Source organism: Limnoraphis robusta BA-68 BA1 (assembly GCF_034932365.1).
In the GTDB taxonomy this organism is placed as follows: domain Bacteria; phylum Cyanobacteriota; class Cyanobacteriia; order Cyanobacteriales; family Microcoleaceae; genus Capilliphycus; species Capilliphycus robustus.
On sequence record NZ_JAYGHR010000080.1, the window covers coordinates 1 to 57,671 of the forward strand.

Below are 57,671 nucleotides of genomic sequence, written 5' to 3' on the forward strand. Positions count from 1 at the left end.
ACGCCTCCCGAGAGACTGATCTCTGCTTAAGTGGGGAAACCCAGTTGAGTAAGTCAACTCATAGAAAGAGGAAACCCAAACAGTGATGTTTGGAATCTCCGTCGTTTACGGCGGAGAGGATGTCAAACAATACTTAGAATTTAGCTTGTCGGAATTTTAGATAGGTGCTAACGTGAAGTCGTGGGGTTCTATGTACTGTCAAGTCACTGACTTTAAGCCCAAGGCAGAATGACTAATTTTCGTGATTCTGTCCGTTTGATTCACAAGTTCAACTCTTGAACGGGAGATTATTGCTGAACAACGGGTAAATTCCAGATCAGTTCTCCCATCAGGTCGAGAGCCATCAATGGGGCTATCAAAGTGAGGCAGGTTGCCACACGTGTAATTTCAAGGAAAAAATCATGCTCAAATCCCTTCTGTTGAGAAGCCTAGCTGGATCTTTTGTTCTCTTTAGTATTAGTAGTTTTCCTGCTCATAGTCAAACTTTGACTTCTGTTCCGCAGTCTGTTTTAGCACAAGCCGCCTCTCCAACGCAAGTAACTCCGGACGAATTACAAAAATTTGCGGAAGCCTTTAAGAAGCTACGAGCAATTGAAGTTGAAGCTGAACAGAGAATGGCTCAAGCGGTTCAAGAAGAGGGTTTAACCCCCCAAAGATTTGTTGAGATTGGACAAAGCCAGCAAAGTCAGGAATCTGCCTCTAGTGGGGTTTCGGCTGAAGAACAGCAGAAATTTGACAAAGCATTGGTGAAAGTTAGAGAGATTCTGGAAAATACAGAAACGCAGAAGTATGAAGCGGTACAAAGTCAAGGATTAGAAGTCGAAAGATTTCAAGAAATTATCGTCGCCATTCAAGCCAATCCCGCACTCAAACAACAAGTTGAACAAATGCTTCAAAATTAATTGAGGTTAGATTAACCTATGGAGTGGTTTATAGATTACCGTCGTAATAATTTAACTTTTTTCTACTCCATCAATCAATATCAATTTTTCAAGATTATAGTAGAGAGTGATTGAGCTTTCTACTTTTTTTATGCTTAGATCAGCACTGTTAAAGCCCAATCCAATATTAACTAAACCCTATCATTTTTAAGATAAAGGAATTTTTGTTGTTTGTCAAAGTTTTTTAAAAATTATAAGTTTAACCTAAAAATAACTTCATCATAAACTCTATTTAATCCAGTTGAAATACAGTATCTAGGTGGAAACTTTTCTAGAGATTCTAATTCCATTCATCTGGGTGCAACGGTAAGTTGTAGCAATCAGTTCGTTTTCTCAATTGAGCTTTGAAGTCTGAACAAAGTCACTTCAAACTCAAGTCAGTTTTTGCATTCAAAAAATAGTCCGCATCTACCCTAATAAGCGATCAAAATGTCTAATAGCGTTATCTTCATTCATCCTGATGGTACCAGTCCATCTCACTTTGCTGCGGGTCGTTTTGTGCAAGAAGGGCCAGATGGTCGCCTCAACTGGGACAACATGACCAACGCCGGGGTTTATCTCGGACACATGAAAGATCAACTCGTGGGAACCTCCAACGGCGGGGCGGTGGTTCACTCGATGGGCGTTAAACCCTTTGCCGGATCTTACGGTTTAGATGAAAATGGCGATCCGATTGTTTCCCTGTCTGGCCTCAGTCCTGAACTTGGTGGCCCCGACCTGGGCGTTGACCCCGGACAGACGATCATGGAAGAAGCGATCGCGGCGGGGAAAGCCACTGCTATTATTAACTCGGGGATTATCGCCGAACCGGGAACAGGCGTATTTTTGGCTGACGTGGAAAATCGTAGCGCCACCGAAGAAATCACCGCAGAAATCGTCGAATCGGGTGCTAATGTTATTTTAGGGGGAGGCGAAACCGACTATCTCCCCGTTGGAACCGTTGGTTTCTTTGGCTCTGAAGGCACCCGCGAAGATGGTCGCAACTTAGTTGAAGAAGCCGAAGACCTCGGTTATACCATTGTTTACACCCTGGAACAACTGCAAAATTTACCCGCAGACACTCAAAAAGTTCTGGGAATTTTTGCAGCAACAGACACCTACAACGACACTGCCGAAGAAGTAAACTTTGAAGCGGGTTTAGAAAATTACGGTCAACCCGGAAACGAAAATCCGCCGACTGTCGCCCAAATGTTAGAAGTGACATTAGGCTTGGATCTGTTCTCCCCAGAAAACGAGAACGGCTTTATGGTTGTCTTGGAAGAAGAAGGCACCGACAACTTCCCCAACAATAATAACGCACGGGGTACCATCGAAGCCGTGTTACGCGCTGATGATGCCATTGGTGTCGCTCAAGACTACATCGAAAACGTTAAACCCAATACCCTGTTAATTACAGCAGCAGACAGTGATGGGAGTGGTTTAGAAGTTGCAGACCGTCGAGGAGAAACCGTTGGCAGCGTTAGCGTTAACCCCACTTTACCCGATCGCTCTGATGCTGTTCAAGTTCCCTATGATGGCGCAAGTGGACGCGATACTGAACCGTTTATTTCTGCACCCGATGCCAATGGCAATGAATATCCCTTTGGTGTGGGTTTTGTGGGAACACCGGACTTTGCGGGTAGTATTGTTGCTAAAACCTTTGGGTTAAATGCGGAGTTGTTACCCAGCACTTTGGATAACACCGACATTTACCGCATCATGTACCAAACGCTATTTGATGTGGAATTGCCTTCTCCTGTTCCGGCTGAACCGCCTCAAAGCGCCCCTGAAGCCACTCAAGACACCGGAAACGTCATCTTTATTCACCCAGACGGTACCAGCCCCTCTCATTATGCGGCAGCCCGTTTTGTCGAAGTTGGGCCGGATGGTCGCTTAAATTGGGATATGATGTCCAACGCCGGGGTTTATCTCGGACACATGGAAGACCAACTGGTGGGAACCTCCAACTCTGGGGCGGTAACACACGCGACGGGAACCAAAGCGCCTGCGCCTTCTTTTGGCTTCGATGAAAATGGTGTTCCCGTCATTTCTCGTTCCGGGATGCGGGGCATGACCATTATGGAAGAAGCGATCGAAGCCGGAAAAGCAACTGCTATTATTAACTCTGGTATTATCGCTGAACCAGGAACCGGGGCGTTTTTAGCTGATGTTGAAAATCGCAGTGCAACCGAAGAAATTACCGCAGAAATTGTTGAATCTGGGGTTAATATTATTTTCGGAGGCGGTGAAATTGATTATCTGCCCGTCGGAGAAGTGGGTTTCTTTGGCGAAGTTGGTACCCGCGAAGATGGTCGCAACTTAATTGAAGAAGCCGAAGATCTCGGTTACACTATCGTTTATACTCGCGAACAACTGCAAAGTTTACCGGAAGACACTCAAAAAGTTCTGGGGATTTTTGCGGCGACAGACACCTACAACGACACTACCGAAGAAGCAAACGTTGAAGCTGGGTTAGAAAATTACGGTCAGCCCGGAAATGAAAATCCGCCCACCATTGCCGAGATGTTAGAAGCGGCTTTACCGATATTATCCAAAGATCCCGATGGTTTCTTTGTGGTGATGGAAGAAGAAGGCACCGATAATTTCCCCAACAATAATAACGCTCGTGGTTTTGTAGAAGCAATGCAACGGGCTGATGATGCCATTGGGGTAGCGATGGACTTTGTTGACAACCAAGACCCCAACACCTTAATTATCACGGCGGCTGATAGCGATGCAGGCGGTCTAGAAATTGCGGATCGTCGGGGTGAGACTGTTGGTACTGTGAGTGTAAACCCGACTCTAGCAGATCGTTCCGATGCGATTCAAGTTCCCTATGATGGGGCGAGTGGTCGAGATACTGAACCGTTTATTTCTGCACCCGACGCCAATGGTGGTGAATATCCCTTTGGCATTGGTTATGTGGGAACACCGGACTTTGCGGGTAGTATTGTTTCCAAAACCTACGGTTTGAATGCGGATTTATTGCCGAGTACCGTTGATAATACGGGAATTTACGAGATCATGTACCGGACGCTGTTTGGTGATGTTCTCCCCAATTTAATTGATGGTACACCGGAAAATGAAACGTTAGTGGGTGGTGAAGCCAATGACCTGATCCGGGCGGATATTGGTGATGATCTGGCAGCAGGCGGTTTAGGCGATGATATCATCTACGGTGAAGAAGGGGATGATACTCTGCGAGGTGACGAAAATAGCCGTTCTCCGGGTGGTACGGTTGGCGGTAACGATATCATTTACGGCGGTTTGGGTGATGACCAAATTGGCGGTAAAACGGGTAATGACCAACTGTTTGGTGATGAAGGTAACGATCGCATCTGGGGCGATGATGGCGATGACTTGATCGATGGCGGTTTAGGAAATGATACCTTAACTGGGGATGATTTCTCTGGCGGCCAGGGTTCTGATACCTTTGTTTTGGCTGTAGGTGAAGGAACTGATACGATTGTTGATTTTGAAGTCGGAATTGATTTGTTAGCGTTAAAAGGCGATCTCAGTGCCGATGAACTCTCGATTTCTCAAGTCGGAAGTGATACCGAAGTTAGCTTTGGTAGCGAGATTTTAGCGATCTTAACAGGTGTGGATGCGGCGAGTTTAATAGCTGCTGATCCTTTCTAGTTTAAAAACCCGGTTTCTCAAAGAAACCGGGTTTTTTGGTAAGAAACTGGGGTTTTCTGCTACTCACTAACAAGAGGAGTTGCTAAGTATTCACAGCCTATATTCTGCCAAACTGTTGGAGGAACTGAAGGGAAAATGCAGTTTCTTCCTTGATTTTTTGCTCGATACAAAGCAGCATCGGCTACCGCAATCAAGTCGGCGGGTGACTGTTTTGTTGTGGGAATAAAACTCGCAATTCCTAAACTTAAAGTAATATATTGACTCACTTCTGATTTGGCATGGGGAATAGAAAGTTGATGAATTTGTTGTTGAATTTCTTGAGCCACATTAATGGCTCCGGCTAAGTTAGTATTGGGTAAAATAATCACAAATTCTTCTCCTCCATAACGGGCGAGTAAATCGGCTGGACGTTTAAGGGAAACTTGGATCGCTTGAGTGACTTGAATTAAACAATCATCTCCGGCGGGATGTCCGTAATGATCGTTATACAGTTTAAAATAATCGACATCACACAAAATTAATCCTAGAGGTTGTTGTTCGCGGCTGAGTCGTTTCCATTCTTGGTTTAAGTATTGTTCAAAAAAACGACGGTTTGCGACTTGAGTCAGACTATCTAAGGTAGCTAAACGTTCTAATTCGAGATTGGCTTCTCGCAGGGCTTCTTCCATTTGTTTGCGTTCGGTAATATCTCGCCCTTCAGGAATTAATAATATAATTTCGCCTTGATGATTGCGAATTGGACGAATTGAAAAATCAATTGTTGCTATTCTATCTTTTCCGAGTACATCGACTTCATAGCGAACAAATTCTCCTTGTGCAGCTTGAGAAATAGCTTCTTTTAACTGCTGTTTAGTTTGGGGTGAAATCGTCCACCAATGACATTCCCAAAAGGGTTTGTTCATAATATCCTCAAGTTTTATACCCGCAAAATCAAGGGCTGTTTGATTCGCTTCAATCACAGTTCCATCGGGTTTGATTAACCCAATAAATTGAAACACTTGATTGAAAATTGCCCGGAATTTTTCTTCACTTTTACACAGGGCTTCTGTCCGTTCAGCGACTTGGGTTTCTAAAGTTTGATTATAATTTGCTAAAATTTGTTCAGCTTGCTGACGTTCGGTAATATCAAATGACACACCAATCATCCCTAAACAATTACCTTGCTCATCATAAAACGCATTTCCTAATGCTTCAAAAAATCGACCCTTGACTTCAATTTTAACATGATAATAAGTACCCGTTGTTAAGGTTTGATTTATCCCAGTAACTATCTCTGAGAAGTTCGCATAAATTTCATAGGCTGATTTTCCGACAACTTCCCCTGGTTCTAATCCTAATCCTTCTAAACCTTTGCCTTCTGATAAGGTAAAAATACCATTGTTATCTGTCGCCCACAAAATTACGGGAACATTATTCACGACCATTCGTAAATAGGCTTCTCGTTCTTTTAAGGAGTCTTCGGCTTGTTTACGAGCGCTAATATCAATCATAAATCCATCCCAAATCACATCGCCATTTGCTTGTTTTTCTGGCACAGAAAAAGCTTCCATCCATCGGATTTCACCCGCCTGGGGTTTAGTGATGCGATATTGTTCTGACCAAGCTTGCAACGTTTGACAAGAAATTAACGTGGAAAATCGTATTTTTTCTGCATCTTCTGGCCAGATAGTATCCCATATAATCGCCGAATTTTCTAACACCGCATCCGCCTTAAAGCCATAAAATTCTTCAACCCGAGGACTAATATAAGTAAATTCATCTCGACCATCTGGATGCAAGAGATAACGATATATTACACCGGGAACATTTTCGGCTAACCTGCGATATTTGGCTTCACTTTGCTGTAAAGCGAGTTCAGTTTGTTTCTTCGCCGTAATGTCTGTTATGGTTCCCACATAACCAATTATATTGCCATTAATATCAGTTTCGGCGACGGCTTGCCCGTATACCCAAATAATACGACCATCAGGATGCAAAAAACGATATTCACAGTTAAAAGGAACTCCATTTAATGCAAAATTATACCAATTTTCTGTGACCTGTTCTATATCATCGGGATGTAAGGTTTTTGTCCATCCTTCTCCCATTGACTCTTCTTGAGATAGACCAATCAGCTCAAAACTGATATGATTACCGTATAAACATTTACCTTGGGTATCTGTACAAAAAATTCCCACTGGCGCGGCTTTTGCTAAGGTTGCAAAGCGATGTTGACTCTCCCAAAGGGCGTTTTCGGCTTTCAAACGTTCCGCTTCTATGCGTTTATGTTCGCTAATATCTTCAAAGGTAGCAACTGCACAAATCACTTGTCCTTGTTCGTCTAAAATAGGAGTTGCTTCTACTTCTAAACAAATAACTTTTGTTTGAGTCCGAATTTCTAAATCTTCTGCTTTGGCGGTTTTACCCTTTAATGCTTGTACAATGGGTAATTCTTGATAAGGATAACGTTTTTCTGTTCCTGAGCGATAAATGGGGTAGGTTTTGAACAGTTCCTCAACAGACAAGTTATTGCTCGTCTCTTGTTCAAGCAATGCTCTTCCCTTTCGGTTAAGATAGGTGTAGCCAGTTTCTTGATAAATTACCCCTACCCCAATGGGTAATATCTCGATAATTTGACTCAGTTGTTCTTTCCCAAGAACAATAGCAGGATTTAAATTTTTCATATTTTCTACACTAGAACAGATGTTTTAACATCGGCTAATACCAGGGTTTTTATTTTATATTTTAAACTCAAAAGTTGTAACTGTTCGCCAAACAACATTTTTTTGACTAAACCTGAACTTTTCAATCTATTTATAGCTTTTTTTATACTTTTCAAGAGCTAGCTAGGAGGGATTCATAGAGAATTGTTCTCGATAGAAGTTTTCTAAAGCTTGAATACAGTTAACATTTTCATAAATGATAGACTGTTTTTTCTGAATTTTGTTAACGATTTGTTGTCTCCAATCTAAATTTAATCCTAATTGAACTGCTATATTTATATATTCTCTTTGATTATCCGCAATTGTTTCTGTGACTCCAATTCGTTTAAAAATTCCCGCAGTTTGACGACTCCGCATGAACTCTCTTTCACAGGTGACAATGGGTAAATTACAAGCAATGCTATCTAACGATGTTAAAAATCCTGTAAATTGAACAGTATCTAAGCCGATATCAGCGATTAAGTTTAACTGTAAGTAATCTGACTTCTCCAGTCTGGGTAAAATGATACAATAGTCTTCACTCTTCAAACCAAATTGAGAAAATACACGTTTTAATCGTTGTCTGAACTTTTCAGTAATTGCACAGTTCCAATGAGAAATAAACACAAATTGAGCGAGAGGAACTTGTTGAGCAATTTCTACAAAAATCCTATCATATTGAGGTAAATATTTAAACAAAGACTGACAAGAAAGATAAATCACTGCATTCTCTTTGAGTCCAAAGTCAGAACGAGTTTTCTGTATGTCTGGAATCTCGGGTTTTTCATAATAAATTCCTAAATGGGGTAAACGAATTAATTTTTCAGAATAATGTTCTTGGGCGTTTTTCGGTTCAAGTAAATCTGCGGAAATAAAGTAATCAACTGTGGGTAAACCTGTTGTTACGGGGTGTCCCCAAGCTGCACATTGAATAGTAGCCAGACGCAAACTTGCAATTTGTGTTGTTAGGGGACACATTCCCAAATCTAGAAAGACTAAAATATCGAGTTTATCTGCATATATTTTCTGAATAATCTCAACAAATTCACCATTAAGTCGATCAAAATTATCACTATAAAAGCGATATAAATTTGTCAGTTCGTCTTCTTCCTTTCCGGTATAATAACAAAAGATTTCAAAGTCTTGATGATTGTGTTGTTTTAACCATCCTAAAAAGACAATCCCAACCGTATGCCATTGAAAAAATGAGGATATATAGCCAATTCTAATTTTATCATTCGGCTTAAAATCTCGGCGAGGTATGGGTTCAACCCATTGCGGAAAGTTAGCCGCCATAATTTGATGAACAAGCTTTCCATATTGTTTTTGCAGTTCTAAATCATTGTATCCTTGATATTGTAAGTAAAAGTTAGTGTGATTGGAAATAGCTTGAAATAAATGGGCTGAGTTGTCAGGTGAAGTTAAATCTGTTTGTTGAATAAATTGTGTTAAAAGACGAGAAAACCTCTGGCGATATTGTTCAATTTCTAAAGAGGTTTCATAAACAATGGGTAATAATCGTTGATGCGTGAGTTTTAACGAAATATTGTCAGGAAATTTTTCTAAAGCCGTTTCAGCTAAATTAATTGCGGCTTCCGTTTCTCCCATTTCTTGTAAAGTGTTTATCCAAGCCAGATAAATCTCTGTTGAGTCGGAAATCTGTTCAACGGCTTGCTGATAAGTTTGAATAGCTTGCAGGTATTGTTCGATTTTTTGATAACAATCGGCTAATTTTAAATAAACTTCTATCTCTTGAGTTTGAATTTGGAGATAATCTTGATAATATTGAATTGCGTCTGTATATTCACCACGATAATAAGCAGCACATCCCAAATAAAAGGCAGCGTTAACAGGATGTTGAACGGTACTAAAAGCGATACCGAGTTGATAGAGAAGCTGAGGATTTTCAGGCTCAAACTCAAGCGCATTTTCATAAATCTTGATGGCGTCTTCTATTTGTTGTTTAGCAATTAAAAGATTCCCTAAATTCAAATAGCTCTCTGATGAATAAGGATTGAGAGAAATTGCCTTTTTATAGTTGACTTCCGCCTGTTCTAACTGTCCCAGTTCTAGCCAAACTTGGCCTAACTGATGATAAGCATCACTCCAGTTTTCATCTATATAAATCGCTTGTTCATAGGCTGAAATGGCGGCGGTAAAATCTTCTGTCGCGGCTAATCCTAAACCCAAACAATAATATTGAAGGGCTTTTGATGAATCTAATTCTAAGGCGTATTGAAAGGCATCGAGGGCTTCTAAATAACGTTCTTGAGATAAATAAATCATCCCTAACTCTCGCCAAGCGTCAGGATGATTATTTTCTGAGGCTAAAATTTGCTGATATTTTTCCTCAGCCTCAGACAAATATCCAGTATCATAGAGGGCGATAGCCTCGTGATAGAGACGATCTAACATTTAGTTTTGAACAATTAATCACAGAGAAAAAAGGTTATTTATCCACGATAACCATTGGGGCTAGGACTGGGGCGAGTTGTTGGACGAGGAGTTGGACGAGTTGTTGGACGAGGGGTTGGACGATTTCCACCGGGAGTAGGGCGAGTTGTTGGACGATTTCCACCGGGAGTAGGACGAGTTGTTGGACGAGGGTTGGGGCGATTAGCTTGAGCCTGGAGGGAGCCAGAAACGGGGTTTTTGAGGGTTTCAGGCGGATTTGGACGAATCTGGCGATCGCTATTTTGCAAAGCCTCTGTGACGCTAGAAACCGCCTCTGCGTTGATTTTTCCCAAAGCAAAAGCAGCTTTAGCTCGAACTTGCATCTGTTCGTCATTCAAGGCTTCTGTTAAAGCCGGAACTGCCCCCTGTCCCATGCGTTTCAGTGCGATCGCGGCTGAAATTTGCACCTCTTCATCGCTATCTTTGAGCGTCGCAATTAAATCAGGAACCGCAGAAACGGCTTCGGGGCCGAGTATTCCCAAGCCAAAGGCAGCACCCTGACGAACTTGAGGATTTTCATCTTTCAAGCCTTGGGTTAAGTCGGCGATCGCGAATTGGAGAACCTCGCTCGAAGTTGGCCCGATATGCCGCAGAGCGACGGCAACATCCATACGAACACTTTGATCCGCATCTTTCAACGCCGACAGTAAACCAGGAACGGCTTCTGTTGCGTCTGCACCCATCGAACCCAAGGCGAAAGCTGCATTTTTGCGAATGTTCACATCGGGGTCATTCAAGGCTTCTACTAATACTGGAATAGCAGGAGAGCCTATTTTTTTGAGGGTTTTGACGGCGGAAAGTCGGTCTTGTCGATTTGTATTCCCTAACTGCTCAATTTGAGCAATGACTTCTGCGGTTGTCGTCGCTTGAGTTGCGACTTTTCCGATTAATAAGAAACCAACAGAAAGACAGAGCAGAGCTAATTTGGGCGAATTCAATGATTTATTTGGGATATTCCAATTCATACTTGATCGCCTTCTGACTGAGTAAATTCTCTGTCTTCGCTGTCAATTGTATCGAAGACCGAGAGTTGATCTTTTATTATGCAGCGTAATAGGGCAAATTGTGTGAGATTGACTGATTTGTTACGGCTTGCCTTTTTCTATCCGCTTCTCAGGCTGTAGCTTAAAAAAAGCTATCACTGAAGACAAAATCAATGTTTAGATCTAGGCGATTTGGTAGGGTGCCATCATCAATTATTATCCCCAGATAACGACCATCAAAGAGTTGAATCGCAATATCATTAAAATTACCATCTCCATTGGCATCAAAATCTCGTTCTAATGTTAACGGATCAATTTGGTTTCGCAGTCGGCTCGGAACTGCTATTTTATCTCCCACTAGGCTGCTGTTTCCTACTACAAACCCTCCGAAAATGGCATCAACTTGCCTAAAATCCGAACTCGCTTCATTTGGATTAAAAACAAAAGTATCATCCCCTTCACCCCCAATTAAATCATCAACTCCTGTATTTCCATCGAGGATATCGTTACCGCGATCGCCAAATAAAGTATCATCTCCCTCATCGCCAAAGAGATTATCCTCGCCTTGACCTCCATAGATCAGATCGTTACTCAAGGCGCCTTCTAATATATCATTTCCTACATTTCCAAAAATTTGATCTTGTCCCGAACCTCCAAAGATTCTATCTCCATCAGTTCCCCCAAATAGAGTATCATCACTATTTCCCCCTGTAATTGTATCATCGCCTTGATTCCCATTAACAACCAACCGCTCATTGGTGTTAGGTGCTTGTAAACTATCGTTTCCTCGCAGTAACAAAATTTCTGTATTTAAGCCTTGACCCGGAGACAGAAAAATTGTATCTGGGTCATCGGTTCCTCCTAAAACTGGAAAGCCAAAAAAACCAACAAAACCGAGTGGGACTAATGTAAAAGCCATTGTTGATAATTCTCCAAATTGTGTTTACTGGTTTCAGTTAAATCACAAGAATTGAGTTTAACACATCCTGCTTTAGTTTAATATAACTTAATCTTAATTTTTTGGATTTGAGTGAGTTCTTCTTGAACTTAACGGACTTAGATCCAGATTGAAAACCCCTGTTTTTAGCCAATTCAGCACCTCTTTGTATAGTCCATAGGGTAGAGGGATTAGATCAGACGTGAACGAATGTTGAGTAGGATTTTGATACAGCATTAAGGCTAAAATTTCTCCCACTTCTTGAAAATTACCGGATGAACTTGAGATTGTATTAACGATATCTTTAACAAACCTTTGTTCAGATTCCGTTAGCGGTTCCTGTCTGAATCTTTGATTTCTCAGTAAGATATTATAGACTGTTCTTAAAGAACTTGAGGGTGTTTTATTGAATTTTTCGGCGGTCAGTTGCAGCCAATATTCAGCGACTTCTTGCCTTAGTTGACGTAAATCTTCGAGAAAGGTTCCCGAATTGTTATCGGAAAAATAAAGATAAAAATGATTTAAGTTAATGGTATAAATACACAAAGCTCGATGACGAAGGAATTCAGGCAAAAAATGATAAACTGGATGAGCATAAACTTTATAATAAAATTGGAGATCTGTTGAAACGTTTTCTGAAATATTTTGATAGGTTTTTTGTTGGGTATGAAGTCGGAAATAGGAGAGAACTTGATTGACAAATCCAACTTTATAGGTTCCCATAATTCTCAGCCACAGATCGAGATCCACTAACTGGTTAAGTGAGGGATCAAATCCTCCAACTTGTTCTAAAACTTCTCGACGAATTAAAACGGTACTCGGTTCCCCAATTTTGTTAATAGGATGCTTAAAAAGATGCGAATCATTGAGTAATTCTTGACCCCATTGAATCGATTTTAAACTTAACCAAGCTTGATGAATATTTTTAAAATCGTGATAAATTGAGATCAGATCCGGATCTGTTTCAGCAATTTGATCAACAAAACAGATCTGACGCGGCGAAAAAACGAATCCAATGTCTTTATCTTGTTCAGCAAGTTGTACCATTTCTGCGATACAATTTGGAGACAGAAGATCATCTTGAAATAAAAATTTCACATATTTTCCTCTCGCTTGAGAAATCGCAAAATTACAATTTTCAGCCAGTCCTAAAGGTTCGTGAGAAAAGAGCGAAATTGGTATTGAAGTGATCTCTTGATATTTTTGAGCAATTTCAACCGTTTTATCGAGAGAAGCATCATCGGAAATAATCAGTTCAAGCGGGGAATAGGTTTGAGATAAAATACTCGAAATCGCTTCAGCAATAAAGCGCTCACCATTATAAGTTGGAATACAAACACTAACTAAAGGATGTTCTTGATTCAGCTTTTCGTTGCATTCTAGATTCTGTTGTTGTGAAGTCGTTCTTTTTTCTAATAAAACTTGGGTCAGATGAAAAAATCTCCAGTTTTTAGTCGTTGCTTTTAACCAAAACTCCCATTCACATCGGATTGGATTAGAAATATTTTCATCAAATCCTCCGCAATCTTCCCAAACTTTTTTTCTAAAAATAGAGCTAAGATTAATAAAGTTTTGACGAACAAGTTCAATCAAGCTAAAATCAGGTAACGGTTGAATCTTGCTTTCTTGTCCAAAGAATTTTAGATCTCCATAAATCACACCGACTTCAGATTGATCATCCAGAATTTCTAAAGCGGTGAGTATTGTATCCGAGCAAATTTTATTTTCAGCCCGTAAAGGGAGAATATACTTTCCGCTCGCTTTTTGAATACAAAAATTGAGAACTTCGGCTTGATTAAAATCATCAGGAACTTGACAAATGATATAACCTTGACTACTTAAATAATTTAAAATTTCCTGTTCTTCAGAGTCAAGGAAATGAGAAGTGGCAATTAGGATTTCATCGACAGTTTCGAGATCAACTTCTACGGAGGCGATCGCATCAAGAATAAACTCCCATTGATCATCGCAGAGAATAATCACAGATAGGCTAATATCAGTTCCGTCTAAATCCATCTTGACTTCTCAACCTTTTATTCAAATTTTACCAGCGAGGGGCGGGAGTTCTATAAGGCCCTTTACGCAAAGCATTTCCCAAAGCATTGTTATTTTCTCGTAACCCTTCATAAAAGAAAAACACTTCTCCTTTTATCCCTCGAAAGCGATTATACTCAATCGCTTTTAAAAGCTCATCTTCAGTAATTCGGTAGGAACCAATCTTCAGTAAAATACCCGGAGATAACTTGAGAATTTGCCCATTTCTAAACTGAGTATCAACCAGTTGATCAACCAAACCTTTATAACTCCAAAAATTCCGACGATAGAGTTGAGGATGAATCAGATCCAGCAAATTTTGGTCAATCCAGGCGATATAATCTTGCAAGTATTCATTTAATCCCCAACGATAAGGACTCGGTGCCATTGACACCAAAACATTAGGCTTAACCGCTTTCACTTCTCGATAGAGACGAGCCAAAAACCCCGTTAAAATATCAGCTCGCCATTGCAACCATTGCTCATCTTTATGATAGAGGGGAGGTTGACGACCATATTGTTGAATATAGCGTTCAACCGTTTTAGTATCATATCCTCCTTCTGAGGGCATTGCTGGCATTCTATCATCACCCTGAATTCCATCAACGTCATAATTTTTGACCACTTCTAGAATTAAATCAATGATAAAATTCTGAACTTCAGTATCAAAGCCATTCATCCACTCAAAACCATTTTTAACCAAGAGATTTCCTTGAGCATTTAAAGCCGCCCAGTGAGGTTTTTTGCTGAGAATACGACCGCCATTTTGTTGATAAGAACAGGCAAAACCATATTCAAACCAGGGAATCACTTTCAGTCCGACTTGATGAGCTTCTTCAATCAATTCTCGTAAGGGATCACGTCCTTGTCCGCGACTCACATAAAAATCGATTTCCACTCCAAACTGTTGGCTCATCATTTGAGAGCGGTAGAGGGTGACTCCTTTATTCCAAACGACGGGAAAGACCACGTTAAATCCGGTTTCCGCCAAAAACTGCATTGCTTCTGCGATAGTCTGCCTCGAATAGAGAACTTTACTATCGGTGCTGGTAATCCAGACCCCGCGAACTTCCATAGAACCTCCTGTGTCAACTGAACTTGTTCTGTGTCTTCTGTGGGTTATCGGGCGAGAAGCGAGGAAATCAGGATACTCATAGAATTGGTATATCACCCGGGTTGAGTCTGACAATCCGATTTAGTATAACAAGAGTTTCAGCACAGAAAATCTCTAGACAGGGGAATTCTCAACCTCTGAAAAATAGAGGTGTTAATCGTAAACAGTTGTCGGTTGACAAACTAAGCTGTTTTAAAATAAAAATTTTTTTGAGCTAAAATTCAAGCTAAAGGCAATATTGACATTTTCCAGCGCTTCGACTAACCAAAATACTTTTTCTTTTGTAAAATTAGCATAATGATTGAATAAAACAGAGAAACGTTTTTCTAAATCTCCTTTCACCTTGCGAGAAATTAAAACTAATTTGAGTAATGCACCAATCACTGAAGTAGCACCTAAGTTATTCAGTAAGTCAACGAAGACAAAGTGACTCGGTTTTTGCGAACTTTCAACAACCATGAAGTTAAAGATTTTGCGACAAGTTCCTGCCATTAAAGCATCATTAACCTTTTGGCTATCGTTGTGACTTAAGGTTTCTTGTAAAACTTGATATAAACGTTTGTTGAAACTATTTTTACCATATTTTGGATCAATAGAACTGCTTAAATATTCATAAAGTTCTTCTTTAAAAGTCCGATAGGAGCGAGTTTGACGACTTTGTTGAACAAACTGTTGAGCCAACTCATGATAGCTATGTTGACCATCAACTTTACTGGTAAAATGATTAACAGCCGAGTAATATTTTTGCTCAGAGAGTAGAGTTGGGTTTTTAGTCGGTAATAGAATTAATCCCTGTTCAGCACAGTGAGTCCGATCCGTTACATACTGATGTAAATCATCATCGAATTGTGACTGGCTACGATGTCGCATCATGCGAATTTCTTGTCGCTGTTCATCGGTGCTATCATCGGTGAGGAAAAAATGTTCATATAAATAGGGATATCGAATAATCAGTGTATCTAAGGTTTTAGCTTCGTTTGATTCAGTATTTTTACAGTCTTTAAACGCTTTAGCTAAACGACGTAAGGCGTGATATTGTTCTGATTGAATAAACCGCTTAACCAGCGATCGCAAGCGTTGGGCTGTCCAACAAGGGGGTAGTCCCGTCGGTAAAAGTTCAAAGAGTTGGACTAATTCATAAATCGCCCATTGACATTTGCGGCGTTTTAACCAACGGTTAATTAAAATGTAGCAACAACGGTTCAGGATGTGGGAACATTCTTGATGAGAAAAATCTGCATCAACAACCCGACTTAAAGCCGCCCAAATTTCGGGATCAGGATATTCAACTTCACCTAAAAACAAGCTGCGAAAACGCTGAATCAACTGTTGGGGTGACTCAGTTTCGCAATAGTATTGTAGATGAGCATAAAGTTTCTGCTCATCTGAAGATCGAATTGAGTTGAACCCGATAGAGTTAATCACGGTTAGCCCTCTCACAGTCCAGGGAATAGATTTTAGCTTAACTAACAAGTTTTTGGGACATTTACCCAAAATTTAAAAGCGAAGATCTCAGATTTTGATTCTTCTTTTCTAAAGTTGGCAATGATCAACCCCTTATTTTCAAGATGCGCCCTCAGTAACTCCTATGACTGGCGTTAACTGAAATCATTTTTATCCCTTACTCCAGGAACATTAAACATTTTCTGGGGGGTATTAAAAGGAGATGCAGATTTTTTCAGACTCAATCCAAGAGGGAGACGTTAGCGTGGCGTATATTTATCTATACGTTTCTAGTTTAATAGAAGGTTTGATTCTGCACTGTAAAGTTTCAATCAAGAGCGCCCGAGACATTGTAAAGATTCGGTAAAGGTAGATTGAACTTTCAGGTGAGTTGGTGTAATCAAAAGCGATTGAGAGGAATGATGTTAGCGGCTTTTGATCAAAGCAAATGTGAATAAAAAACTAACTTTTACTATTGAGATTGATCGCCCCTAACGCTTTCAAAGTCGCTTTTTGAGCGGTGGTGATTCCGGTCACTCCGGTAATATTCATCCCGTGATAGGGCTTGTCTGTCTTGAGAACTTGCAAACATTCGCCCGTTTCCAGATGCCAAATCCGAATGGCTTGATCGTAGCTTCCACTCGCCCAAGTCTCACCCTGGGTATTGAGATGAACCAACCAAACTGGACTACCTTGGTCGGCTAACATTTTAACACATTCTCCGGTTTGGACATCCCACAATCGCACTTGACCCCGATCACTCCCACTCACCCAAAGTTGACCCTCAGCCCGAAAAATCAAAGCCAGAAGACGCTCAACTGTTGCTAACCCGCTTTTTTGACATTTTCCACTGCTGACATCCCACAGTTTAACTGTACTGTCGTAGCTACCACTGGCTAAACTTTTTCCATCGGGACTAAACGCCAACAGATGAACTCTTTGAAGATGTCCTTCTAAAGTGTACAGACAGTTCCCCGTTTGAAGATCCCACAGTTTGAGACTGTGATCATTACTCCCCGTCGCTAAAATTTTCCCATCGGGACTAAACGCCACAACCCCGACCCAACGGCTATGTCCGGTCAGTGTGTGTAGACATTCCCCCGTTTGGACGTCCCAAACCCGCACCGTTTGATCATCACTCGCACTGGCTAACATTCCCCCATCGTCGCTGAAAACCACCGCTTCTATTCGATCACTATGACCATGTAGCGTTTTCAAACATTCTCCGGTCTGGATATCCCACAACTTGACGGTACAATCATAACTTCCACTGGCCAGCATCCGACCATCTGGACTAAATACAACAGACCAAACCCAGTCTGAATGTCCCGAAAATCGTTTGATACATCGACCGGCTTTAATATCCCAAAGTCGAACTTTATTATCATCACTCCCCGTCACTAAAGTCTTTTCATCGGGACTGAGAACAAAAGACCAAACTTGATGTTTGTGACCTCGCAAGGTTCGCAAGCGTTGACCTGTAATAACATCCCATAACTGTACCATTTGTTCTTGACTTCCGGTGGCGAGAATTTTGTTATCCGGACTAAACGCCACTGAACAAACTTGACTTTCAAACCCTGTTAAGGTTTTGATACAAGTCCCCGTTTTAAGCTGCCAAAGTTTAACGGTTTGATCATCGCTGCTACTAGCCAGAAGTTGACCATCCTCACTAAATGCAACAGCCCAAACCGAATCTAAATGACCTTCTAAGGTATGAAAACATTGACCGGATTCGATATCCCACAACCGCACCGTATTCTCATCACAACTACTCGCAACCCAGCGAATTTTCGGAGATTTTTGTTGGGTTAAATCCGGCAACGCTTCCGAATCAGAAGCTAAATTTTTAGTCGTTCTTTCGAGAAAAGCAACTGTCCAATTCCAGGTCGAATTTCCGGTAAACGTTCGTAAACATTCACCTGTATCTGTAGACCATAATTTAATCGTTTGGTCATCACTACTACTAGCGATCATCGCACGATCAGGACTAAAAATCACAGTCCGAATCCCTTCCCGATGTCCGTTCAAAACGTGCAAACATTCACCAGAACACACATCCCAAAGCCTCACCGTTCGGTCATCGCTACCACTGGCAATCATTTGACCATCTCGACTAAAATTAACACATTTAATCGTTGCTTGATGTCCGAGCCACCGATCCAAACATTCGCCTGTACTTACTTTCCAAATTCTCACGCTTTGATCATCGCTACCACTGGCGAGTAAGTTCCCCTCTGGACTAAAAGCTATCGATTTGACAAAACCTGTTTTTCCCTGAAAAATTAACAATTTTTGACCGTCTTCTGTGTTCCATAATAAAATCTTTCCGTCTGCGTCTCCTGTCGCTAATTGGTTCTCTGGCCCAATCGCAACAGTCAGAGTATTTCCTAATGTTTCGGCAAAGACAGAACGGGATAAATCAGCACCCGAAAAATTCACGTTTTGTAAATTAGCATCTTGAAGATAAGCTTGCCAAACCGCAAGATGTGAAAAGTCATAATCCGCTAAATCTAATTCTAATTGATGACAGAGATTAATCAGATTTCCGCCTGCATATCCTGATTTTTCTTGAACATGATTTTTGAGTTTATCTAATAAATGATGAAATTTTTCTTGGAGTTCGACCCGCAGGCGATACCGTTCAGAAATACGTTGAACAAGGGGGTTGAGAATCACACGGGTTTGACTTTCTCTAATATAATCTTTGGCTTGGGATTTGATCAGGGCGTATCGGTTAAGCATGACAATATTTTCGGCTTGAATTTCTAGAAAAATATGCTCAATAAACTGTTCGATCATGTATTCCATAACCACAGGTTGCTGTGTAAAGCCGTGAGAACTTTTTTCAATCAATGATCGCCGTCTTAAAGACTCTAAAGATTCAATCGCTTCTGTAGGAGAAACAACGGAAAGCAAATCGGTTCGTAATTCTAATAAAGAAACAGGTTCTCGATTAATCGCCAGCCAATACATAATTTCAAGTTCTAACTCAGATAAACGTCCGAGTTGTTGTTCGAGTAAATCTCGAATATCCCCAAAGATAGCGGTTCCCTGTTGAATTTGTTCTAAAAATTCCGCAACTTGACCCCCAAAAACATCATCAATTGTAGTCGTGATTATTTTAATCGCTAGGGGATTTCCGGCGTAACGTTCGATTAATTGATGCCATTGTTCAGGTGATGCTAAAATTCCTTTAGCTTGAATTAAGGCTTGACAATCTTCGGTTTCGAGTCCCGTTAATTGCAAAGCACGAACATTCAGAATTTTTCCTTCTAATGCAGCGATTTCTCGGGGTTTTTCTCGACTGGTTAGGAGTAAACAACTTTGATGGCGACTTTCTCCTAAACGTTTAATCAGTTCCCCATAGTGTTCGTAGCCTTCACAATAGCGTCCAACTCGATCACCTTCTTGTAAAATCGATTCAGCATTATCGAAAATCACTAAACACCGAGATTCTCGCATTAATTCAATCAATTGAGAAATTTGGCGATGAATATCAGAGGATATATTAACTTGTTGTTCGTTTGATAAAAATTGGATGATTTCCGCTAAAATTTCAGATAAGGGCGGAGCATTTCTCAGACTTCGCCAAATCACATATTCAAACTCTGACTGAATTTTTTGAGCCAGTTGTACGGATAGAGAAGTTTTCCCAATTCCCCCCATTCCCAACAACGCCACCACCCGACATCCTTGAGTCACTATCCATTCTTCAAGTTGCTGTAGTTCTTGAGAACGTCCATAAAACAGCGAAACATCGGTGGCTTCTCCCCAGTCAATGTGGTGAGATGATTTCTCAGGGAGAATGGGTGAAGGAGGTTGAGGTGCGACGGGAGGATGGGGTTCAACGTCATCAGATGGATTTTGTAGGCTCTGAACTCGCTCGAGAACTGTGCGAAAGTTGGTTTTGCTGACTTTTTCTCCAAATTCATCCGACAGTAGACGCCACAGTTTCGGGCCAACATCTTGCTTGAGATATTCAGGAGTGCAACGATAGGCTAAGGCGATTTCGTGATATTTTTGACGACACCAAGTTCCTTGAACGACAGCCCGTTGAACATCGCTCAGGTGTTTACCCGTCTTGTCAAAAACAACAGCATCGGTTATCTTTAGTGCCTCTTCAAAATTCATAGCATGGGTGATGCGTTCAGCCCTCTGTTGTAGTTTAACCTGAATATTCCTCCCTTTTTCTGCGCTAGCAACCTGATTAGACAGGGATTTGGGCTAAATTACAAGGGGTTCGATGACTGGTATTAATTGATTCTATTTTAGAGGTTCTGGAGGAGTTTAGACAAATTGAAATGACTCGATCAATCTGATCGTCAGTTTCTTGTTGAAAAATAAGACTCTATTCAGATTTTTAATTAGTGATTAAAATGGGGTTATTTTATCGCTCTTGCTTCCAATTCAAAAGAGTTAAAATTTTTCACTTTTACGGAACTAATCTTAAATTGAACACGGCTGTCAACATCACTCAACTATAAGTTAGACCCCCAAAAAGATTGAAGACAGATTTATCGATTCATTGGATGTTTCATGATCTGGATCTGCACTATTAAATGTAGGTTTAATTTCTACATAACTTCCAAATCGTTCTAACCAGTCAAAAACCCGATCCAACTGTTCTAAACTGATTAAGCCATATTGCCACAAAATCATCGGTAGTTGACCACACTCTTGTTCGGGATGACGCAGGGCCATAGCGATGGAAGAGGCAGGGATCGCGAGTTCAAAGCGTAAAAACTGAATGAGTTGAGCTTGTTTGGTAGATAGCATTTTTATTTCCCTTCAAATCTCTAGTCGAGAATAAGTACATAACCGAATCTGCATTTTACGATCTTAAGTATTATGGATGGTTCCCAACTCTACCGTGACTCAAAACATCCTCTGCTTGTGATTCTACCCGTTTTTTTCTGTGATCTATATCACACTTAAGTAGTGGATCTATTTAATTAGGTTTTTTAAGTCTAGCTATAATAATAAGCTATTGTAAAGTCCGTAATATTACTGAGTAGCACTCATCTATACAGGCTTCATTTAAACTTTATAATGTTTTAATCTTTTGTAAATCTTTTGTAAAATTGTTGCATGATAGATCATTCTGTGAGAGTAGAGACAACGGATCGTTTTGTTTATCAACCTCCCCAAACGGCTAAACAAGCAAAACGTATTCTGGTTAAGCCCAATTTAGGGTATCCCGTCGGCCCACCTGTTACCGTCAGTCGAGGGGTTTTGGGGGCGGTTTTACAAGGACTCAGACAGGCGAACCCCAGCGCTGAAATTTTAGTCGTTGAGGGGGTCTGTTCTCCGGTATCCCTGCATGAGATTATTAACCGTAATGGTTTGTCTGATCTGTTCATAGATGGAGTTCAACTACTTGATGCAGATCAACTCCCTTTAATGGAATATCCCAACCTTTCCCCCCAGCCTGTACGCTTCCCCTCAATGCACGCTCCAGCTATCCTTAAAGAAGTAGACTGTCGCATCAGTATAGGCGCCCTCAAACGCACTCACCTCAACGGAGAACCGTTAATTTCTGCTTCTCTTAAAAACCTTTATGGGTTGTTTCCCCGCAGTAAATATAAAGCCAGAAGTCCCAACTCACGGGGACAGTTACATCGTCCCTCAGTTCCGTTGATTTTGCAGGATGTTTATTTTTGTATCGGACATTTATTTGATGGGGCGGTTGTCGATAGCGATCGCAAGTTTATTAGCCCTGACTGGAAACCCGATAAAGGAAAATCAATTTATTGCGGAAAAGTCTTTTGGGGTGATGATTTAATTAACGTTGATCGTGAGGCTTGTCGGATCGCAGAGGAACCCATTCCCAACTATCTCAACTGTATTGATCAACTGAGACAAAGTGAAATCAAAAGTTAAACCACTCGATTTTGACGAATACATTCAGCATACCAATTAAAACTCATTTTAGGAATGCGGCGTTGAGTGGGATAATCAATATAAACTAAACCAAATCTGCGATCATACCCCCACGCCCATTCAAAATTATCCATCAAACTCCAAACAAAATAACCCTTCAAAGGATATCCTTCTGAAACCGCCCGATAAGCCGAATTAAAATGTTGACGCAAATAGAAAATGCGATCGCTATCGATGACTTCTCCTTGTTGGTTTAATTCATCTTGGGCGGCGCATCCATTTTCTGTAATTAATATCGGTAAATTGGGCTGGTTTAACGTTTCGCTAATATGGCGAATTCCCCAATAAATTGATTCGGGGACAATATTTAACCAAGGCATATTCATTCGAGGATAACCTTTGGGTAAACCTAAAAATTCAAAACCCAGTTTGTTATTCGCCGCCCTAACATAAGTTGCAGAATAAACATTAAATCCCAAAAAATCTAACGGTTGATGAATAATTTCTAAATCTCCCGGTTGAATATCTGGTGCATTTTCGCCTAAAAGTTCTAACAAGATCGGACTATAATTTCCCGTTAACGCCGGAAAGAGAATTCCGCCATTTTGTCCACAAAGGGGAAAGGCATTTTTTGCTGCTAAAATATGTTCAGATGATTCTATAATAGGAACCGTTACCGCCCAATTATCTACCAATGCAACGGAACAAGAAACGGGAGAAGCAGCGCGAATAGCTTGCACCCCTAAACCATGTGCAAGTAACGCATGATGAGAGGTTTGCCAAATGTCTTTGATGCGACTTACACGAGTTCCTGGCGCGTGAGGCGGATCGCTATTTACCGCATAACTGAGATGGGTAAAACAGGGAATTTCATTAATCGTTATCCAGTGGGTAATGCGATCGCCTAAACGACTAACAATAGTATACACATAATCTGCAAAATCTTGGGCGATTTCTCGACTCCGCCAAGACCCATATAAATCCTCTAAAGCTTGAGGACTATCCCAGTGAAATAAAGTTGCATGGGGGGTAATTTTATGTTCAAGTAAACAGTCTACTAAACGTTGATAAAAATCGATTCCGGCTTGATTAATTTCTCCTCGTCCGTTGGGAACAATTCTAGGCCAAGCAATACTAAACCGATAATGTTTAACCCCCAGTTTAGCCATCAATTTAATATCACTTTCATAGCGATGATAATGATCGCAAGCAACTTCTCCGGTATCTCCATTTAAAACTCGTCCGGGTGTGGCGCTGAAGGTATCCCAAACACTCGGTAAACGCCCATCTTTTCGGGTTGCGCCTTCAATTTGATAAGATGCAGTTGCAGCACCCCAAATAAAGTTTTCTGGAAATTGATCATTCATGGTTGACCTCTGAAATTTTTATCAAATCTGTTCTCTTTCTAAGGTACAATACAGACGGGAAAAAGTAACGAGTTTAATTATAAAATTTGATGAAGTTGATTATGTTTAAGAGATTGTCACTGAGATTAATCTCAAGTCAAAACTCGGAATTGTTCACAGAGTTAGAGACATAAATCTTCACAGATATTGATGAGATATAATGATAAAAAAAGACACGCTAACGACAAAAATTTTCTCTCTTTGTGTCTTCGTGTCTTTGTGTTTTTCTTCTTTTTTTAGTTGAGGGGTTCTGCGGACCGTGTGCCAACAGATACCCCAATTCCTATTTCTCAATATTTTAGGAACGTATTTCTACTGATCTTCAAAACGGTTTGAAAATGTTTGAAAATGTTTGAAATGTTTGAATAATAGCTTCGGGTAGGATCAGAAATTGTATTCCGCTAGCAAAATGATGCGCCCAGCGAGGAAAATGGTTAAACCCATCAAAAAACGACAACCAGCCTAAATTGTCCCCGGAGTTCTCTGACTTGAGAGTATTAAATCTATTCCTCTAGGAAGATCCCGGTTTATATTTTGAGGATCTATCCTAGAACTTGATAAGTTACTTAATATTATAAGTAATCCTAGAAATTAAATGGGCTAATTTCTGACTTTATCTTTTTATTCTCAAACATTTTAGGAGGCTATTATGGCACAACTCACCGAACAAAAATGTGAAGCCTGTACCGCAGATGCAAAACCCGTAACTCAAGAAGAAATTCAACAGCTTAAACCGCAAATTCCTGAATGGGATTTAATTGATAGCCAAGGCGAAACTCGTTTACAGCGAACTTATAAATTTCCCGATTTTAAAACCGCTTTAGACTTTACAAATCAAGTCGGAAATGCAGCCGAAGCAGAAGGACATCACCCAGCAATTACCACTGAATATGGAAAAACAACCGTTACTTGGTGGACGCATACAATTTCTGGATTGCATCGCAATGATTTTATTATGGCAGCTAAAACCGATGATCTTGCTCAAAGCTTCCAATAAACTCTCACTCAATCATCGTTTAAATTAAGTGTTTGCATCCTCTCTGCAAACCTTTTTTCACGGGTTCAAGTTGCTTGAGTTCCAAATAGATTTTGATTCAACTTTTTTTAATCAACTTTAGATGAGAGAGGGACAATTTGCCGTAATTTTGGAGAATTTGTAATAAAAATGTATTACATGATGCTTTAGTTCTAAGCCTTGATCAACTGGACATCATGCCAAGGGTACGAGTCAATACGCTTGACAACTTTGCTGAAATGTGTTACAAACTATATATGAATTTAATAACAGTGATTCAGCAATTCTTCACTGTGAACTGGGGTTAGACTGTGCTACAACTCTCAAGGGTTTTTGTAAACAAATAAAAACCAAATTTTAAGAATCAAAACTTTATATTTTTATCGATAAAAAGTGAGTGAAATTTCTCGTTTTTATCCGGTTCAATCTCGTCAGTTTTTGCAGCCGGATAGATGTTTTATGCACGGGAGGAAAAATAAGACGTGAACTTACTAAAACCATACCGTTTTCACACAAAAGCGTTTATTGAACATCAAGCCAACCGCATCCTAGAACAGATGCAAACGACAACACATTTTGCTCCGAATTGGCCGTTTGATGGCTCTTTAGTGGCTGATTTTCTCGATTTAGGCGTGGTTTGGGATGTCATAGAACCCGACGAACAAGGGGCGATTGCTGCGAGGATTTTACCGAGAGAACGACTGATTGAGATTAACGAAAATATTCTCAACAAACCTCAAGGCTTCATCGAATCAACCCTCGCCCACGAAATCGGCCATTGGGTGTTACACGTGAACCATCAAGCGATTCTCCAAGCCGCCACAGACGCCGAAGAATCCTTTGTTTGTCGCTCCCAGAGTAGCATCGCTCAAATCGCCTCCATAGAATGGCAAGCTCAATATTTTGCCAGTTGTTTGTTGATGCCGCGCTATATTATGGAGCAGAAACGCCTCAGTCGAGACTTAACAAAATGGTCACACCTCTATGAACTCCGTCAAGAATTGGGCGTCAGCATCTCCAATCTGGTTTGTCGCCTGCAAGATTTAGGCTGGATTCATATTCGTCCCGGAGAACGCACCATTTATCCCGGTTGCGAAACCCTCAAACAACCCCAACAGTTGATCAATCACCAGGCTCGGGGTCAATCCCTGAGTCGGTTGATCATGCTAGAAGAGGCCAAACGTTAATTGTCCCAAGCCTCAACTCGGGACTTCGTTGCAGCAAAAATCCGGTTTCTCCCCACAGAAGCCACTCTCTGACTACCTTCTGGGGAAATCTGAGATTGCCGCGTTTAATTTTACATTCACAGCCGCTCTAACACGCTATATTTACAGTCTGAGCAAAGTGAATTTGTCAATAACCCTATCTATGGTGTAGAAATCGCTATGACTGCCCTTCCCCTTTCTCGCTGGGAACTCCAAAACCCCCAACAACTCGCCGAATTACTAACAACAGCCCAAACCTGGAAAGAAATTGAGGCTCTCGGAAAAGCATACCCCGACTGGAAACGGGAGGCTTGGGAGTTGCTGTCCCCAGAGAAACGGGAATATATCCAACAACTCAAACAGTGGAAAGATTGTCCCACCGCTCAAAAATTTCCCCTTGGTTGTACCGTTGAGCGAATTAATAGCACCCAAGGACTCACCGGACAAGTAATTAGTTACTGGAGTGCCTATGGTGTTGATTATGTCATGTTTAGAGTTGGACAGGATATTGACTGGTGTCAGGCTATTTTTTTGAAGAGAGTTAAAGCAGATAATCAATCCTCAGAAAATTAAAACCCCAAGCCAAAACAGTCCCTCAAAAACAAATGAATTGGCTGATAGGTGAAGTTCATTCCTCCAACTATCTGCTGATTCCCAATCTTTCGAGATTCAAATATATGTAGGTACAATATTTTTGGTCAAAACTGAAAAGGAGAATTAGAAATGACATGAGAATCTACCATCTTAAACAACCTTAGCAAACTCCCTGCATCTATCAAGCAATCAGTGCTTCTCTACACCGAGTTTCTAGTCAGTCAGTACGCCAAAGAAACAACTGGAATCTCCAAAAGTCCTCCTTTTATTTCATCACGGCGATCGCCATCTACTTGTATTTTTACGACTATTCAAAAGACTTGTTCTAATACCATTTTTGCTAACTTTTCTGCCGCTCCCGGTTCCCCTCGAACTTCAACTAAACGATCGCGCATTTGTTGTAGTTTTTCGGGATTTTGTAAATAATCTAACGCTAACTCCGCCACTGTTTTCGCTTCTAACTTTCCAACTAACTCCGGGACAATTTCCGTTTTCGCCCAAATATTCGGCCAAGCAAACCGTTTCCCCTGTTTTAATACCATCCAATTGATCGCTTTTGCAAACATTGAACCTGCTAAGGGTAAATTCGCTAATAGCCCCGGTATTCCATCCCAAGCCCGCATCGCATCTAATTGTTGGGTGGGAATCAATACAATCATTGGCACGCCTAAACACCCTAATTCAGCCGTATTCGCCCCAACTGTTGTTAAACACAACCGACATTGAGACAACAACCCATAAGCAGGGGTTTCAGTGTACAAGTAAATTTTTAAACCCGATTCTAACTGAAAATAAGGCGGATTAGCATCCTGTAAAATTGCCTTAAAATCACCGATTTGTGCTACAATAGGATTAAACTTTGGATCGGCAAATTGCGCTAACGTTGATAATTCTAACGTTGGGGCGACGGGAATCATAAAGCAAGTTTGAGGTCGTTTATTGTGTAAATATTGGGCGATCGCTAAGGTTAACGGCACACCTTGCGCTAGTTTCGCAGCTTTTGAACCGGGTAACAACCCAATTAATTCTACATTCGGATCGCTTAAAAAGTCTAAATTCAGTTGTTGATTTTTCCTCAACTGCACATCCGCCATCAAATCCCCAACAATCCTAAATTTAGCAGAATATTGATTCGGAATTGCTTCAATCACCTTAGCATTCATCGCCGCAAAACTATCTATCCATCGCCACCAACGCGCATCCCATTCTGCATAAATAACGCTACGATAGCCTAAGCGTTTTGCTGTGATTACGGTAAAAAATTGATCGCCACCCAAAAAAACAACCACACCTTGAGGATACCAGTCCCAATTTTCGGCGGTTTTTCCCGATAATAAAAATTGCCAAAAATAGTCGGCACTCTGAACCCGATCTATTTCTGGAAAAGAACTTGCGATCGCCACTTCTTTTCCGGTAGCATGAGGACAAGGCGAAAGGATGAGAGAAATTCTCACCTTTTCCCCTTGATTTCCTAACTGTTTTCGCAATGCCTCAACCACTGGACGAACCCAGGTTGTGAGTTCTCCAGGGCCGTTAGAAAGGATTATAATATCAATAGGCTGCACCATCTCGTTTCTTGAATAAAAACCCAAACCACGTTCGACATGATCGACACAAAGATTGGATCGATTTAAAGCGGATGTGTCCAGTGATATTCCATGTATTTTGTAGTGTTTAAAGCGACTTCTTGACCTAATAATTTTGCCACCACATACAGCGACAAATCTATTCCGGCGGCAATTCCCCCCGAGGTGAGAATTTTGTCTTGCTCGACAAACCGTTGATTTTCGACAACTGTTGTATTGGGTGCAATTTCTCGCAGTAAGTCAAAGGCTTGGTAATGAGTGGTTGCTTTTAAACCCTCAAGTAAACCTGCTTTTGCTAAAATCAAAGAACCCGTACAAACGGACATCACGAACTCAGCATCTTGAGAACAGGTTTTAACCCAATCTAAAATCGGCGATCGCTTCATCGCTTCTCGACTGCCAATTCCGCCCGGAATGATTACAATATGAGGAGAGGGGCAATCAGTCAGCGTATATTCGGGATTAACACTCAGCCCATTTTTGGCGCGAATAGCTTCTTTTGTTTCTGCAACGGTGTACACCTGAAACGGTTTATTTTCATCGGATTCTGAGGTCACAGAAAAAACCTCAAACGGCCCGGCAAAGTCTAGAACTTCGACATCATTATAGATCAAGATCGCAACATTTTTTTGGGTCATTGTCTTTACCATTCACTCAAATGATCAATCTCTTAAAACCAAGAGACATTTTTGTTGTCATTTCTCAACCCAAACAATGATGAAAAACCTTTTAAAATCTCGTACTATTCTCCGCTTGAGTCTTGCCTTTGTAACCATTTTGATAGTTTGGCAATTATTTTCTTCGGCTCAGGCTTCTACCAACTCTCAACTGGAATTTCGGATTCGGCGCTTAGAAACTCAAATCGGTCAATTGAGAGGGGAAATTAGCGGTTTAAGATCACGATCTTCTCCCTCGGTTAATATTGTTGAAGTTCCGCCTGTTGAAAATATTCCGCCCGATCCGCGATCGCATTTAATGTCTGGTGATCCGATGTTTGATCGATTAGCAACACTGGTGATTGAACTCAAACAAGATTTTCAACAACTTCAGCAGCGTGTTGACCAGATCGAATCTCAGACCGAAACCTAAAAACAGCAAGAGATTGAAAATCCTTAAAGTGCTGCTCTAGAATTCATTTTGATCAAATTCAATCCGAAATCGGGAGCAGCACCAATTTATTAAATCAAAAATTAACAGCGTTTCCAACTATTGGATGATATGGAAGTAGTAAGCGGCCACCAAAAAGTTGATTGCTAAAAGTAAGATTGCCCAGAAAGCGCGAAAAGTGTAAGGTGCTTTGGATTGACTCTTTGTCATAAACTGAATTCCCAATTCGATGACTTTATTAAAGCATAGATGAGATCATTTTCAGACAAATGGGGATCAATCTCTTTCCTAAGCAAGATCAGTCTATTTCTCCAGCATGATAAGAACTGCGAACAAGTGGGCCTGATCGCACATGAGAAAACCCCATTTCTTCAGCGATCGCACCGAACCGTTCAAATTCGGCTGGAGTCCAATATTTCTGCACAGGTAAATGTGCTAGAGACGGACGCATATATTGACCCAGAGTCAGGCGATCGCATTCAATTGATCGGAGATCTTCAAGGGTTTGAATAATCTCCGCTTCGGTTTCTCCATGTCCTAACATTAATCCGGACTTTGTGGGAATAGTTGAATCCAGTTTTTTAACAATTCTCAACACATCCAACGATCGCTCATACTTAGCACCCCGTCTAACCGTTGCTTGTAGACGTCGGACGGTTTCGACATTATGGTTATAACAAGCGGGTTGAGCGGCAACGACAGTGGCAATGCGTTGATATTGGAGTTCACTGGGATCACCCCCACCCTGTCCCCCCCAAAAATCCGCCGTCAGGACTTCAATCTCGGTTTGGGGGTTATGTTGCCGAATCGCCTCCATCGTGGCGACAAACCAAGCTGCACCGCCATCGGTTAAATCATCTCGGGCGACAGAAGTCAACACCACATAACGCAACCCAAGAAGCTTTACCGCTTCGGCAACCTTTTGGGGTTCATCCGGGTCTAACGGCATAGGAGCATGACCCTTATCCACTTGACAAAAGGCACAGGAACGGGTGCAAGTCGGCCCCATCAGCAGAAAAGTCGCCGTACCGTTGGCATAACATTCTCCCCGGTTTGGGCAACGTCCCTCCTCACAGATGGTATGAATTTGGCGCTGTTTGATAATACGCTGAACTTCAGACAGTTCACTGGCTTTTCCAATCGGACGCCGCAACCAGTCAGGCATGGCCGCCACAGTTGCTCGTAGGGAATTAGGTTGAGGCTGAGGTGTAGACGGGGAGTGAGTTGGGGTTGACATCTTCAACGTAAATGTATGGCAATATCCCTATAGGTTAGTACAACAAGTTAACAGTGACCAGTTTTACCAGTTACCAGTTACCAGTTATCAATCTTGCCTCTTAACTGTCCCCTGTCCCCTATCCCCTATCCCTCTTACCTTTTGCCTGTTGCCTTTTGCCTCTCTTACAAACTTTGCTCTCGGCGGAAACCGCCGGGCCGCAAGTTTGCGCTTTTGCCTTCTGCCTTTTGCCCTTTGAGGCTGATCCAGATTACTCTAATGTATGAAAAGAACTCGGGTAGAGTTCTAAGCTATGAGTCACAATAGACTCAAAGAGGAACACTTAACTCATCACAGGGAGTCAGTCGTGGCAGGTCGGAAAATCCTGGTTATTGATGATAGCAAAGTTATTCGAGTGCGAGTTCGGGAAATGCTGCCTCCGGGTAACTTTGACGTCTTAGAAGCCAAAGACGGTAAAGAAGGACTCGAACTGGTTCATCAGGAACATCCCAACTTGATTATGTTGGATTTCCTGTTACCCAAGTTGAGCGGTTGGGAAGTGTTCCAGCAGATCCAAGCTCATAATGATCTGCGGAAAATTCCATTAGTGTTAATGTCGGGTCGTAAAGAGGAGGTCACCGAAAAAATTGCTGAACCCTTTGAGTATTTTGAGTTTATCGAAAAACCCTTTGAGAAAAAGCAACTGATCGAGGCGATCAAGTCAGCTTTTGCCAAGGCGAACAAAGTCCGAGAACCCCAACCGAGTGCTGCACCTGCTGTAACTCCAGGAGCGCTATCAACGGCTGACGCGGCGAAAATTCAAGCCTTAGAACAGCAAATGGTCAAGATGCAAGCCGAGATGAACGCCCTCAAAAAACAACTTGTTCAACTCAAGGCTTTTGTTCTCAAACAAAAAAAGCCCTCTTAAGCCTGAGAGGGGAACTGCTAAAATTCACTGTTCATTCCCTGATTCCCGTTATGACTCTAGATGCTTCTTTTCTCACCCAACTGAGTGCGACGGCAGACTCACTCACGCAACGGTTGGATCAATTTTCTCAAGCCAAAGTCTTAGTTGTGGGAGATTTAACCCTAGACGAATATCTCACGGGTCAGGTAGAACGTCTCTCTCGTGAGGCGCCGGTGTTAATTCTCAGACATGAAGCGACTCGTCAGATTCCCGGAGGTGGGGCGAATGCGGTGTATAATCTGGCGAAACTGGGTGCAACGGTGAAAGTCGCTGGTTTTGTGGGTGAGGATGAACAGGGTTTGGCTTTGCGGCGAATCTTTGAGCAAGCGGGAATTGACACTGGGGGAATGTTGCTAGACCCTCATCGCCCGACGGTGACGAAAACTCGCATTTCCGGTCATGCCCGTCAGTCGGTGACGCAACAAATTGTCAGAATTGACCGCAAATCTGATGATTTACCGGATGCGGACTTACAGTTACAATTGGCTGACTATATTCGCCAACAACTGGGGACTGTAGATGCAGTGGTTTGTTCGGACTATGGGGATGGGGTTCTCACGCCTGCGACGATTAAGGCGGCTTTATCTCATCCTTTGACGGTGGTGGATACACAGAAGGATTTACATCGGTTTCCGGGGGCGAGTGTGTTTACTCCCAACCTGCCTGAAGCGGAACTGGCGGTGGGATACTCGATAACGGATGATCACACCCTCGCTCAAGCCGGAGAGGACTTGTTGAAACTCACCCAAGCCGCTCATATTTTGATTACTCGCGGTGAAGATGGGATGAGTCTGTTTTCTCGTTCAGACAATAGCAGTCCGATTTTATCCCATGTTCCGGCTTTCAACCGCACGGATGTGTTTGATGTCACCGGAGCAGGGGATACGGTGGTTGCAGCGTTAACGCTGGGGTTGTGTAGGGGGGCTTCGATGCGGGAAGCGGCTATTTTGGGGAATTTAGCCGCGAGTTTGGTGGTACGTCAGTTTGGGACGGCGACAACGACGACTGAGCAAATGAAAGAAACGTTGCGATCGCTTCTCTCGGAACTGAGTTCCATCTAAAATTAGCTAATATTTTATTGATTTGGATCAGCTTTAAATGCAACTCTCTCAGACGGCAATGACCAGCTTTTCACCTCACCTAAAGTTACTGGCATCTGAAGCACCACATCAAGGGTAAAGCGGAAAACCTTGCGCCCCCGACGACTACTTTCCGGGTCGAAAAACTCAAGCTTGACATCCCAACAGTCACTGTTGATGCGACAGAAGGGGCTTTTTTCGACTTTAATGGTGTCGAGTTGCCGACGTTCAGCGATCGCTTTTGCAAAGACGGAAGCCGCTTGGAAGATATTGGTGGCGGCAAAGTTGAGGGCGCGATCGCGAGAAGTCTGACCCACATTGCGGAGATCGTTGTAGACTCGGTTGAGGAACGAAGTCAGAGCTTGTTGGACGAGGGGTGCTTGGGCTTCGTCCACCTGACGAGCGATCGCCGCCATCGCCGCGTTGACCAGGGTATTCACTTTCCAGCCGTACATTCCTCGGAGGTCATGTACCTTCACGACTGGCACAACCTGACCAGAGAATAGTTCAACTGTGCGGTTAGTTTGTCGGGCGGGGATGCTAATTCGTTCTACAAATTCATCACTGCTTTCTGGTTCCAGTTGACCTGCTAACATCAGCACAAACATCTCGTAGATCTGGTCTGAAAACGGTCCTGTTGGTTCTAGGACATAGATCGTGTCTCCATCCAGGCTCAACGTCCAGATCAACGAACGGCTTTCGTCTGGGTTGCGATCGAGGTGTTCAACCATCTGACGGGGATCGTAGGGGTCTGGCGGAACCAAGATGCTGTCCATTTCTACCGGAGCCATCCGTTCTTTGAAGGTATCAACACGGGTTTCATCGCCAAAGTCATAGCTCAACGTTCCCAGAGCGTAAACATGGCCCGAAAAAGCGGTACTAGCCTCTACCGTAGCGGGGTCAGCAGTAGCCGGGTCAGCCGCCGCAGTTACCGCTACTTCGGCTGCCATTGGCGTAGCGGCTTGCATTGTCATAGTAGAGTCTCCAGCCGAACTTGCTGCGATCGCAGTCATCCCAGCAGGAATACTCGACGTATCCCCAGCGATCGCCGTGCTATAGCCAGCCCATTCGGTGCGGGTCACTTGGTCGCCTGCAAAGGAAATGGTAACAGAAGGTTGTCCAAACAGCACCTTCATCGCCCCAGGGATATTCACAAAGCCGCGTAGACAGCGTTCTGGTTCTTCTACAACGTTTGGGTCACAGGGAATAGCAGTATTCAGCAGTGCGGTTCGGACGGCTTCAGCATCAACAGTTTTGCCCTGTTGCACTTGCAAACTCATTAACAGCGCAGCAATTCCGGTCACGATGGGGGCTGATCCACTGGTTCCGGTTCGCAGTTTCGGTTTTTCACTACCGAGTTGCGCTCCCCAAATGTCGTCACCCGGAGCCATAATCCCCTCTTGGGTGTAGTTGCGTCCCCAGTTACTATAGTGGGATGGTGGACTGCCTAGATCCATTGCTCCAACCGGAACGACTCCTGGCAGGACACCAGGCAGACACCAATATTCACCCAAACCATTACCCGCCGGCCCAACAATTAGAATGTTGTTATCCAGGCACTTCTGTACCGCTTTAGCCAATAGCTCATCCCCTTCGCAGGTTTGGGTAGGGCGACAGAACCCACAGTGAATGATATTTGTCCCTAAATTCAAGGCTTGCTCAAAGGCACGAGCTAGGTTCAAAATAGCAATAGATTCTTCGGGAATCCCCGTACTGTTAACTGGCAAATTAATCAGGCGACAGTGAGGAGCAATACCAGCAGAAGGGGTGTTCTCTTGACCCACGATGATGCTGGTGACATGGCAAGTATGGTCATCGACTTTAAGACGGACTATCTCCGGTTCTGGAAAAGCTGCTTTGAATGCTTCTTCTTTCTCCTGTTTGGTGCGATCGCTATCATCAATCGCTCGGTATTTGGCATAGTCTTCTGGGGAAAACGGTTCTGGCGTGTCGTGCCAGTAGGGAAAGACTTTAGAAATTTCAGCGCCCTGGAAACAGGACAGGGAGTGATCGGGGTTGCCTTCGAGAACCACAATCGTGATGCGGGGGTCGCCAAGGGTTTGGTTGCGAATATGAGCCAGTCCAGGGACACGATCATCGAGGTCGTGGGGATGGAGTGCTACCAAAGCTGGGGTTGCAGAACTCTCAATCCCACTGGCTGAAATAGCCGCAGATTCAGTTTCATTCACTACAACATCCGATTCCACTTCACTATCGGAAGCCTCTGAGTCCATGACTTCAGTCGTCGTCTGGGATACAGATTCAGCCTCACTCACCGAAACCGCTGCCTCTGTTGTCTCCACCGATTCTGTAGGTTGGGTTGAGGAACGAAACCCAACATCTAGTTCAGATGTAGGTTGGATTGAGGAACGAAACCCAACATCAGCAGGCTCAGGTTCCGCCTCACCCCTATCCAACTCAACCGCGCTCACCGAGACTGCTACCTCCGCAGACTCATCGGAGGGGTCAACTTCTTCAACTGACTCAACTCCACTCGCTTCCACAGCACGATTCGGCAGCGATCCCAACGCGAACTCACCTACCGCCGACTCTTCCACATAGTCCAGACCTGCTGCTTGTCCAAAACCATCGCTATCTCCAGCCCCCAACGCGCAGGGAGCCAGACCCATATTCGTCGCCACTAGATAGAGATTTTGCTGCAACACTCCGACGTGTTTCAGCACTAGCGCATAGGCTACAGAGCGATACTTGCGGAACAGACGTCCAAACCGTGCCGTAACCACGAGAAGGACTTGTGGTTTTCCCCAAGAGCTTGATAGGTTGTTGAGAAACTCATAACCTGACCGAGAGAAAATATCGCTTTCTGCCGGAACAATCTGCTCGAGTTGATGGTTCAATGGGTCGTAGTGATATAAACCTGTATCCAAGCCTTCACATCGCCGCACCACCGGATAAATCTCTAACTCATACATTGCTCCCCCATCAGGATAAAGTCGGCGGCTCAACTCACCACAGTCGTCAATGTCCGCGTCAAAACCTAGTATTTCCCGCCAATTTTCACCAAACCACTCCTCCACTCGAAGAATGTCTTTGACACGGGCAGTACGATAGAGCAGTTCACTGAGTTGTTCTATGGTGATTGGATGTGCCTCGTCGTATTCTCGAATCGATTTCCGCGCTTCGATCGCGGCTGTTAACGTAGCATCGTTACTCATCAACGCCACCAAGTTCGGACGCGGCAGCGGCACAATCTGGTCGCTCATGGGTGGTTTCACCACCGGAAAATCAGACCACTGCTCGATGTTAATATCCTGTGTCGGATAGTCATGGCGACCCAAGCGGCTGCGGCTGTGGAACAGCAGGTTGTGAAAGTCCCAAAGCTGGAGCGAGGGGGGTTCAGGGTCAGCCGTCAGAAACCCCGCAGCCCACAGCAGGTTGAGAAACTGATAGGCGGTTTCTGCACCCAAGTACGGCGGTGGTGTCAGTGATCCTAAAGTTTGGGGCTGGGCGAGTTGAGCTAAGATCGCACTGGCTCGCCAGTCGAGGAGCTTGACCCGAAACTTCGACAGGGGGGACTCCAGTACCATTGTGCCTTCGTAGGGATGTTGATAGGCAAAACGGGAGAGGCTGAGGCGGGTTTGTGTCCAGTAGGGTTCGGTGAGATTCAACTCGGCGGAATCCACCATCGGAATCACCACTGCTAGGGGCAATACAGCATAACTCAACCAACCCCGCTCATCCAATTGTTGTAGTATCTGCCCAAACTGTTCCCCGGCTGCCTGACCCTCGAGTTCGGCTAACCCTTGCACGAGTAATTCAGGGGTGGTGTTGCCTGCCTTGAGACTATCAAGAGCCATACCCATTCCGGGCGTTGTGGCAACGGTTAGCCAAGCATTCGGCTCAGATTCTGCTCCGTGCAGAGTATAACCGTCTTTAGTGCTGGTAACTTGGACAGCAGGGTTAAGGGAAATAGCAAAAGGGCAATTGTTCATATTGATTGATAATGGTAAACAATAATTAGATAGGTGGGAAATTGAAAAAAAGTTATAATAAAATCTTATAACTTGTAGGATGGGTTAGGGGCGGGGATGATTTTTGGGAAAAACCAATAAGTTTTGATTCCGCGCCGTAACCCATCACCGGGGATTCTGTATAGGGATCAGCTATCCAAACTCCCAAATTGCTAACGAGTTACCCAGATTTAACTGTGCATTTTTACCAAAAGTAAAGGTTTTTTCCTGCTGTAATTGCTCTTTGAGAGTGCAAACAACCTTGCGAATTCGATAACGGGGAGCAACTTTCTGGCATACTTGGATCATAAAACCATGAGAATGATAGGTAGTAATATCTCCTTCGCAAGATGATTCATAGCCAAAAGCTTGAAGGAGTAATGCTAACTCCTCCTGTTCCGATAAAGTCAATTCAAGATGAACTTCCGATACGTCATCAAATAAAGAGGTTTCGGAAGTATCAAGGCTTTTTAGATAAGCAGCACGGTTAAAGCAACCATCACTGGTAAGTTTGATGTTTTTATACTTTAAATAATCCTGATGAAATTCCATCAACCATGAAGCAAAGGCTTCTCTCTCTGATGGGTTGATGGACAAATAATAAAACCAGGGAACTTTTCCAGCTTCGGTTTGACGAACTTGCAAATCAGAAAGTATTTCTTTAGCTCCTAATAAGGGTCTAAGCTTTTCCTGTACAATATCAATCTGTCCTGCTTGTTGACTATTAAAACCAATACCAGAAAAACCTTCCCTCAACCCTTCAGCACCGCCGGGAGGAAAAAGCTCTAGATAGGAATGTTTTCCTCTGAGATAAATTCCCGTCCAACTTTCTGCATCAGTTTTTACAGTATCTCGGGATATTGTGCAGAATTCTTGGCTAATAAACTCTGATTTGGCAATTGAATCTAGGGTTTCTGAGTCGAGAGTAACATATAAATGGTTAAATTCTATTCCCATATTCTTACTTCTTGACAGGGATATTGGGGGAGAGGCGGTTAACATTCTTCAGATCGAATGTAGTAAAAATCAAAATTTTCTAATCGACTGTTTTCTAACTCAGGCTCTGTAACAACCACAACATTATATAAGAGACAACTTTGACTTTGGCAAAAGTCATAAATCCGATCACCTAAGCTATTAAACCTAAAATATTTAGGAATATCTTTTATAGTTTTGAAGTAAAACCATAAAACTGGCGTTACACGGGCTTTCGAGAAGCATATTTTTACCTTAAGACGATCGAGAGCAATACCGATTCCCGGCGTTGTGGCTAGGGTTAGCAAAGCAGTCGGATCGGATTCTGCCGAATGCAGGGTGTAGTGGTCTTCGGTGCTTTTGATTTGGATATCGGGGTTGAGGAAAACAGCGAAGGGGTGATTGGTCATGGCGATCGATAATGGGAAACGATGATTGGGCAAGTAAGTTTATGACAGCAGCGAGCGGTGAAGCAATCGGGAGCGGTATTTTGAGCGATCGCCTTGAACATGACAAGTGGGTTCAATACCACAGTATCCTTCAATTTCAAGAACAGCTTCTTCAAAGAGAGGGAGGGGAAAGCTAGGCTCTACATCGAAAAAATCTCGATGAGTCCGTATGAACTGAAGACGACGTTCTCGTAAGTTAATCTGTTGAAATGAAGAATTCAGATTCATGATTTTTCTCAAGTGATAGGTAAAATTCGTCAATGTAAAATTTCGTCTGTATTTCAAGCAAAATTTCGTCTGTAATAAATGCGAAAATCATCCAATCTATTAACCTCTAAGTCCTGCTCAGTTACACCGATCCAAGTAATCGTAATAGAATCCTGACTTCGACAAAAGTCATACACTCTATCACCTAAAACATTGAATAAAAAATGTTCCTTTACATCTCTTAGATCATCAAAGCCAAAATATAATACTGGACTGACATTAGCTCGAGAAAATCCGGCCATAAAAAAATCTGAAGCATCAAGGAGTGAAGAAACTTTTTGCGAGAAGTTTTTTCGTATGTAAGATCTGGTGGATTTTCCTTGATTGTTATGTAGTCCATCTTTTTTTCTTGAAGAGTAAGTGTATAACTCAACCTCACTATGCCCATTCAAAAAAAAGTCAAACCCAATCATGCGGCAATCTTTCAGGATAGTCTGGACTAATTCAAGCGGGTAATAACCACCATCAAGAGCAATTGCCATACTCACCAGATCTTCAGAATTTTCAGAAACCATAATGTGTATTTTTGCACTCGAATCCTTAAGTTCTGGACGTAAGTCAAGTCCTATGGTCACCCCAATGATTTTGCCAGAAGTGATGTGTGCTGCCAGAAACTGCTGAAGTGAGCTGCGGTTAATTTGAACACCCACTCTACTTTCAATTGAATCCAAAAAATTCAAGGCTTGCACCAATGATTTATGCCAAAAGTTTTCCTGATTGCTAAAAATTTGATCACTAAAAATCAAAAAACGACCTGCAAGCAATCGATCCTCTTGAACCTTACAAGACAGCTCAACTATACTACTTCCCTCTAGCTCAACTACTAACTTTTCAAAAAGTGGCAGCGGAAAATCAGGGGTAACATCAAAAAAATATTGATGACCACGCATAAACTGAAGGCGCTGTTCCCGTAGATTGTTTTGCTGAAATCTAGAATTAATCGTCACAATTTTACTTCCTAATAAAACAGTTTGTAAGCATCTAAGGCGAATTACATACACTCATTCCTGAATTTGTGTTGTTCTATATTTGCCTTGAGCTTAGGCGATCTCCAGGAAAGAAAATACCACTTGCGCCCGGATTCTGCTGTATAATTAACCCGGTTTCAACGGTACATTGTTTCTCAGAAATCACCTTACCCGATTCACAAAGTCATTCATGTGATAGTACATTTTGACTCTCTGAATTGAATTGGTATAAAATTCAGATTCAGGAATACCTAGATATAGATCGTGAAAAACTCGATTTCGGTAGTGAGCATGAACTTGCTTAACCGTTTCATTTTTCAGATAGTCAACGGCACTGTTGGGAGATTTGAAATTATTAAAATATAGGATATCACTTTCGTTATCATTGCTAATTCCAATTTGAACAGTTCTACTTTCATAGAGTAGAGGCAGTGCTTTTGCAGGTAGTCTGGAAGTTAAATAGGCTTGAACATCTGCTCGTTGGAGATCGGCGGGGGAAAACGTGGGATAGACTTCTACCGCAGCTCGATTATCCAAGAAAAAGTCAAACCCTACTAATAATGTTCCATTAACAATTAATTTCTCCCAATCACGCTGTTCCCCACAAAGTGCTATGGCAATTGCTATCTTTTCTGGATAGTCCCTGATGCTCAAATACAACTTAATCCGTGAATGTCTGAGTTCGGGCCGAACGTCAACACCAACAGTCACCATATCTACCTTAGAAGGGTCTAAACCTGTTGCTAAAAACTGCTGAAGTAAACTCCGATTAATCTGGAGTTCTGGACGTTCTTCTAGGCGATGGGAGAAAGAGAGAAAATCTTCTATATCGAGCAATTTCAGGGCAGGATCGGAGACAAAAACTTCAGAGAGATAAGCAAAACGAGAGGGATAACAACGTTCTTTTTCGATATTGCAGCAACAGGAAATCGTTCCTCCTTTACCTTTCCTTTGTTCTTTAATAAAATTTTCAAATAAATTTAATGGATAGGAATTTTCAATGTCAAAAATTTGTTTATGTTCTTCAATATAGCGTAAATTTTCTTCATGGCGATTCCAAACCGGACTAGAGATAACAGCAGAAGGTTGAATTCGATTTTGAGTTTTAGTTTTGGAAGGTTTTACCGCTTTAATTTCTCCAAAAAACAGAGGTGAATTAGGGTGAAGCAAATTTGCAGCAGTCAGACGCAAAGCGAGGGCTGGCATTGTCATCGCCAGATTTTCGTCATATTCAATGGACTGGAAACCTGCCTGCTTGACAAATTCAACCGTTTTCTTAATGGTAATCACATGAGCGCCATACATTTCTTGCTGCTTGGCTTCCTCAAGCGATTGTTGCTCTAGCGCAGAGAGTGGCGGCTCTTTGACAAAAAGACCTGTGATATATAGAGTACCTCCTGGACGCAGCACCCGCTTGGCTTCAGCTAGGACTTGGGACACCTGATTAGAATACTTGATGCTGTCGTTGAAAAACACCACATCAAAGACTTCGTTAGGAAAGGGTGGTGCATGAAAATCTCCCACTTGCACCCGTACCCGATCAACTAAGTTAGCTTGGGCAATCCGAATTTGCGCTTCTGCTGCCTCCACTTCAGAAATCGTTATTCCCTCAATCCGCGTTCCTGGATACGACTGGGCAATATGAATTGCCGGAATTCCAGCCCCACAACCCGCATCAAAGATATAGTTCCCCGGTTGTATCCCCATACGAGCCGCCAGATCAAGATTATGGGATCTAGCGACCGGCTCAGGAACCATTCGACTAAAGTTAATGGAATTTTTGTTATAAAAAGCACGAACTTTTTCGGCTTCAGATGTTGGGCTGGACTGAGTAGGAACACTAGGACTGATAGAATTATTTTGCATAATATTTTGAGGGTAATAGGGGGTAGCCAAACAAGTATTAGGCTATACAATCGTTTTTCAAAAAAGACGAGGCAAAGATCAGGAAGACAAGACTCGATCGATGTCTGCTATCCAAGCATCCTTATCCTCGTCTTTCAGCTAAAGCCTAGCGCTCTTTAGTGTTTAGATTTAGGACAGTAAACTGCTTTATTCCCAAAGGTGAACTAGGCTGAAGATTTGATTGGCTAGCGATTGCCAATTCAGGTGATTTAGGCATCACCATCATCGTAGGAACAAGGCGGCACGTAAGATGCATCTGCCCCATCGTAGGAACAAGGCGGCACGTAAGATGCATCTGCCCCATCGTAGGAACAAGGCGGCACGTAAGATGCATCCATACCGGCACCACCGAGCGCTTCTTCAGACAGTTCAGCCAAGTGGCTGGGGAGTTTACCGTTGGTGCTACGGAGTACGGGCTTGCCTTGGTGGGGCAGGATGTTTTTCTTATCCATGAGAATAATCCTCTTTTTGTTGCATGGTTTATTGACCCGTTGAGGTGGGTCAGTCCCCTTCTTCCTGGAGAAGAAGCCTAGTCGGGCGACATCTGGCACGTAGCGAAAGCGAGTCGCCCCTAAACTTTAAAAAAACTTAAAATGGCATCGGTGTGGGGTTCATCTGTGCCTCAGTGAGCGGTTCATCTAGCCATCCCAGTTTCACCGGGACATCATAGAGCCGACCCACCCCAAACCGTGACCAAAAATGGCGCATCCCTGGCACTGTCACCTTAACCACATTCAGCCCAATGTCCGGTCGGGTTTGATCGATTACCAAAGTTTCTAAACCCGCTTGTTTAGCAATGTTTACGCAGGTCATCACATCGGTGTAAATATCATCACTCCAACGCTTGGGGTAGTCCTGGGCTGTTTTGAGGGGTTGTGTGGTATCAGGGAGGAGATAGGGATGATCCGCCAGTTTCGCTGTTATTAACCAATCTGTTGCATCACTTTTCAGGTTCTCATCTGGGACTTTATCGAGTTCCAGGCCAATTTGGTTTACTTCTGTGACGGCGCGGAGAATAGCAATAGTCGGGTCGAGGTGCGCCCCAAAGCCGAGAATCAGCCGTTCCGAACTTCCAGTTTTTCGATTCGACACCCCGGCAAAAGCTGGAATACCCAAGTCTGCTGTTAAATCCAGCACCCACAAATCGCGATCGTTTTCCCGGTAGAACTGCTGCAACTGGACAAAATACGGCTCGTTAAAGCTGCCCAGATCCACTGCCGGACGCCTCAAGCGGTTGTACCACCACAGCGCCACACCGTCGCGCTCCACCAGTTCCATAAACCCTTGCAGAATGGCTTCTTCCAGGGTGTTGCCTGCGGCGTTTCCGTTGGAGTCACCTCTGGCGAAGCGGTGTTCTGGGGGTAAGGGATAGTGGTAGTAACACAGGGCTGTCGGCAGATACTTATGGGTCTGCTCTGTTAATGACCATACGGGGGTCCATTCAATGGCTTGACTCGCATCAAAGCGCTGAGGAATCCAATCGTGAGCCACTGTTGCCTGTTCGTTCAGGGTGTCCCGGTTAGCATATTGGGCATCGCTAAAGCACAAACACTGCTCAGGATGAATCGCCAAGTCTCCCAGTTCTGCCAGGGTTGCCCGTTTGCGGGGTTCATCCCCCTGAAAGATACCGGAATAGCGTTCCACTGCCTCACAGAAACCACTAGCCTTAGATTGGCTATCGGTTTTGCCTTTGCCAGAACTCTTGTGTTTCAAGGTATTCCGCAGACCCCGCAGGGAGGTGGCGCTGCCGAAGCTATGCCCCGCCCGGTAGGTATGTACCAAGGGATTAGCTGGGTCGGTGATTCGCACCAGTTCTGTGACGACTCCCGTCACCGCGCTGATTAGATGCTGGTATTTCTGCACCGTCTGTTCGGGAGTGGTGCCCCGATGACCGCCATCGCTGGTGAAGTGCTTGGGGCGCGACTCCAACTTCAGAGGTTCAAATCCTCGGTGCTGCAAAATTTTGGGATCACCACAGGTTGGACATTGCGATCGCTTAATCAAGATATGGCTTTTCAAGTCCAAAATCGAGTGGTTTAAGGTGATAATCTTGCCATCGAGGGTGGGAAAGAACACAGTACCCGGTGCAGTGGCATTGACGTGGTGCTTGACAATGCACTTGGCAATTTCAGTTGCCGCGAACTGTAGCCCCGTTTGCAGGGTAGAAGGCAGGGTTGCCCGTGCGGTAGGCAGGCAACCCATTACAGAACCGGACTGACCATTACGTTGCTGCTGGGCTTGTTTTTGCCGCAATACTGACGCCTCGACTTCCCGGTTGCCCCGTAGCCGATGAGCTAGACAGTCCCAACAGCCCGTCTTGCCCGGAACAAACACAGGCCCCAGCCACAGCACACTGCCTACAGGCTTAACCAGTAGCCAAGTTTGTTGACTCTCTAGTGCCTGTTTATTAATCTTGGCGAGTTCGGGCTGCAAATAGTCATCGGTTAAGACGACGTTGAGCGCCGTTGGAGAACCTGCTTCCGTTGGGGTCTGCACGGAAATACCAATGTCCCGCAGAGCCGTTGTCAGGGCTGCTACCGTCACTTCACTGATGTTGCCCACAGGGGTTAGGGTTACAGGCTGCCGTAAAGCTTCCGCAGCAACCGGAGGTGCAATCCCTAACTCGCTCCAAAATGCCGCCACTTCCGAGGACAGTTCCGGGGCTGCCTCCGTGAGGTAGCCCTTTTCCGCCAGACGCTCCAGTACATAGTCGATGTATTCTTCTGGGACTTCCCCATCCAGCTTTTCGACAATCTGCTCACGGCTGTGTTGCCCATTTAAGAGGGGCAAAATCTGGCAGTAAAGCTGTCCTGTCAGGGCATGGTTAGCCTGTTCGCCAAGGAGATAGACTTGCTTTGGCTCGATCACCTCGACATGAAAGTGGGGTTGAATTTGGAGCAGTGGGGTGGATTGCATAGAACGAACAGTCAGTGATTAAGTGGACGATAACAAGACCAGCAGCTAGGGGTTAAGCCCAGATGCGACCACGCCGGAAGGATTTAGGGTCTTTGTCTGATTTCTTGGCTTGATCCTTGACGTATTGGCACCAGTAGGAATAATCTTGCAGCCCGGTCTGGGAAGTGGGAACGTAAGACTTTTTGGGTTCAGGCGTTGTGATCGTCGTCGGTTCAGACTTGCTCGGTTCAGGCGGGGTCGGTTCAGGGTTAGAGGGGACTTCCGAGGATGTTGTTGTGGTTTTGTTCTTGCTCATAGTGTCCTTGGATGTTTAGGGTTGGCTGAGGCATCGCGTGATTAGCAGCCCATTAATAGAATCCTGCTATCGAAAACTGATATAACACGGTACAAACCGTATTAAAGTTTCGTTCCTGCTTCATCTCGGACTGTCGGCAGTACCCGATCCACAGGCTCAAACCGAATAGCCTTCGGCGTAATGTTCGCGCATTGAGGCTTGCGTTCAAGTCGCGGCCGATTGATATGTGGCAAGCTTCACATCTGAACAGGTAGCCAAGACCTTAATCCCTACATCAACACCCAGATAAACTCTTGATTTGATGGTGTGTTCAGGCTCAAATTCATAAGCGACAGACAGATACCAATTGCCAGCAATACGACTGATGGTTATTCGCTTAGTCTTGATTTCCGGCAGGGGTTCATAAACGCACTTAGAGTACCGTGTTGTACAGCTAATCGTCAACTAGGTTCGCACTCCCATGCTGCCAAAACCTCCCCAGCCCTGGCTGGCTGAACTCTGGCTGGCACTAGAGTGCATCACTTGGTTGAAACTACGGTTGGCAAAGGCTGGAGGATCGTTATAGTTAGCGGCATGGAGCAGATCCATCCGAATATGCACCAAATCTTCGGGACGACCATTTTCTAGATCCACGCACAGTGCTGGCTGGATAAAATGGGGACGTTTAATCGGGGGAGATAATAGAGGAAGTCGCATAGTTTAGGATTCTCCCTATGGAGAGTATTAATCAACTGAACACATCTGCATCTTTTAGTGAGAGTGGGGTCTAATATTGCACTCTCACTAAAATTGTGCGGCTCCTTAGTAGGGAGAAGACCAAGAACGAACTTCGCCAAGGGTGACAGGAATTAGATCGCTGACATCAATGGTAAAGCGGTAAATCTTCTTGGCACGGCGGCTGTTTTCCGGGTCGAAGAACTTCAGCTTCACATCCCAGCAGTCGCTATCCATCCGACAGAAGGGGCTTTTCTCTACCGTAACGCTATCGAGTTCCATGCCAACGGCTACCGCTTGGCTGAAAGTTTGGGCGGCTTGGAAGGCGTTGGTAACGGAGAAGTTGAGGGCGCGGTCTTGGGAAGTGGTTCCCAAGTTGCGGAGGTCGTAGTAGATGCGGTTCAGGAAGCCATCCAAGGTTTTGCGGATTGTTTCTTCGTCAGCAGTGCCATCTTCAGCTTGTACCGCGCCCATTGCTGCGCTGACCAGGTTGTTGACTTTCCAACCGTAGAGACCACGGGTGCTTTGGGGTTCAATCACCGGGATGACTTGACCGGAGAAGAGTTTGACCTTACGTCCAGTTAAAATACCGGGGATACTCACCCGTTCAACATATTCCGCATCGTTTTCCGGTTGGATTTGACCCGCCAGGAGTTCTTGAAGGGCGCGGTATGCTTCCGCCGCAAAGGGGCCAGCCGGATCGATCGCATAGACCGGAGTCAGTTCAATGTTTAATGTCCAAATCAGCGATCGCGCCTCGGAGATGTTTTCCCCTAGATAGTCCACCATCTGACGGGCGTCGTAGGGGTTGGCGGGAACCATGACTCCTCCACCTAAATCAAAGGGGGGCATGAGTTGTTTAAAGGAGTCCCGGCGTGCTTCTGTTCCGAAGTCGTAGCCAAGGGTTCCTAGAGCATAGACAAGCTGACCCATCTCGGCAAGTTCGCTGGGGGCTTGGCTGGCAGTGACGGAATTAGCAGTAAAGTTGGGCATCATGGGTTGTTGAGTTACAGGGGTGGGCAATGATTGAATCAAGTCTTGCAAGTTAGGACTGTTGCTCGGAACTGCCCCAACTGCTGGACTGGCTGCTGCAACCGAGCCTTGAGCGGGTTGCTCTTGCTGGGCGGCAGTGGCTTCACCTGCGTTGGTTAGACCGCCACCACAACCGCAGCCTGCGGCTTGTACTTCTGATACCTCGACTGATGTGAATTCCTCAGCCATCTTTCCTCCTTTTACTAACGTTATGGCTCCAGAGACGTTCAGTTTGCCTGCCAGACACCGCCGGGTTTCTTCTGGCAAGTCAGGGTCACAGGGTAAGGCACTCTGCAACAAGATTTGACGAACTTTTTGGGGGTCGGGGGTTTCTCCTTGCTCCCGTTGAAGGCTGAGTAACACGGCTGCTACACCGGAGACAATCGGCGTGGCTAAACTTGTCCCACTCAGGCGGTGGGTGCCACCACCCGGTTTCGCCCCCAGGATGTCTTTGCCAGGGGCAAGGATTCCTTGGTTTTTGTAGGTTTCGCCCCAGTTGCTAAAGTCGAGGGGTTTGCCATTCGCATCCATCGCCCCGACCGCTAGCACAGATGGCAAGGCTGCGGGTACGTGTAAGCAATCGCAACCATTGTTTCCAGCCGCAGCGACCAGCAAGACGTTATTTTGTCTGCACAGACGAACGGCATTCTCTAGCCAGCCATCGGCTTCGCCAAAGTCAGTCAGTTGACCTCCACTGAGGTTGATCACGTGGGCTCCAGCATTGACGGCTTGCTCGATTCCCCGAGCCAAATCTAACTGGGAAGTCTTGCGGCGGTCATCGGCAAAGATCGGCACGATTATCCCCTTGCAATGGGGAGCGATTCCCTCCACTGGGCTGCCCGGTTGCCCAAAGATAATGCTGGCAACGTGGGTTCCGTGCATGGACATATTGCCATCAATTCTAGGAGCCTCTTGAACCAAGGTGGGAAGATAGGTTAGATCTGCGCCTTGGAAGCAAGGATGATTTTGGTCAACAGGACCATCCAAAACAGCCACACAAATACTACTATCTCCTTGGGAGATGGTACTTAATTTCTCTAGCATTTAAACGTATTTATTCCAAATACTAATCAGCATAGAGTCGTTCTTTTACATCTATTGCTAGCTGGGTTTTCACCTTGAATGTAAGGTAATCAAACCCAGCCTACTCTAAGTCTAATCTTTGAAAAAAGACTATCATAACATTGTCTTTAAAACAAGGGATTAGTTTGATTTCTGCACAATCCTATGTTGGCCAGATGCTCCAACAGACCGTCACTTTAAATGACTGGTTTGTTAAATTGGCTAGTGGAAGAGCGTTTAGCTCAATGCCAACTCACTAAAAATATCTAAACATAGTTAGAAGCCAAAGTCTAACTTTTTTCAATAAAACTTTACAGAGTTCTTGAATCTGTTGAATTTTTAGTAAAATGGCCTATTCTGAAGATGGCTTTTCCGTACCGACTTTTGATCTTAATGAAGCGCGAATACTCGCACCAAAATTATTTTTGGTGTCGGGACAGGGCTTTGAGGCATTCCCCTGTAAATTCAGAGTCAGGGGCGAACGGTTAACTTTTGCAACTTTTTTAGGATCTAATAGTATGAACCTGCTATTTTGTGGTACGGTGCTACGGTAATTTGTGTAGCAATCGGGGTTCTCTCGGAGGCTGGGATTCAAAGGATCAGCCGATACAATTTTCAGGGATGGCTCAGGCTGAAACCCTTGATTAAGCTAGATTCTAACCTGACGGGAGAGCCAAGCGGAACGATCAAGGGAGATTTGATCGTCTTGTTGGCTGATTGCAATCAGTCCATGAACGTCGAATCTTAGAAAGAAGATTCCCCCGAATAAATTTTGGGAAGTGTCAATTGACGCCAATCCAATTTCTTGTTAGATTCTGCACTTCTATACAGTTTGTCGGAGAAAAGCCGTGAGTTCACCATCCCACCGCAACTGTGAATCGACCTCGCATCTGATCAAGTTCGATCATCAATCGTCTGAGTGCATCAATCGTTGTTCTAAACCTTTGAACTCCCGCGCTCTCAAACTTCATGGGTCTAACCTCAACTGTGAGTCGGTTCACCTGCCATTGAGTATAAAATTTCAGCGTTTGTCGTTTTTAGTCGTTGCGATCGCCAGTCTGAGCCTTTACCTAGATGCCGCTCCGACTCTAGCAGAACCGTTGCTGAGACAACAAGTGGATCAAACCCCTCAGTCTCCCAATACTCCTGCTAACATCATTTACGTGAGTGCTTCCACTGGAGATGATGGGGGTAACGGTTCCCAAGAGTCTCCGTTGAGAACGATTACTCAAGCCTTAAATCTCGCTCAAGCCAATACCGCAATTCTTCTGGCGCAGGGAACCTACAGCGCCCAAACAGGCGAACAGTTTCCCCTGATGCTCAAACCCAATGTTACCATTCAAGGCAATCCCAACACTCGCGGAGAAGCGATTATTATCTATGGTGGCGGCTTCTATACCAGTCGCACCTCAGCCAAACAAGACATTGCGGTTCTCGGGGCTAACGGGGCGAGAATTAGCGGGGTAACAGTGACGAATCCCAATCCACGCGGCTATGGATTATGGGTTGAATCGGCTTCGATGATTATCTCTAATAATACCTTTAGCGGCAGCACCCATGATGGTATTTCGGTTGTTGGCAGCAGTGCGCCGTTAATACAAGAAAATAATTTTAGCGGAAATGGAGCGAACGGTATTACTGTTTTTGGTTCCTCTCGCCCAGAAATTCGCAATAATGAATTTCAAAATACTGGATTTGGAATTAATGTCTCCCAAAACGCCGCTCCGTTTATCGCTGGAAATCGGATTATTTTTAACAAAGATGGGATTGTGATTCAAGCGAACGCCCGTCCGATTTTAAGAGATAATTATATTGAACGCAATGAACGGGATGGAATTGTGGCGATCGCTACGGCGTTACCGGACTTAGGAAATGCTACCGAACCCGGTCATAACGTCATCCGCAGTAATGGCCGCTATGATGTCAACAACGGCACGAAAACCCAAGTCATCCAAGCCTACGGAAATCAACTCACTTCAGCCAAAACCATTGGTTCAGTCGAAGTCATCGGAAATTATACCGCCCCGAATGCCCCCTCTCCCATAGCCCAGCAACTTACCAACCGCGTTAATAATGACTCGGCTAATAACCCCTCTGCTATTTCTCCTATCAATAGCAGCGCCGCCTTACCGGTATTCATCCCAGAAGCATCCACTTCTCGCCCAACAGCCCGAAATCCTCGTCCGACGGCTTCCCCTCGCCCTGTGTCTATTGCGGTTCCCCCACCCCAAATTCAAGGGATTTCGACACCGCCTCCTACTCCTGCGCCTGTTGTCGCCAATTCTAACTCCTCTGGGAGATCTTTAATTCTCTCCAACCTCTCCTCAACCTCTGCTTCGGAATCTACCGCTATTCCTATTGCGGTTCCGCCGCCTGAAACCGGAGAAGTGTTAAATTCCTATCCGCCCCAAAATTCACCGCCGCAAGCGTTATCTTCGTCGGGTGTGTTACCTGTTCCGGGTTCTGGTATTCCCCTAAGTGGCGAAGGTTATCTTCCCCCGGGTTTAAATACTGGCCCTTCTGCAAGTCCGCCTGTCGGTCAGTTGACCCCTCTAACAACGGCTTTAAGAAGTTTACAGTATCGTGTCGTTGTCGAGGATAATAGTGAGGGGGCTTATCAACGAGTCAGAACGGTTGTTCCTGATGCGTTTCGCACGGTGGTTCAAGGACGCTCAATTATTCAAGCGGGCGCTTTTGAAAGTCGTGCTAAAGCCTCGGAGGTGATACAATTGCTAAACCGAAATGGAATTCGAGCTAAACTCGAACCCTATAATTAGCAAATCCGTGACGATGTGAATTAATTTTTGATTAATCAAACTCTCGGGTGTGTTTTTACTCTTTTTTTGATCGATGAACACTAAAATTAAACCGAACTGGGCGGGTGAAGATTTGTTATCTCGTTTCGTGAATGTGTTAATTAAAACGCCTCCCATTTACAGCGTGATGAAACATCAAGCTAGACAGGTTTTCATTAAAACAGCCGAAAAAAACGGCATTTATTGGCGGAAAAATTACAAACAATTAGAAGACTCAACCGTTAAAAGTTTATTCTCAAAAATTTGCGATCAAACTATTATTTATCCTGATTATTATCAACAACCTTTTCATGCTTACGAAACCGGAAACTTAGGTTGGGATGCTGCATTTGAAGCTGAATCTGCTACCTATTCAATGGGGTTGAGAGTTTGGCGAGATGAAAATCTCAGTTGGGAAACCGCCCACGAAAGATTACGTTCTAGCTTTCATCAAGTTCTTGGAAAATATCTCCCTCAATCTGTTAATAATGTTTTAGATATCGGCTGTTCTGTGGGAATTTCTACCCGAAGTTTACATGATTATCTTAAACAAAATTATAATCCTCATGTTCAGACGATTGGTTTAGATTTATCGCCCTATATGTTAGCCGTCGCTAAACACCAAGACACTCAAGCCGAAATTGAATGGAAACACGCCCTCGCTGAAAATACAGGCTTTCCTGATGATTCCTTTGATGTGGTTACTCTACAGTTTCTCATCCATGAACTACCCCGTCAAGCTACTCGTAATATCTTTCAAGAAGTCTTGAGAATTCTGCGCCCCGGTGGCTGTTTAGCAATCGTTGATAATAATCCAAAATCTCCCGTTATTCAGAATTTACCGCCTGTGTTGTTTACTCTGATGAAAAGTACCGAACCCTGGACTGATGATTATTATACCTTTGATGTGGAAGCCGCTTTAACAGAAATGGGTTTTGACTATCAAACCACTGTTGCTAGTGACCCCCGCCATCGTACAATTATTGCGATCAAATCTGAATAAGTGCTTGATTCGTTTGAGTTGGATTGATGGAGAATTCTTAGATCAGTGACGAGTGTAGGGGCGGGTTTAAACAGTTTACAGTTTACAGTTATGCAGTTTACAGTTATGCAGTTATTACTGGTTACTGTTCCCTATCTCCTATCCTCTGTCCCCTGTCCCCTGTCCCCAGCCCCCTAGATCATGTCTAACTTACCGATCACCGTCACTGTTAAACTGTTTGCTGTGTATCAAGAGGTTTACAAGCTTCCTGAACTGGTTTTAACTTTACCTTCTCAAACCCCTGTTTCTCAAGTTCTCGAACACTGTATCAACGAACATCCCCAACTCGAACAGTGGCGCTCAGTCACTCATTTTGGCGTTAACTTGCAGTTTGTTTCGCCCGAAACCCCGTTAGAAGATGGTGATGAAGTCGTCTTAATTCCGCCTGTTAGCGGAGGTTAAGGTTTAGTTAAATAAACCTGAGAAAATTTTCATACGGAATACATCCCCATTTGACTGGAGATAGAATAAAGTAGAGAATGTAACCCTAATCAAGTCATGGAAACCATGAAGCGTATCAATCCGAAGGGAGTGGGTGTATCTGCTATTGTCGCTATTGGCTTTTTGAGCCTATCTTCAGCAGGTTGCTTGTTCGACAAATCGGCACAGACGAATGATTCTTCGTCTATTGCTATCTCTCGTTCTCAGATTGTAGATCCGCAGACAGGCTCCATTATATTTGTTTCTAGCCTAAAACGCAACTAATTGATCAATAAATTTTTGGAGTTCAGGAACTCAGAGATTTTCAACAATCCTCTTTGATTGATTTCCGCTTTCTTCTACATCTACCTCCATGCTGAGAATACCAAACGATACCGGGCTTCTTGAGGAAACCCGGTTATCCTCGTTCTAGAGCCAACCTTCTAAGGCAGCGCCGACGACTCGATGATCCTCATCTTTTTTGAGGTAGTTGAGTGCAGCTTTGGCTTGGGGATCGTCAAATTTTCTTAAAGCCAGAGCCACCCGTGAACGGGTACGCCAGCCGTCTGCACTGACGAGCCTGAGAAGCTGTTGTAACGCTTCTGTTTGTTTGGTGGTTCCTGAGAGCATTCCTAAGCTGTCAATGGCTGCTTCCTTAACGGTTTGATCCTCCCCCGTCAAACTATAGCTACAGATATCATACAGGGCTTCTGGATAGGACATCTCAGTTAAGGGTGCAAGGATGCTCCGACGAACGAGCCAGCTATCATCGAGACGAAACGCTTCCACAAGATGAGGAATAGCGATATCACCGTACTTCGACAAAGCGTTAGCCGCTTCCGCCCTGACGTTATAATCGTGATCGCCTTTGAGCAACTCTAGCAACGCCTCAAAGGACTCAGGAGAACGTTTGTTCCCTAAACCCATCGCCACAAAAGAGCGAATTAAAAACTCAGGATCACGCAGCTTACTCATCAACAAGGGAACGGCAACTTCACTATCATAGTGTCTCAGTTCGGTGAGCGCTTTTAATCGCTGTTGAGAATCACTACTGTTGAGATACGTTTGAATCTGATCAATTTCCATGACTAACTCTCCTAAGTCTAAACACAAAAAACGACAGGCACCCAAAATTTACATTTATCTTAATTGAGCCGAGTTGCACCCGCGCCATAAGTAACAGGTTGGCGACGGGATGAATCGCGACCAAAAATGATATAATAGAGATGGTTTTTTACCCACCGACCGTCTCGGAACATAGAGGCTATACACAACAGAAGCAGGTTTTTAACCTCGCCGAAGAAAGAGCGGAGATCGGGAAGAAAGCAAGATCACTGGTCTAAAAAAAATCAAGCCCAAATCTGCTTTCGGTGTTTTAATTTTAGAACCCTCGGGAGGAGGGGGATAGCCTGGGTAGTAGAAATATCTACTACGGGAGTCAGTGCGATACGCAAGTATTAGCACGCACCTCCGGAGACGATGTAAGACCAAAGCAGGAAACTTTTCTGGTAGAGGCAATTGTCAATGAAACAGGAAGCCCACGCCAACGCATTCGCTTATGGCGATGGGTACTTCACATTTGTTTAGATTGATAATTGTTTTGACTGTATCTGAAATGGAAAAAAGATGCAACAGATGGTTAATCCCTCTAAATCTCTTGAATGAAGGGGGCTTGCAGACTGATCCCCTTGGGGTGAAGATTAGAGACTTGTGTGTTTGCTTGATGCCTATCGCCTGCAAACAGAATGGTGTTTTATATTACTTGACTCGTTGATCACCTGAGAACTGTCCCCTGATGGATTGTCGGATCTGATTATTCAGCTTACCAAAAGGTCGCCTCGTTGCACCCACGCCATAAGAAGCGCGTTGGCGGTGGGATGAATCGCGACCAACAAAACAATTAATTGGGTCTTTCTTGCTCCTCAATGTACTCTTTCAGTCTCTCAACGGTTACGCCTCCACAACTCGAAACATAATAACTGCTAGACCAGACCACCTTCTTTCCCCAATAAATCTCTTTCAATTGAGTTTCAAACTGCTTAGAAAGAACTCGACTGGTGGCGGTTTTAATTGAGTTTACCAGTTTGCTTAATTGCAGTTGAGGGAGGTATTGAAAAAGCAGGTGAACATGGTCTGGTTCACCATTGAACTCTATCAACTCGCAGCCATTCTTTTCCAGGTTTTTGTTGATCACCGCTTCTATGGTGGTCAGCATTTCGTCTGTAAAGACCTTTTTTCGATATTTAGAAACTAACACCAAATGGGCTTGAACGTCTGAGACTGCTCTTGCTGAATGTTTTACGGTCATGTTGATTTTTAACTCCATTTCCGCTACACTACTAGCAGTCTATCATCATAAATCGATGTTTACTGCTCTCAAAGTTCGGTTGTATCCCAATCAAGAACAGCGCATTCAACTTTTAAAAGAGTTTGGGTGTGCCAGGTTTGTATATAATCGATTTCTGGCGGAGTGGAACAAAGTTTACGAGGAAACGGGCAAAGGCTTAAATTATACGAAATGTGCCAATAAATTACCCGCTCTCAAAAAAGAGTTGCCCTGGTTAACCGAGGTTGCTAGTCAAGTTTTACAGCAATCGCTAAAAAACCTGGATACCGCATTTAAGAACTTTTTTACAGGTACAAGTCGATACCCTAAATTAAAGTCCAAACATAGAAAGCAATCCGCAACTTATCCTCAAGGGTTTCGGGTTAACAGTTCAACAATTAAACTCCCCAAACTGGGAGAAGTTAAAGCTAAGATTCACCGATCAATAAAAGGTAAAGTCAAGTCAATTACTGTTTCGATGACTCCATCGGGCAAGTATTTTGCATCGCTTAAAATTGAGTTAGCGGGTTTATTACCCAAACCCTGTATAGAAGGTAAAGTGATCGGTGTTGATTTAGGACTGGATGCCCTGATTGTTACCAGCGACGGCGAAAAGATTAAACCTCCTAAATTCTATAGACAATATGAGAAAAAGTTAGCCAGATCTCAAAAACGATTATCTCGTAAAGTCAAGGGATCTAGTAATCGAAACAAGGCAAGGATTAAGGTTGCAAAGGTACACAACAAGATTGCCAATTGTCGTTTAGACGCTCATCACAAGCTTTCACGCAAGCTAGTTGACAAAAACCAAGTCATTGTGTTTGAGAATCTAAATATTAAAGGTATGGGTCGCAATCATTGTTTAGCCAAGTCTATTAACGATGCTGCCTGGGGGATGCTACAAACCCTAACCGAATACAAGGCAAAAGAGCAGGGGAAATTAGTTGTCTTTGTAGACCGATTTTTCCCCAGTTCTAAAACTTGTAATTGTTGTGGGCATCGAATTGATACAATGCCCTTAAAAGTCAGGACTTGGGAATGTCCAAAGTGCGGAAAAGTGCATGATAGAGACATCAACACCGCACTCAATTTGCGTGACTATTTTATAACGGAGACTGTTGCGGAAAAACGGATTAAGCTATCTCTAAAACACAAAGATATCGGTTGCTAACAGTTAAGTTAATCCGTTCTTCCTTTTAATATCTGTTTCTGATTTTTTAGCGTCAGGAAGTGGCGTTTTAGCCTGTGGAGACGATGTAAGACCAAAGCTGGAAGTTAATTCTGGTAGAGGCGATTGTCAAAGAAACAGGAAGCCCACACCATAAGCGTGCATCGTTGGTGTTGGGTACTTCACAATTTAGCACTCCTAATTAGATCTTTGCTCTTTTCCTTGTTTGCTATGTATCTGAAAACGCTACACCTTCAACAGTTTCGCAACTATCGGGATCAAAAAGTAGTGTTTGATGCTCCTAAAACGATTTTAGTTGGTGATAACGCCCAAGGAAAATCTAATCTGTTAGAAGCGGTTGAGTTACTTTCTACGTTAAAAAGTCATCGGGTGAGTCGCGATCGCGATCTGATTTTAGATCCTGAAACCATCGGACAAATTACCGCTACTTTAGAACGAGATCGAGGACTCTTAGAACTGGCTGTGACGCTGCGAAGTCAAGGACGACGAACGGTGATGTTGAATGGTGAAAGTCTACGACGACAGTTAGATTTTTTAAGTCTTCTCAATGTCGTGGAATTTTCGAGTTTAGATTTGGAATTAGTGCGAGGAAGTCCTGAACGACGCCGCAGTTGGTTGGATCGGTTGTTAGTTCAACTTGAACCTGTTTATGCTTATATTTTACACCAATATAACCAAGTTTTGCGACAACGCAATGCTTTACTTAAAAAAAACAGATCTCTATCTCGTTTATCGACAGATATTGAACCCAAATCCTCAAGTTCTGGCTCAGAATTAGCCGTTTGGGATGCTCAACTTGCGGTTACGGGTTCAAGAGTCATCCGACGGCGAGATCGGGTTTTAGAACGGTTGACACCCTTGGCTCAAACTTGGCATCATTTAATTAGTGGGAGTACCGAGAATTTACAACTGAGTTATCAACCGAATGTGCAGGTTTTGTCCGCAGAAAAGACTCGGTTATCGGCGTTATCGCCCCAAGCGGTTCAGCAGGCTTTTTTGCAAAAAATCTCGACTCGGGCGATCGCGGAACAGCAGCAAGGAACGTCTTTAGTTGGCCCCCATCGGGATGATATTTGCTTTGAAATTAATCAAACTCCCGCTCGTCAGCATGGGTCTTCCGGTCAACAAAGAACGCTGGTTTTAGCGTTAAAATTGGCTGAATTACAGTTAATAGAAGATGTGGTGGGTGAACCGCCTTTATTACTCTTAGATGATGTTTTAGCCGAATTAGATATCAACCGTCAAAATCAACTTTTAGAAGCAGTGGGTGATCGCTTTCAAACCTTAATTACAACTACTCATCTAGGTGTTTTTGATGATCAATGGTTGAAAAATACTCAAATTCTGTCTGTACAATCTGGAAAAGTTGACTATTATTTTTAAGTATAAAAACCACAAAGACACAGAGACACAAACTGTACAATCTGGAAAAGTTGACTATTATTTTTAAGTATAAAAAACACAAAGACACAGAGACACAAAGAGGGAATATTCTGGTTGTTTAGGTCTTTTTTATATCAGAAAATATTCTAATGCGTCTTTGTACGGCTATATTTATTCTGTTTATGTTCATACATGAGTTGGTCAGCCAGTGCTAATCCTTGTTCGAGTGAAAAGTCATTATCATTAAAATTACAAGTCTGTATTCCCATACTCATTGAAAGTTTATAAGCTTGATTTTGCTTTTGATTTAACTCATCAATATTTGCTTTTAGCCGGACATAAAAGTTAGATATACTGCCATCTACACCGGATATAAATAAAGCAAATTCATCGCCTCCTAGTCTAGCAATAATATCCGCATCTCGAAAGGTTTGTTTTAAGATTTTGGCGGCATCAACAATGACTTTATCTCCGATTTCATGCCCTAGTGTATCATTAATTTTCTTCAATCCATCTAAATCAGCAAATACAATACAGCATGAAACTTGAGTGCGTCGAGCGATTTTGATTTGTTGTTCAGCTAAGACAAAAAAGCCTCGTCGGTTATAAAGTCCGGTTAATTCATCCGTCAGAGATAACTGTCTGACTTCTGCTTCTGCTTTTAAACGCTCTTGAATTTCCTGTTTTAAACGTTGATTTTGTTCGATGAGTTTTTGCTGCTGTTGTTGGATGAGTAATTGATTTTTTACTCGCATCAACACTTCTTGTTCTTGAAACGGTTTAGTAATATAATCAACACCTCCTAATTCAAAGGCTTGCATTTTATTTTCAAGTCTTTCTAAGGCACTAATAAAAATCACCGGAATCTGAGCCGTTTCTTCTGAAGCTTTTAACTGTTTGCAGACTTCATAGCCATTCATTTCGGGCATATTAATATCGAGTAAAATCAAATTAGGAGGATCTCGATTAACTCCTTGGAGTGCCATTTTTCCATTGAGAGATTTACGAACAATATAGCCCTGTGACTCTAGAATTTTGGCTAACAATCGCAAATTATCGGGGGTATCATCTACGATGAGAATATTCGTTTCTGTCGGAGATCTAAGTAAAGTCGTCATCTTTTTAAAAGTTCGAGTGGTAATCGTTTTTTGTTTAAGATTATTAATAAATAACTGTGTTTAAATTCTCTTATTCTCGGCTTTGAATGAGATTAACAATTTGTTCAAATTGATATTGGTTTGCAAGTGCTGTTAGACGAGTTCCCAGTTGAGCGAATTCAGGAGAAAGTTCATCAACTAATTCAGCGATCGCCATATCATTTCCACAAATAGCCGCATCTTCTAATTTCATCAACCAAGCTTGAGGTAATGAGGCCAAAAGCTGAGGATCAAAATGAGGTTTTGGCTTGCGAGTGTCTGGTTTCCCGTTCCAAGAATGCTCTTGGGATGACTCTTTCCCGAATGCTGAGAACACAGTTTCCTGTTGTTGATAAAGATACTCTAAACCCAAATATTCCGCCATTTTCAGAAATAAAGTCTGTTCACGGAAAGGTTTACTGATATAATCATTACAACCAGCAGCCAGGGCAAGAGCGCGATCGCTTTGGGAAGCTTGGGCGGTGAGGGCGATAATAATACTGGTTTTTCCCTGTTCGATTGCCCTAATTTGCTTTGTAGCTTCGTAGCCATTGAGTATGGGC

General features: G+C 43.4%; 44 protein-coding genes (1 of these 44 running past the window's edge). 15 read left to right on the forward strand and 29 right to left on the reverse strand.

The window, feature by feature from the left end:
* Positions 1–401 precede the first annotated feature (401 nt).
* The gene (locus tag VB836_RS23420) at positions 402–902 is read left to right on the forward strand and encodes a DUF4168 domain-containing protein (protein WP_323223051.1); all 501 of its coding nucleotides are present in this window, start codon (positions 402–404) and stop codon (positions 900–902) included.
* A 468-nt stretch (positions 903–1,370) separates the two neighbouring features.
* Entirely contained in the window at positions 1,371–4,559 is a 3,189-nt protein-coding gene (locus VB836_RS23425; RefSeq protein ID WP_323223053.1) for an alkaline phosphatase, read from the forward strand.
* A gap of 59 nt (positions 4,560–4,618) precedes the next feature.
* On the opposite strand, the gene VB836_RS23430 is transcribed toward VB836_RS23425, so the two are convergent.
* The 9 genes from VB836_RS23430 to VB836_RS23470 all read right to left on the reverse strand — a co-directional run bounded on the left by VB836_RS23430 (position 4,619) and on the right by VB836_RS23470 (position 20,984).
* A complete protein-coding gene (locus VB836_RS23430; protein ID WP_323223054.1) occupies positions 4,619–7,222 on the reverse strand; it encodes a PAS domain S-box protein in 2,604 nt (867 codons plus the stop codon).
* 162 nt (positions 7,223–7,384) lie between these two features.
* Positions 7,385–9,655, reverse strand: a complete 2,271-nt coding sequence (locus tag VB836_RS23435) for a tetratricopeptide repeat protein (protein WP_323223056.1) — start codon at positions 9,653–9,655, stop codon at positions 7,385–7,387.
* A 38-nt stretch (positions 9,656–9,693) separates the two neighbouring features.
* Entirely contained in the window at positions 9,694–10,632 is a 939-nt protein-coding gene (locus tag VB836_RS23440; protein WP_323223058.1) for a HEAT repeat domain-containing protein, read from the reverse strand.
* 187 nt (positions 10,633–10,819) lie between these two features.
* Positions 10,820–11,596 carry a calcium-binding protein gene (locus VB836_RS23445; RefSeq protein WP_323223059.1) on the reverse strand — a complete coding sequence of 259 codons (777 nt, stop codon included), beginning with the start codon at positions 11,594–11,596 and terminating at the stop codon, positions 10,820–10,822.
* Between the two features lie 93 nt (positions 11,597–11,689).
* Entirely contained in the window at positions 11,690–13,630 is a 1,941-nt protein-coding gene (locus VB836_RS23450; RefSeq protein WP_323223061.1) for a glycosyltransferase, read from the reverse strand.
* A gap of 28 nt (positions 13,631–13,658) precedes the next feature.
* Positions 13,659–14,723 carry a glycoside hydrolase family 10 protein gene (locus tag VB836_RS23455; protein WP_323223063.1) on the reverse strand — a complete coding sequence of 355 codons (1,065 nt, stop codon included), beginning with the start codon at positions 14,721–14,723 and terminating at the stop codon, positions 13,659–13,661.
* A gap of 231 nt (positions 14,724–14,954) precedes the next feature.
* Positions 14,955–16,187 (reverse strand): hypothetical protein, encoded by a 1,233-nt coding sequence (locus VB836_RS23460; RefSeq protein WP_323223065.1) that lies wholly within the window; start codon positions 16,185–16,187, stop codon positions 14,955–14,957.
* A gap of 480 nt (positions 16,188–16,667) precedes the next feature.
* Positions 16,668–20,339 (reverse strand): WD40 domain-containing protein, encoded by a 3,672-nt coding sequence (locus tag VB836_RS23465; protein WP_323223067.1) that lies wholly within the window; start codon positions 20,337–20,339, stop codon positions 16,668–16,670.
* A 354-nt stretch (positions 20,340–20,693) separates the two neighbouring features.
* Positions 20,694–20,984, reverse strand: a complete 291-nt coding sequence (locus tag VB836_RS23470; protein ID WP_082172405.1) for a DUF2949 domain-containing protein — start codon at positions 20,982–20,984, stop codon at positions 20,694–20,696.
* A gap of 312 nt (positions 20,985–21,296) precedes the next feature.
* On the opposite strand from VB836_RS23470, the gene VB836_RS23475 reads away from it, so the two are divergent.
* On the forward strand, positions 21,297–22,088 hold the full coding sequence (locus VB836_RS23475) for a DUF362 domain-containing protein (RefSeq protein WP_323223069.1): 792 nt from the start codon (positions 21,297–21,299) through the stop codon (positions 22,086–22,088).
* On the opposite strand, the gene VB836_RS23480 is transcribed toward VB836_RS23475, so the two are convergent.
* The gene (locus VB836_RS23480) at positions 22,085–23,455 is read right to left on the reverse strand and encodes a GH1 family beta-glucosidase (protein ID WP_323223071.1); all 1,371 of its coding nucleotides are present in this window, start codon (positions 23,453–23,455) and stop codon (positions 22,085–22,087) included. The two genes, VB836_RS23475 and VB836_RS23480, sit on opposite strands and share 4 nt — an antisense overlap.
* A gap of 688 nt (positions 23,456–24,143) precedes the next feature.
* On the opposite strand from VB836_RS23480, the gene VB836_RS23485 reads away from it, so the two are divergent.
* The 3 genes from VB836_RS23485 (at position 24,144) to VB836_RS23495 (ending at position 26,287) form a co-directional block, all read left to right on the forward strand.
* Positions 24,144–24,491, forward strand: a complete 348-nt coding sequence (locus VB836_RS23485) for a 4a-hydroxytetrahydrobiopterin dehydratase (protein ID WP_046276672.1) — start codon at positions 24,144–24,146, stop codon at positions 24,489–24,491.
* A 500-nt stretch (positions 24,492–24,991) separates the two neighbouring features.
* Positions 24,992–25,696 carry an ImmA/IrrE family metallo-endopeptidase gene (locus tag VB836_RS23490; RefSeq protein WP_323223073.1) on the forward strand — a complete coding sequence of 235 codons (705 nt, stop codon included), beginning with the start codon at positions 24,992–24,994 and terminating at the stop codon, positions 25,694–25,696.
* 198 nt (positions 25,697–25,894) lie between these two features.
* Positions 25,895–26,287 (forward strand): hypothetical protein, encoded by a 393-nt coding sequence (locus tag VB836_RS23495; protein ID WP_323223075.1) that lies wholly within the window; start codon positions 25,895–25,897, stop codon positions 26,285–26,287.
* A 332-nt stretch (positions 26,288–26,619) separates the two neighbouring features.
* Here VB836_RS23495 and VB836_RS23500 read toward each other — a convergent pair whose 3' ends face one another.
* Complete coding sequence (locus tag VB836_RS23500; protein WP_323223077.1) at positions 26,620–27,876, reverse strand: glycosyltransferase family protein; 1,257 nt, start codon at positions 27,874–27,876, stop codon at positions 26,620–26,622.
* Between the two features lie 62 nt (positions 27,877–27,938).
* Positions 27,939–28,532 carry a DJ-1/PfpI family protein gene (locus tag VB836_RS23505; protein WP_323223079.1) on the reverse strand — a complete coding sequence of 198 codons (594 nt, stop codon included), beginning with the start codon at positions 28,530–28,532 and terminating at the stop codon, positions 27,939–27,941.
* 76 nt (positions 28,533–28,608) lie between these two features.
* Between VB836_RS23505 and VB836_RS23510 the strand changes: the two genes are divergently transcribed.
* The gene (locus tag VB836_RS23510; RefSeq protein WP_049561290.1) at positions 28,609–28,983 is read left to right on the forward strand and encodes a hypothetical protein; all 375 of its coding nucleotides are present in this window, start codon (positions 28,609–28,611) and stop codon (positions 28,981–28,983) included.
* Positions 28,984–29,100: 117 nt separating this feature from the next.
* Here the strand turns inward: VB836_RS23510 and psaX are convergent, their stop codons facing one another.
* Both psaX and lipA read right to left on the reverse strand, forming a co-directional pair.
* A complete protein-coding gene (gene psaX / locus VB836_RS23515; protein ID WP_072075644.1) occupies positions 29,101–29,211 on the reverse strand; it encodes a photosystem I protein PsaX in 111 nt (36 codons plus the stop codon).
* Between the two features lie 88 nt (positions 29,212–29,299).
* A complete protein-coding gene (gene lipA, locus VB836_RS23520; protein ID WP_323223083.1) occupies positions 29,300–30,238 on the reverse strand; it encodes a lipoyl synthase in 939 nt (312 codons plus the stop codon).
* A gap of 346 nt (positions 30,239–30,584) precedes the next feature.
* Between lipA and VB836_RS23525 the strand changes: the two genes are divergently transcribed.
* A complete protein-coding gene (locus VB836_RS23525; protein ID WP_046276677.1) occupies positions 30,585–31,145 on the forward strand; it encodes a response regulator in 561 nt (186 codons plus the stop codon).
* A gap of 50 nt (positions 31,146–31,195) precedes the next feature.
* A complete protein-coding gene (locus VB836_RS23530; RefSeq protein WP_323223085.1) occupies positions 31,196–32,245 on the forward strand; it encodes a bifunctional heptose 7-phosphate kinase/heptose 1-phosphate adenyltransferase in 1,050 nt (349 codons plus the stop codon).
* A gap of 14 nt (positions 32,246–32,259) precedes the next feature.
* Here the strand turns inward: VB836_RS23530 and VB836_RS23535 are convergent, their stop codons facing one another.
* From VB836_RS23535 to VB836_RS23585, 11 genes are all read right to left on the reverse strand, one after another.
* Entirely contained in the window at positions 32,260–36,216 is a 3,957-nt protein-coding gene (locus tag VB836_RS23535; RefSeq protein WP_323223087.1) for a PatA/PatG family cyanobactin maturation protease, read from the reverse strand.
* Between the two features lie 171 nt (positions 36,217–36,387).
* A complete protein-coding gene (locus VB836_RS23540; protein WP_323223089.1) occupies positions 36,388–37,191 on the reverse strand; it encodes a DUF5829 family protein in 804 nt (267 codons plus the stop codon).
* A gap of 38 nt (positions 37,192–37,229) precedes the next feature.
* Positions 37,230–37,619 (reverse strand): DUF5838 family protein, encoded by a 390-nt coding sequence (locus VB836_RS23545; RefSeq protein WP_323223091.1) that lies wholly within the window; start codon positions 37,617–37,619, stop codon positions 37,230–37,232.
* A gap of 39 nt (positions 37,620–37,658) precedes the next feature.
* A complete protein-coding gene (locus VB836_RS23550; RefSeq protein ID WP_323223092.1) occupies positions 37,659–37,886 on the reverse strand; it encodes a DUF5838 family protein in 228 nt (75 codons plus the stop codon).
* Positions 37,887–37,939: 53 nt separating this feature from the next.
* Positions 37,940–38,872, reverse strand: a complete 933-nt coding sequence (locus VB836_RS23555) for a LynF/TruF/PatF family peptide O-prenyltransferase (protein WP_323223093.1) — start codon at positions 38,870–38,872, stop codon at positions 37,940–37,942.
* A gap of 183 nt (positions 38,873–39,055) precedes the next feature.
* Positions 39,056–40,759 carry a DUF5838 family protein gene (locus VB836_RS23560; protein ID WP_323223095.1) on the reverse strand — a complete coding sequence of 568 codons (1,704 nt, stop codon included), beginning with the start codon at positions 40,757–40,759 and terminating at the stop codon, positions 39,056–39,058.
* A 248-nt stretch (positions 40,760–41,007) separates the two neighbouring features.
* Positions 41,008–41,250 (reverse strand): DUF5837 family cyanobactin class RiPP, encoded by a 243-nt coding sequence (locus VB836_RS23565; RefSeq protein ID WP_323223097.1) that lies wholly within the window; start codon positions 41,248–41,250, stop codon positions 41,008–41,010.
* A 136-nt stretch (positions 41,251–41,386) separates the two neighbouring features.
* Positions 41,387–43,714 carry a TOMM precursor leader peptide-binding protein gene (locus VB836_RS23570; protein WP_323223099.1) on the reverse strand — a complete coding sequence of 776 codons (2,328 nt, stop codon included), beginning with the start codon at positions 43,712–43,714 and terminating at the stop codon, positions 41,387–41,389.
* Between the two features lie 52 nt (positions 43,715–43,766).
* Positions 43,767–44,009 carry a cyanobactin biosynthesis PatC/TenC/TruC family protein gene (locus tag VB836_RS23575; RefSeq protein WP_002781476.1) on the reverse strand — a complete coding sequence of 81 codons (243 nt, stop codon included), beginning with the start codon at positions 44,007–44,009 and terminating at the stop codon, positions 43,767–43,769.
* Between the two features lie 444 nt (positions 44,010–44,453).
* Complete coding sequence (locus VB836_RS23580) at positions 44,454–44,705, reverse strand: cyanobactin biosynthesis system PatB/AcyB/McaB family protein (RefSeq protein ID WP_323223108.1); 252 nt, start codon at positions 44,703–44,705, stop codon at positions 44,454–44,456.
* 105 nt (positions 44,706–44,810) lie between these two features.
* On the reverse strand, positions 44,811–46,799 hold the full coding sequence (locus tag VB836_RS23585; RefSeq protein WP_323223110.1) for a S8 family peptidase: 1,989 nt from the start codon (positions 46,797–46,799) through the stop codon (positions 44,811–44,813).
* Positions 46,800–47,824: 1,025 nt separating this feature from the next.
* Between VB836_RS23585 and VB836_RS23590 the strand changes: the two genes are divergently transcribed.
* The 4 genes from VB836_RS23590 (at position 47,825) to VB836_RS23605 (ending at position 51,359) form a co-directional block, all read left to right on the forward strand.
* Positions 47,825–49,594 (forward strand): DUF1565 domain-containing protein, encoded by a 1,770-nt coding sequence (locus VB836_RS23590; protein ID WP_323223112.1) that lies wholly within the window; start codon positions 47,825–47,827, stop codon positions 49,592–49,594.
* Positions 49,595–49,667: 73 nt separating this feature from the next.
* Entirely contained in the window at positions 49,668–50,615 is a 948-nt protein-coding gene (locus VB836_RS23595; RefSeq protein ID WP_323223113.1) for a class I SAM-dependent methyltransferase, read from the forward strand.
* Between the two features lie 180 nt (positions 50,616–50,795).
* Complete coding sequence (locus VB836_RS23600) at positions 50,796–51,056, forward strand: MoaD/ThiS family protein (protein WP_046282160.1); 261 nt, start codon at positions 50,796–50,798, stop codon at positions 51,054–51,056.
* 105 nt (positions 51,057–51,161) lie between these two features.
* Positions 51,162–51,359: a hypothetical protein gene (locus tag VB836_RS23605; RefSeq protein WP_152964723.1), complete on the forward strand. Its 198-nt coding sequence runs from the start codon at positions 51,162–51,164 to the stop codon at positions 51,357–51,359.
* A gap of 144 nt (positions 51,360–51,503) precedes the next feature.
* Here the strand turns inward: VB836_RS23605 and VB836_RS23610 are convergent, their stop codons facing one another.
* The gene (locus VB836_RS23610; RefSeq protein WP_046278431.1) at positions 51,504–52,160 is read right to left on the reverse strand and encodes a HEAT repeat domain-containing protein; all 657 of its coding nucleotides are present in this window, start codon (positions 52,158–52,160) and stop codon (positions 51,504–51,506) included.
* A gap of 814 nt (positions 52,161–52,974) precedes the next feature.
* On the reverse strand, positions 52,975–53,382 hold the full coding sequence (gene tnpA, locus VB836_RS23615) for an IS200/IS605 family transposase (RefSeq protein ID WP_323223117.1): 408 nt from the start codon (positions 53,380–53,382) through the stop codon (positions 52,975–52,977).
* Between the two features lie 55 nt (positions 53,383–53,437).
* On the opposite strand from tnpA, the gene tnpB reads away from it, so the two are divergent.
* Positions 53,438–54,571 carry an IS200/IS605 family element RNA-guided endonuclease TnpB gene (gene tnpB / locus VB836_RS23620; protein ID WP_323223119.1) on the forward strand — a complete coding sequence of 378 codons (1,134 nt, stop codon included), beginning with the start codon at positions 53,438–53,440 and terminating at the stop codon, positions 54,569–54,571.
* A 228-nt stretch (positions 54,572–54,799) separates the two neighbouring features.
* Positions 54,800–55,972 carry a DNA replication/repair protein RecF gene (gene recF, locus VB836_RS23625; RefSeq protein ID WP_323223144.1) on the forward strand — a complete coding sequence of 391 codons (1,173 nt, stop codon included), beginning with the start codon at positions 54,800–54,802 and terminating at the stop codon, positions 55,970–55,972.
* 146 nt (positions 55,973–56,118) lie between these two features.
* Here recF and VB836_RS23630 read toward each other — a convergent pair whose 3' ends face one another.
* Complete coding sequence (locus tag VB836_RS23630; RefSeq protein WP_323223121.1) at positions 56,119–57,090, reverse strand: GGDEF domain-containing response regulator; 972 nt, start codon at positions 57,088–57,090, stop codon at positions 56,119–56,121.
* A 70-nt stretch (positions 57,091–57,160) separates the two neighbouring features.
* Positions 57,161–57,671, reverse strand: the end of a protein-coding gene (locus tag VB836_RS23635; protein WP_323223123.1) for a PAS domain S-box protein. Its footprint extends 5,276 nt past the window's final position; 511 of the gene's 5,787 nt are visible here — the last part of the coding sequence; its start codon lies off the right edge, out of view; it ends in the stop codon at positions 57,161–57,163.

Bases quoted from the DNA above. Each gene is read 5' to 3' on its own strand.
- VB836_RS23535 (WP_323223087.1), bottom strand. From the start codon at position 36,216: ATGAACAATTGCCCTTTTGCTATTTCCCTTAACCCTGCTGTCCAAGTT.
- VB836_RS23560 (WP_323223095.1), bottom strand. From the start codon at position 40,759: ATGCAAAATAATTCTATCAGTCCTAGTGTTCCTACTCAGTCCAGCCCA.
- VB836_RS23530 (WP_323223085.1), top strand. From the start codon at position 31,196: ATGACTCTAGATGCTTCTTTTCTCACCCAACTGAGTGCGACGGCAGAC.
- VB836_RS23450 (WP_323223061.1), bottom strand. From the start codon at position 13,630: ATGGATTTAGACGGAACTGATATTAGCCTATCTGTGATTATTCTCTGC.
- VB836_RS23630 (WP_323223121.1), bottom strand. From the start codon at position 57,090: ATGACGACTTTACTTAGATCTCCGACAGAAACGAATATTCTCATCGTA.
- VB836_RS23550 (WP_323223092.1), bottom strand. From the start codon at position 37,886: ATGAATCTGAATTCTTCATTTCAACAGATTAACTTACGAGAACGTCGT.
- VB836_RS23570 (WP_323223099.1), bottom strand. From the start codon at position 43,714: ATGCAATCCACCCCACTGCTCCAAATTCAACCCCACTTTCATGTCGAG.
- VB836_RS23565 (WP_323223097.1), bottom strand. From the start codon at position 41,250: ATGGATAAGAAAAACATCCTGCCCCACCAAGGCAAGCCCGTACTCCGT.
- recF (WP_323223144.1), top strand. From the start codon at position 54,800: ATGTATCTGAAAACGCTACACCTTCAACAGTTTCGCAACTATCGGGAT.
- VB836_RS23580 (WP_323223108.1), bottom strand. From the start codon at position 44,705: ATGCGACTTCCTCTATTATCTCCCCCGATTAAACGTCCCCATTTTATC.
- VB836_RS23505 (WP_323223079.1), bottom strand. From the start codon at position 28,532: ATGACCCAAAAAAATGTTGCGATCTTGATCTATAATGATGTCGAAGTT.
- VB836_RS23425 (WP_323223053.1), top strand. From the start codon at position 1,371: ATGTCTAATAGCGTTATCTTCATTCATCCTGATGGTACCAGTCCATCT.
- VB836_RS23480 (WP_323223071.1), bottom strand. From the start codon at position 23,455: ATGAATGATCAATTTCCAGAAAACTTTATTTGGGGTGCTGCAACTGCA.
- VB836_RS23495 (WP_323223075.1), top strand. From the start codon at position 25,895: ATGACTGCCCTTCCCCTTTCTCGCTGGGAACTCCAAAACCCCCAACAA.
- VB836_RS23600 (WP_046282160.1), top strand. From the start codon at position 50,796: ATGTCTAACTTACCGATCACCGTCACTGTTAAACTGTTTGCTGTGTAT.
- VB836_RS23455 (WP_323223063.1), bottom strand. From the start codon at position 14,723: ATGGAAGTTCGCGGGGTCTGGATTACCAGCACCGATAGTAAAGTTCTC.
- psaX (WP_072075644.1), bottom strand. From the start codon at position 29,211: ATGACAAAGAGTCAATCCAAAGCACCTTACACTTTTCGCGCTTTCTGG.
- VB836_RS23610 (WP_046278431.1), bottom strand. From the start codon at position 52,160: ATGGAAATTGATCAGATTCAAACGTATCTCAACAGTAGTGATTCTCAA.
- VB836_RS23510 (WP_049561290.1), top strand. From the start codon at position 28,609: ATGATGAAAAACCTTTTAAAATCTCGTACTATTCTCCGCTTGAGTCTT.
- VB836_RS23465 (WP_323223067.1), bottom strand. From the start codon at position 20,339: ATGAATTTTGAAGAGGCACTAAAGATAACCGATGCTGTTGTTTTTGAC.
- tnpA (WP_323223117.1), bottom strand. From the start codon at position 53,382: ATGACCGTAAAACATTCAGCAAGAGCAGTCTCAGACGTTCAAGCCCAT.
- VB836_RS23500 (WP_323223077.1), bottom strand. From the start codon at position 27,876: ATGGTGCAGCCTATTGATATTATAATCCTTTCTAACGGCCCTGGAGAA.
- VB836_RS23605 (WP_152964723.1), top strand. From the start codon at position 51,162: ATGAAGCGTATCAATCCGAAGGGAGTGGGTGTATCTGCTATTGTCGCT.
- VB836_RS23475 (WP_323223069.1), top strand. From the start codon at position 21,297: ATGATAGATCATTCTGTGAGAGTAGAGACAACGGATCGTTTTGTTTAT.
- VB836_RS23430 (WP_323223054.1), bottom strand. From the start codon at position 7,222: ATGAAAAATTTAAATCCTGCTATTGTTCTTGGGAAAGAACAACTGAGT.
- lipA (WP_323223083.1), bottom strand. From the start codon at position 30,238: ATGTCAACCCCAACTCACTCCCCGTCTACACCTCAGCCTCAACCTAAT.
- VB836_RS23575 (WP_002781476.1), bottom strand. From the start codon at position 44,009: ATGAGCAAGAACAAAACCACAACAACATCCTCGGAAGTCCCCTCTAAC.
- VB836_RS23485 (WP_046276672.1), top strand. From the start codon at position 24,144: ATGGCACAACTCACCGAACAAAAATGTGAAGCCTGTACCGCAGATGCA.
- VB836_RS23595 (WP_323223113.1), top strand. From the start codon at position 49,668: ATGAACACTAAAATTAAACCGAACTGGGCGGGTGAAGATTTGTTATCT.
- tnpB (WP_323223119.1), top strand. From the start codon at position 53,438: ATGTTTACTGCTCTCAAAGTTCGGTTGTATCCCAATCAAGAACAGCGC.
- VB836_RS23540 (WP_323223089.1), bottom strand. From the start codon at position 37,191: ATGGGAATAGAATTTAACCATTTATATGTTACTCTCGACTCAGAAACC.
- VB836_RS23445 (WP_323223059.1), bottom strand. From the start codon at position 11,596: ATGGCTTTTACATTAGTCCCACTCGGTTTTGTTGGTTTTTTTGGCTTT.
- VB836_RS23545 (WP_323223091.1), bottom strand. From the start codon at position 37,619: ATGACCAATCACCCCTTCGCTGTTTTCCTCAACCCCGATATCCAAATC.
- VB836_RS23470 (WP_082172405.1), bottom strand. From the start codon at position 20,984: ATGCTATCTACCAAACAAGCTCAACTCATTCAGTTTTTACGCTTTGAA.
- VB836_RS23435 (WP_323223056.1), bottom strand. From the start codon at position 9,655: ATGTTAGATCGTCTCTATCACGAGGCTATCGCCCTCTATGATACTGGA.
- VB836_RS23585 (WP_323223110.1), bottom strand. From the start codon at position 46,799: ATGCTAGAGAAATTAAGTACCATCTCCCAAGGAGATAGTAGTATTTGT.
- VB836_RS23420 (WP_323223051.1), top strand. From the start codon at position 402: ATGCTCAAATCCCTTCTGTTGAGAAGCCTAGCTGGATCTTTTGTTCTC.